The sequence below is a fragment of the Streptomyces sp. NPDC005706 genome (assembly GCF_040631045.1).
Lineage (GTDB): Bacteria > Actinomycetota > Actinomycetes > Streptomycetales > Streptomycetaceae > Streptomyces.
This window is the reverse complement of the sequence record NZ_JBEXYS010000016.1, coordinates 28249-84593: the sequence shown is the minus strand read 5'-3', so window position 1 is coordinate 84593 and position 56345 is coordinate 28249. Positions and strand designations below refer to the sequence as shown.

Here is a 56345-nt window from a genome sequence, read left to right as displayed (position 1 = left end):
TGTCAGACGTGAATAGGCCCTGGAAAGACGGGGTCTGACGGGCTTTCGACGCACAACTGTCGGGAACCGACCCGGTGGGCGATTCGCTCTCCCCGGTGAGTGATCGATCCCGCTTTCGATACGCCGTGGGCTGGCGTTTTCCGGCGTGTGCTCCCGTGCGCCGGTTATGCCTCGATGCGATTCGCGGATCGCAGCCGCTGGAAGCTACGCGCGAGTAGCCGGGACACGTGCATCTGGGACACACCGAGTTCCGCGCTGATCTGCGACTGGGTCAGATTGCTGTAGTAGCGCAGCAGCAGGATTCTCTGTTCCCGTTCCGGGAGTTGGACCAGGAGATGGCGGACCAGGTCGCGGTGTTCCACGCCGTCCAGGGCCGGGTCCTCGAAGCCGATGCGGTCCAGCAGGCCGGGCAGTCCGTCGCCCTCCTGCGCGGCCTCGAGGGAGGTGGCGTGGTACGAGCGTCCCGCCTCGATGCAGGAGAGCACCTCGTCCTCGCCGATCCTGAGCCGCTCGGCGATCTCGGCGGTCGTCGGGGAGCGCCCGAAGGCCGTGGTGAGGTCCTCGGTCGCGCTGTTGACCTGCACCCACAGCTCGTGCAGCCGGCGCGGTACGTGGACCGTGCGGACGTTGTCCCGGAAGTAGCGCTTGATCTCACCGACCACGGTCGGCATCGCGAAGGTCGGGAACTGCACCCCCCGCTCGGGGTCGAAGCGGTCGATGGCGTTGATCAGGCCGATGGTGCCGACCTGGACCACGTCCTCCATCGGCTCGTTGCGGGAGCGGAAGCGGGCGGCCGCGTAGCGCACGAGCGGGAGGTTGGCCTCGATCAGCGCGCCGCGCACCCGGTCGTGCTCGGGCGTGCCGGGAGTCAGGTCCTTCAGCTCGGCGAAGAGCACCTGGGTCAGGGCGCGGGTGTCGGCGCCGCGGCGCTTCTCGGGGGTCGGAGGGGAGGGACTGGGTACCTCGTCCTGGGGCGGCGCAGTACTGGCCGACACGGTCAACGCCACCTCTTCATCGGTCAGTCATCCGTCAAAAGCGGTCATAGCATCACAAGACATGTGCACTGTGTGCAAGCACCGCATAACGTCGTGTTGTGGCCGGACGGCGCCCAGTTCGGGGCCCGGGACGCGGAGAAGCCCCCCATCTCTTCCATGGGGGGCTTCGGGCGCGCGCGGGTCAGAACTCGTAGTCGGCGATCACCCACGTGGCGAACTCCCGCCACAGCGCGACGCCGGCCTGATGGGCCGGGTGCTCGAGGTAGCGCCGCAGCGCGTCCCGGTCCTCGACCGCCGAGTTGATCGCGAAGTCGTAGGCGATGGGCCGGTCGCTGATGTTCCAGGCGCACTCCCAGAACCGCAGTTCCTCGATCTGGCCGCCGAGCGCCCGGAAGGCCTCCACGCCCGCCACGACCCGCGGATCGTCGCGCTCGACGCCCTCGTTGAGCCTGAAGAGGACCAGGTGGCGGATCATGGGGTGTACCTCAGCTCTGTGCTCCGTCGGCGATCCAGGTCATGAAGTCGCCTATGGCCTTGGCCGCGTCCGATATGCCCTCGAAGCCTATCTGGACGTAGTCGGCCGCCTTGGCCGGGTCAGTGATGATCACGTACAGCGCGAAGACCGCGAGCACGTACACGGCGATCTTCTTGGCGTTCACCGCCACCGCGGCCTCCCCTGTACCTGCTGCGACTCTTCGGTGCCCTGTTGTCGGCCGTGAGTTTATCCGCCCGCTCGTGTGTTCCGGCCGGGGAATTGTGTGCGAGTCGTGGTGGACCCAAACGCGGTCCGGTGCGCGGGGAGTTGGGAAAACAACGAGAGGCCCGGTCCATCGGACCGGGCCTCTCGTGCAGAGCGGTAGCGGAGGGATTTGAACCCTCGGTGACTTGCGCCACACTCGCTTTCGAGGCGAGCTCCTTCGGCCGCTCGGACACGCTACCGAGGGAGACCTTACAGCAAGGTGGGGCAAGGTTTGAAATCGGAATTCAGCGGTCCCGGAAGAACTCCGTGAGCAGCCGGGCGCAGTCCTCGGCCAGGACGCCCTCGACGACTTCGGGGCGGTGGTTGAGCCGCCGGTCGCGCACGACGTCCCACAGCGAGCCGGCCGCTCCCGCCTTCTCGTCGCGGGCGCCGTAGACCACCCGGTCCACCCGGGACTGGACCAGCGCGCCCGCGCACATCGTGCAGGGCTCCAGGGTGACGACCAGCGTGCAGCCGGCCAGCCGCCACTGCCCGAGTTTCGCGGCGGCCCGCCGGAGGGCGAGGACCTCCGCGTGCGCCGTCGGGTCGCCGGTGGCCTCGCGCTCGTTGTGCCCGGCGGCCAGCACCGTCGTGCCGTCCGGGGACAGCAGGACGGCGCCGACGGGGACGTCGTCGCCCTCCACCGCCAGCCGGGCCTCGTCCAGGGCGAGCCGCATCGCGGCCCGCCAGGGGTCGCGCACCGGGTCGGGTGCGCCCGTGGTGTGCTCGGTGCTCAGCGGACGGTCTCCAGCACCTCCGAGGCGCCCAGGGCCTCGGCGATCGTGCCCAGCGCGTCGTCGGCCTCCAGGGTGCGCAGCTCCTTCTGGCTGATGCCCAGGTCGTCGAGGATCTCGCCGTCGCCCACCGGGCTGTGCGGCACCGCGTCGGCGGCGGCGCCGTCCGCTTCGTCCTCGTCGTCCTCGTCGGACTCGCCGTCCTCCGTGCCGTCGAGGTCGAGGGAATCCAGGTCGGGCCCGTCGTCGGCGCCCGGCTCGCGGCCCAGCAGCTCATCGGTGAGCAGCAGCTCGCCGTAGGCGCTGCGGGCGGCGGCGGCCGCGTCGGAGACGTAGATGCGAGGGTCGTCCTCGCCGTCCACGCGGACGACACCGAACCAGGCGTCCTCCTGCTCGATCAGGACGAGCACGGTGTCCTCCTCGGGAGAGGCCTCCCGGGCCAGGTCGGCGAGATCCGACAGGGTTTCCACATCGTCGAGCTCTGTGTCGCTCGCTTCCCACCCGTCTTCGGTGCGCGCGAGCAGTGCGGCGAAGTACACCGTGACTCTCCCACTGGTCATAGGCGTGCCGGTTGGGGGTCCCCCCGGCGGAGGTCTCTGGGCGGGTAGAGCTCGGCTCGGGCCCCGCCCACTCGGAATCGTGGCAGAAACAAGACGCTCAGGGGACGTCTTCGGCTCCCTGTGTCCGGCAGTTTTGATCGTGGATCCGTGACCGGACCACGTGTGCGTCCGTTGCCGCCACCTGCGGATCGTACGCGGCGTCAGCGGCGCTCACGCACGTCCACCCGGGCAACACCGGTGCGTTCACCGGTCTTTCCCACCGGCTTGTCTTCCCACGGGTCTCTTCCCACCCGACCGTACGACGGAATCCCCCTACCAGCGGAAGGTTCGCATCCGCATGGCGTGGCGCAACCGGGCGGCCTTGGCCCGCCGGGGCTGGACGCGGTCGCGCAGTGCCCGGGCCTCGGCGAGGTCGCGCAGGAACTGGGCGCGTCGGCGCCGGCGCTCGGCGTCCGTCTCGGGTCGCCGGCGGCCTGTCGCGCTCCCGGCGTCCACGGCGGCGTCGGTCTCATGATCAGGCAGGTCAGGCACTGTCACACCACCCCGGGTCCGTCCCTCCCACTTTCCCTCGGACGGCCGGTTTGATGCCAGCGCGGCGGGCGGCCGGGCGCGGTTACTGTTATGGGCATGCGTCTCCACGTCGTCGACCACCCCCTGGTCGCTCACAAGCTCACCACGCTGCGCGACCAGCGCACCGACTCCGCGACCTTCCGCCGGCTCGCCGACGAACTGGTCACCCTGCTCGCCTACGAGGCCACGCGGGACGTGCGCACCGAGGCCGTCGACGTCCAGACGCCGGTCGCCCGGACCACCGGCGTCAAGCTCGCCCGGCCGCGCCCGCTGGTGGTGCCGATCCTGCGGGCCGGTCTCGGCATGCTGGACGGCATGGTCCGGCTGCTGCCGACCGCCGAGGTGGGCTTCCTGGGCATGATCCGCAACGAGGAGACGCTGCAGGCCTCGACGTACGCCTCACGCATGCCGGAGGACCTCTCGGGCCGCCAGGTGTACGTCCTGGACCCGATGCTGGCGACCGGCGGCACGCTGGTAGCGGCCATCCAGGAGCTGATCAAGCGCGGCGCCGACGACGTCACCGCGGTGGTCCTGCTCGCCGCGCCGGAGGGCGTCGAGATCATGGAGCGGGAGCTCGCGGGCACCCCGGTCACGGTCGTCACGGCGGCCGTCGACGACCACCTCAACGAGCACGGCTACATCATCCCCGGCCTCGGGGACGCGGGCGACCGGCTGTACGGCGCGGCCGAGTAGGCCCTTTCCGGCGGACCTGGCCGGCTCCGGCCGGCGGTTCCCCGCCGGCGCGTGCCGGGCCCCGCGTGTCCGGCGTGATCCGCCGGACAGGCCCTGGGTCCGGCCCGCTCAGCAGCCCTTCTTCGACGCGGTGGTCGTCCGCTGCGGTTCACTCAGCCGGGCCAGGGCCTGGTCGGCGGCCGCCCGCTGGGCCAGGCCGCCGAACTTGTCGCCGATGATCAGGTCGAGGCCGGTCCCCTTGCGGCCGGCCTCGGTACGGCGCTCGGCGCCGGCCAGCTGGGTGGCGAGCACCGGCAGCGAGGTGTCCAGGGCGGAGGCGGGGCCGAGGAGCACTCCGGCGCCCTTGACCTTCTTGTCGTACTCCTTGGGCGCGTTGCCCACGTCACCGATCTTGAAGCCGCGCTTCTTCAGCTCGTCCGCGGTGGCCTTCGCGAGGCCGCTGCGGGTCGTGGCGTTGAAGACGTTCACGGTGATCGTGCGGGGTTCGGGCAGGGCCCTGACGGGCGCCGCGGAAGCCTTCGCGACGGGGCACTCGGCCCTGGTGCCGGTCGCCGCGGACTTCTCGCCGCTCCCGGTGAAGACGTCGATGAGCTGCAGGGTGCCCCAGCCGATCAGGCCGAGCGCGGCGACGGACGCCACCCCGGCGGCCACAAGCCTGCCGCGTCGCCGGGGAGGGCGCATCCGAGGGTATTTGTCCCCCGTGATCCGGTACTGGCCGCCCATGCCGGGAGGAGTCAGCATGCTCATGAGCGCAGCGTAGTCCGCCCGAGCGGCGATGCCTATTAGATGATCAGCAGACGCCGCTCAGTGGACCCGAAAGGGGCAACGGCCGTGTCGTGCGGGTCAGTCGAGTTCCAGCACGCGCGCGTGCAGCACCTGGCGCTGCTGGAGGGCGGCGCGCACCGCTCGGTGGAGGCCGTCCTCCAGGTACAGGTCGCCCTGCCACTTCACGACGTGCGCGAAGAGGTCGCCGTAGAACGTCGAGTCCTCGGCCAGCAGGGTCTCCAGATCGAGCTGCTGCTTGGTGGTCACGAGCTGATCGAGGCGGACCGGGCGCGGCGCGACGTCCGCCCACTGCCGGGTGCTTTCCCGGCCGTGGTCGGGGTACGGCCGGCCGTTTCCGATGCGCTTGAAGATCACACGGAAAGCCTACCGGTCCAGACGTTCCGGGCGCAGCCATGGCGCCGCAGTGCGACGCTGGAAATGCCGGAGCGAAGACGCTCATACCGGGCGCTATCGGAGACAGGGGCCGTGGATGAGTGACAGCGAGCCGCTCCCCGCCGAGGCCGAACGGATCCGCGCCGGATACGCATTCACCGGTCCCGCCCTGGATCTGGGGGCCCTGCTCTGGGACGGCCGGTGCCTCCCGCGCGCGCCGGTGCGCATCCCGCTGCCCATGCTCAACCGGCACGGGCTGGTCGCGGGCGCCACGGGCACCGGCAAGACCAAGACGCTCCAGCTGATCGCCGAGCAACTCTCCGCGCAGGGCGTGCCGGTGTTCCTCGCGGACATCAAGGGCGACCTCTCCGGCGTCTCCCGGCCGGGCGTGTCGAACGACCGGGTCCAGGGGCGCGCGGCCGAGGTGGGCCAGAGCCGGACGCCGGCCGGCTTCCCCGCGGAGTTCCTCGCGCTCGGCGGGCTCGGTCACGGCATCCCGGTGCGGGCCACGATCACGAGTTTCGGGCCGGTGCTGCTGTCCAAGGCGCTCCGGCTCAACCAGACCCAGGAGCAGTCCCTCGGCCTGATCTTCCACTACGCCGACACCAAGGGCCTGGAGCTGGTCGACCTCAAGGACCTCAGGGCCGTGGTCGCCTTCCTGACCTCGGACGAGGGCAAGGCCGAGCTGAGGAACATCGGCGGGCTGTCCACCGCCACGGCCGGGGTGATCCTGCGCTCGCTGACCGCCTTCGAGGCGCAGGGCATGGCGGACTTCTTCGGTGAGCCGGAGTTCGACACGGCCGAGCTGCTGCGGACGGCGCCGGACGGGCGGGGCGTCGTCTCCGTCCTGGAACTCCCCGCCGTCCAGGACAGACCGCAGCTCTTCTCCACCTTCCTGATGTGGCTGCTGGCCGACCTCTTCCACGACCTGCCCGAGGTGGGCGACGTCGACCGGCCCAAGCTGGTCTTCTTCTTCGACGAGGCGCATCTGCTGTTCAGCGACGCCTCCAGGGCGTTCCTCGAGTCGATCACGCGGACCGTGCGCCTGATTCGCTCGAAAGGGGTGGGCGTCTTCTTCGTCACCCAGACCCCGAAGGACGTGCCGTCCGACGTCCTCGGCCAGCTCGGCAACCGCGTCCAGCACGCGCTGCGGGCCTTCACCCCGGACGACCAGAAGGCCCTGAAGGCGACCGTGAAGACCTTCCCGGACTCCGCCTACGACCTGGAGGAGCTCCTCATCGTCCTCGGCACCGGCGAGGCCGTGGTGACCGTGCTCAGCGAGACCGGTGCCCCCACCCCGGTCGCCGCTGCCCGGCTGCGCGCCCCGGAGTCCCTGATGGGCCCGGTGGACGGTCCGGAGCTGGACCGGGCGGTGCGGGAGTCCGCGCTCCACGGACGTTATGCACAGGCTGTGGACCGCGAGTCGGCGTACGAGCGGCTGAGCGAACGGCCGGCCGCCGAGACACCGGGGCCGGGCCGGGCCCAGGAGGAGGCACGGGCCCCGAAGGCCGAGCGCACCCCGGAGGCGAAGGCGCCGAAGGAGGAGCCGTCGCTGGTCGAACAGGTGGTGGGCAGCGGCATGTTCAAGTCACTGGCCCGCTCGGTCGGCACCCAGATCGGCCGCGAGATCACCCGCTCCCTGTTCGGTACGGCACGGCGGAGGCGGTGACCGCCTCCGCCGGCTGATCAGCGGCCGTCCTCCTGCGGCCCCTGCGGTCGTGGGTTCGTGTCCTTCGGCCGGGCCGGCGCGCTGCGCCTGGCCTCCGCGCGCAGCAGGGCGCGCAGGACCGCGTACGGGTCAGTGGGCATGGTCGTTCCTCGTCCGGAGCTGACTGGGCCGGGGGGAGCGGCCCGGTCAGCAGCGCAGGACCACCGTGCGCAGCAGGGGTACGGCGCCCGGCGGCCGTGGCACGGCATGGCCCGGGGGCGCCGCCGCGGGGGCGGGCGCCGGCCCGGGCAGCGGCGCGGGGCGTTCGGGGGCCCCGGCCGGGTGGGAGACGCGGGCGGGCGGCCGCGGCAGGGTGTCCAGGTGGTCGTGCTCGGAGGTGCCCGCCGACGCGGCCGGGGCGGGCGCCGGCTGGGCCTGCACATGGGCGCCGGGCACCCACACCGCCAGGAGCAGCACGAGCACCCGCAGCCAGGTACGGCTGCGGGGGATGCGCGCGGTCCTGCTCACACCGGGTCTGTGCCCGCCCGGCCACCCCGCCGCATCCCGCCCCGCCCGGGATACGCCCGTTCGGCGTACCGCCGGCCTCACACCGTGCGCGGGACCTGCCGGGCCATGCCCCGGACGCGGATCGCGGTGACGATCTCCACGATGCCGACGATCACCAGCCACCAGCCGGCGACCAGGGTCAGCACGGCGACCGAGGTGAAGGGCGAGTCGATCAGCACGATGCCGGCGACGAACGTGACGATCCCGAGGAAGATCTGCCAGCCCCGGGCGCGCATACGGGAGTCGGAGGCGGCGGCCAGGGTCTGGGTGATGCCCCGGATCACCCAGGCGATGCCGATCCACAGGGCGAGCAGCAGGGACGACTGCATCGGCCCGCGGAAGCAGAACAGGCCCAGCAGGATCGACAGGGCGCCGCTGATGAAGGCGAGCACGCGCAGCGAGGTCCGCTGGTGGGTGCCGAAGGCGGCGGCGAGCTGGAAGACGCCGCTGATGACGAGGTAGAGCCCGAACAGCACCCCGGCGACGAGCAGGGAGGGCCCCGGCCAGATCAGCACCAGGATGCCCAGGATCAGCGAGGCGATCCCGGTGCCGAGGACGACCTGCCAGGCGGCCCGGGAGAGGGCGTGCAGGGGGCCTTCGAGGGGTGGTTCGGGCTCGTGGTGTCCCTGCGGGGCATGGCCCCCGTGGACGCTGCGGTCGTCGTACTCACGGTCCCAGGAGGGGCCGCCGCTGGGTGCCTCGGTCATGGTTCATGCTCGGATCGTCCCGGGCGGCCCCGCCACCCGGGCGGGACCATCCGGCTGAGCTCCAGCTCTACTTCCCCGCGGTCTTCGCCGCCTTGGCGGCCTTGGCCGCCGCCTTCGCCTCCTGCTTGTGCGCCCGTACCTTCGCCAGCGACTCGGGCCCGGTGATGTCGGCGACGGACCGGAAGGACCTCTCCTCCCCGTACGCCCCCGCCGCCTCCCGCCAGCCGGTGGGCCGCACGCCCAGCTGCTTGCCGAGCAGCGCCAGGAAGATCTGCGCCTTCTGCCTGCCGAACCCGGGCAGGTCCTCCAGCCGCTTCAGCAGCGCGGCCCCGTCGCCGGCGTCCCGCCAGACGGCCTCGGCGTCACCGTCGTAGTGCTCGGCCAGGTACTGGCACAGCTGCTGGATCCGCTTGGCCATCGAGCCGGGGTAGCGGTGCACGGCGGGCTTCTCGGAGAGCAGCGCGGCGAACGCCTCCGGGTCCATGGCCGCGATCTCGTGGGCGTCCAGGTCCCGGGCGCCCATCCGGCGCGCGATGGTCGCCGGGCCCTTGAACGCCCACTCCATCGGGATCTGCTGGTCCAGCAGCATCCCGGTCAGCGCGGCGAGCGGGCTGCGCCCGAGCAGGGCGTCGGCCTCGGGGTCCTGGGCGAGGTGCACGGTCGCGTCCATGGGTCGATGGTGCCCCGGCGCCGAGTCCGGCGCAGCCGGGCGGCGCCGGGCGCGGTCACATCTCGACGTGGACGCTGGTGGTCGCCGCGCCGAAGTAGCCCTTCACCTCGTACGTGCTGATGCCGGCGCTCCTGCCGCAGACGTTGAACGATCCGCTCGGCACGGGCCCGGAGACCGAGCCGCGGGCGACCCAGACGCAGCCGTCGCTGTTCTCGGTGGGCGCGCCGACGACCGTCTCGGCCTTGCCGTCCTTGTCCAGGTCGGCCAGGTGGACGGCGGCGCCGAACGCGTCACCGGTCTCGACCGCGCCCGGCACACCGGCCGTGTCCTGGGTGTAGCCGACGGCCTTGGCCGTGGTCAGTCCGGAGGCGGAGCCGCGGAGCAGGACGGCGGTCCCGGCCCGCGACCGCGTGCCGACCGCCTCACCGGGGGAGCCGACGAGGACGTCCGCGTAGTGGTCGCCGTTGACGTCGCCGACGGCGAGGGACTGCCCGAACTCGTCGCCGTCCTCAGCCGTGCCGGGAACGCCCGCGGTGTTCTGATGGAACACCTGGGGGTGCTGTCCCGCGGTGATGCCCTGCGGGCCGCCGTAGAGGACCTGGATCTCACCGCCCCGGTGGGCCGCTCCGGTCTCGTTCGCGAGGGACTCGTCCTCCGAGATGCCGGTGACCAGGTCGCCGTAGCCGTCGCCGTTCAGGTCGCCGACCCGGCCGGCGTGGCCGTCGGCGTACGGCAGTTTCGCCGGGGCGGAGCTGCCGGTGTCCACCCAGACCGGGCCGCGCAGGTCGCCGTCCGTGGGCCCGGGCAGCCAGAACCGCTCGGCGCGCCCGTCGCCGTTCACATCGCCCATGACCACGCCTCTGGTCTCCCCCGTGACCGTCTGCCGGGAGACGGCGGCCGCCGCGCCGGTGCGGGCGAACGGGCCGGTGTACGAGGCGCCCTCGCAGCCGGAACCGACGCTCAGCTCGGGTGCGCCGTCCCCGTCCATGTCACCGGTGGCCAGGGACATCCCGAAGCGGCAGTACGTCATGCCCTGCCCGTATCCGGCCGGCGGGGCGATGCTCGTGGCGCCCTTCAGCCCGTTCGGCCCGCCCCACACGACGGTCACGGAACCCCGCGCCGCCTTGGCGCCGACGTCCTCGTGCGGGGTGCCGACGATCAGGTCGGCGTAACCGTCCCGGTCCAGGTCGCCGGCGGCGACCGTCTCACCGAACCGGTCGTGGTCCTCCGGGTCGCCCGGAACACCGGCCGTCGCCTGGGTGATCACCGTACGGCGGGCGGCGCTCACCGTGCCGGACGAGCCGTACAGCACGACCACGGCCCCGGCCGCCTCGACGCTCCCGTTGGCGGCGTAGGGCGCTGCGACGACCAGGTCGCGGTACCCGTCGCCGTTGAAGTCGTCCTGGACGGCGGCGGTGTTGGCCCCCTTGTAGGGCGCGGCGGCGGAGGCCACCGGGGTGAACGGGACGGCGGCGACCGCGGCCAGCACGGCGGCCGCGGTGACGGCTCTGCGCAACGGGACTCCTCGACTCGGTGAACGCTGCCCACTGGACCCGTGGACCCCGCGAAAGGTTGCCCTCCCAGGGCCGCCGGGCCTCGCGTACGATGCCCGCATCAACTTAGGCAAGGCTTACCTAAAATGAAGAGGTGCTCCGAGGTGACCAGCGAGATCCACCGCGATGCCTGGGGCATCCCCCATCTGCGGGCCGCCGACGCCCGCGCCCTGGCCCGCGCCCAGGGCCGGGCGACCGCCCTGGACCGCGCCTGGCAGCTCGAGGTCGAGCGGCACCGGGCCCGGGGCACCTCGGCCTCCTTCCTGGGCGCGGCCGCCCTCCCCTGGGACGTGTTCGTCCGCCGCGCCCGCCTCGACGACACCGCCCGGCGCTGCTTCGGCGCGCTGGAGAGCCGGGACCCCGAGACGGCGGACTGGGTCCGGGCGTACGTCGACGGCGTCAACGAGGGCTTGGCGGACGGCGTCCGCCGGGCACCCGAGTTCGCGCGGTCCGGCCTCGCCCCGGGCCACTGGGAGCCCTGGACCCCGCTCGGGGTCTGGCTCGCCACGCACATCCTGTTCGCCGGTTTCCCGGCCAAGCTGTGGCGCGAGGAGGCGATACGGCACCTCGGCCCCGAAGCGGCCGGCCTGTTCGCCACCGACGGCCCCGGCACCGCCGGCAGCAACGGCTGGCTCCTGTCCGGCGACCGCACCGACACCGGGCGGCCCATCGTCGCCGGTGACCCGCACCGCTTCATCGAGGACCCGGGCGTCTACCAGCAGATCCGCCTGTCCTGCCCGGAGTTCGACGTCGTCGGCCTCGCCGTCCCCGGCGTCCCCGGCATCGCCCACTTCGGCCACACCGGCACCGTCGCCTGGGCCATCACCAACGCCATGGCCGACTACCAGGACGTCTACCGGGAGCGGCTGCGGCGCACCGGCGCGGGCGTGGAGGCCCTCGGCTCCGACGGGATCTGGCGCCGGGCACTGCGGCACACGGAGACCGTGGAGGTCGCCGGGGAGGCCCCGGTCGGGATCGAGGTGCTGGAGACCGAGCGGGGACCGGTGATCGCCGGCGGCCCGGAGGGTCTGGAGGCGGGCGTCACGGCCGCCCCGCCGAACAGCCGGAACGCCGCCGACGGCACCGGCCCGGCCGGGCCGCCCACCGCCCTCGCCCTGCGCTACCCGCCCCGCGTCACGGAGGACCTCGGCTTCGGCTGCCTGCTCCCCCTGCTGCGTGCCCGCCGGGTCGGCGACGTCGACCGGGCGCTCGACGGCTGGGCCGAGCCGGTCAACGTCGTGCAGGCCGCCGACACCGAGGGCGGTCTGCTGCACCGGGTCGCCGGCCGCGTCCCCGTGCGCGCGGCGGAGAACCGGGTCCGGGTGGTCCCCGCCTGGCGCCCGGGCCACGAGTGGCGCGGGTGGCACGAGACGCCGTACGCCTCCCTGACCGACGGCATCGCCGTGATGGCCAACCAGCGCGGCCCGGCCGCCCCGCTCGGCGTCGAGTTCGCGCCGCCGCACCGCGCCGACCGCATCCGCTCCCTGCTCCAGGAGCGCCCCACCTGGTCCGCCGCCGACCTGCACACCGTCCACACCGACACCCACCTCGCCTCGGCCGGCCCGCTCCTCGACCGCGTCGCCGCACTCGACGGCCTCACCCCCGAGGCGGCCCGCCTCCGCGACCGGCTGCTGGCCTGGGACCGCCGCATGGACGCCGGCAGCACCGGCGCCGCGGCCTACGCCGCGGTCCGCACGGCGGTCGTCCGCGGGCTCGCCGCCCACCCGGCGTTCGCCGCCCTCACCGAACCGCCCGCCTACCCCGAGGTCCTGCTCCCCTGGCTGGCCCTCGTCCCGCGCGTCGGCCACGCCCTCGAACACCTGCTGACGGCCGAGGAGCTGTACGGCGTCGACCGGGACGACGTCGTACGGGACGCCCTGACGGCGACCGCCGCCGCGCAGCCGGCCGGCACCTGGTCGGACACCCACCGGCTCGCCCCCTGGAAGGCGCTGCCGGGGGAGGAGCCGTACCCGGAACCGGGCCTGGCCGGCGACCACGACTGCGTGCTGTGCACCTCGGCCGTACCCGGCCTCACCGACCTCGCCGCCCGCGGCCCGGCCGCCCGCTACGTCTGGGACCTCGCCCGCCGCGAGGACAGCCGCTGGGTGGTCCCCTTCGGCGCCGACGGCGTCCCCGGCGCACCGCACCACCGCGACCAGCTCCCCCTGTGGCTCGAGGGGGAACTCGCCCCGGTCGTCACCGACTGGGCCCTGCTCACCCCCGAAGACAACCAGGAGAACGATGTCTGACCTGTTCGAACGGCACATCGACGGCTACGGCACCGTCCGCGTCCGCCCCCTCGACCCGGCGGGCGACGCGCGGCTGCTGCACGCCTGGGTGAGCGAGGAGCGCGCCGCGTTCTGGGGCATGACCGGTCTGACCCGCGCCCAAGTGGCCGGGGTCTACGCCCACATGGCGGCCCTCGACACCCACCACGCCCACCTCGTCACCAAGGACGGTGAACCGGCCGCCCTGCTGCAGACCTACGAACCCGGCGCCGACCGGGTCGGTGAGACCTACGAAGTCCGCCCCGGCGACATCGGTGTCCACGTCCTCCTCGCCCCCGCCGGACCCGCCGGCCGGCGCCCCGGCTGGACCTCGGCCCTGCTGACCGGGGTCACGGCGTACGCCCTGCTGGGGCTCGGCCGCCGCCGGATCGTGGTCGACCCGGACGTCCGCAACACCAGGGCGGTCGAACGCTTCCGGCGCGAGGGCTTCGAGCAGGGACCCGCCGTCGTCCTGCCCGAGGTGGACGTCCCCGACGTGTACCTGCCCGAGAAGCACGCCCGACTGGCCTTCCTGGAGCGGGAGACGGCCTTCCCGGACCATCCGGCCTGACCCGCCGCCCGGCCGAGTACCGTGCGTCCGGACACACCGGGCGGCCGGTGCGGTGAGCACGGTGGCCGATCGCCGCGTACGTATGCGCAGGGCTGACGTACCCGGGGCGCATGCGGCCGCCCGGGCCGGTGGACGGAGGGGTGAGGTGCGCGACGCACACCGGTGGCTGCGGCGGCTGACCGTGCTCGGCACGGGCCTGCTCCTGATCCTGCTCGGCACCGCGGCTCCCGCCTCGGCCCACGCGGCCCTGCGCGGGACCGACCCCGCCGACGGCACCGTCCTGAAGTCCGCCCCGCGCCGGGTGACGCTGACCTTCACGGAGTCCGTCGGCCTGCTCACCGACTCGTTCCGCGTCTACGACCCGGAGAACCACCGCCTGCGCACCGGCGAGGCCGGCCACGCCCCCGGCCGTTCCGACACGGCCCGCGTCCCGCTGCCCGCCAGGCTCGCCACCGGTACCTACACGGTGACCTGGCGGGTGGTCTCGGCGGACAGCCACCCGGTGTCCGGGGCCCTCACCTTCTCGGTGGGCAAGCGCACGGCCGCACCGGCCGCCCCGCTCCCGGACCGCGCGGAGAACCGGGCGACGACGAGCCTCTACGACATCGCGCGCTACCTCGCCTACCTGTCCGTGGCGCTCCTGCTCGGCACGGTGGCGTTCGTGGCGTACTGCCGCCCGCCCGGCCGGGCCCGGCTGTACCGTCCGGCACTGGCCGCCTGGTGGGTCCTGCTCGCCTCGACCGCCGCCCTCTTCCTGCTGAGGGCGCCCTACGAGGAAGGCACCTCCCCCGCACGGGCGTTCGCGCTGTCCTCGCTCACCCGCACGGCCACGACCCGGCCCGGTGAACTCCTGCTCGCCCGCCTGACCCTGCTGCTCCTGGCGGCGGCCTGCGTTGCGCTCCTGCGCGGGGGCCTGCGGCGGCGCGTCCCCCGCCGGGCCCTGCCGGCCCCGGCCGCGCTCGTCTCCGTGGCCCTCGCCCTGACCTGGGCGGCGGCCGAACACGCCTCGGCGGGGCCGCAGATACCCGTCGCCGTCGTCTCCGCCGCGCTGCACCTGCTGGCCATGGCCGCCTGGCTGGGCGGCCTCGCCGCGCTGCTGCTGACACTGCGCCGGGACACCGCGGCGGAGCCCGTTCCCGCGGGGGCGCCGGAGCCGGTGGCGCGGACCGTCGCCCGCTTCTCCCGTCTGGCCTTCGCCTCGGTGACGGTCCTCGCGGTGACCGGCGTCTACCAGTCCTGGCGGGGCCTGGGCTCCCTGGAGGCGCTCACCGGCACGACGTACGGACACGTCCTGCTGGCCAAGCTGGCGGCGGTGGCGCTGCTCCTCGCCGCCGCCTCCCGCTCCCGGCGCTGGACGGCCCGCCTGGCCGCTGCGGCCCCGGCGGCCCGCCCGGCCCGCGTCCCCGAGCCGGCCACCGGCCCGCCACTGCCCGCCGAACCCCGGCCGGAACCCGGACCGGACATCCCCTCCGCTCCCGACCCGCACCACCTGCGCCGCCCGGTACTGGCCGAACTCGCCACCGGTGTCGTCGTCCTCGTCCTGACCACCCTCCTGACCAGCACCCTGCCGGGCCGGGCGGCGGCCGAGGCGGCGCGGTCCGAGGCGGCCGCACCGGCCGGTATCCCGGCCGCCTCGGTCACCACGATCCCGTTCGACGTCGGCACCCCCGGCGGCCACGGCAAGGTGCAGATCACCCTCGACGCCGGCCGGGTCGGCACGAACTCCGTCCAGGCGGTGGTCTACGGCCCCGACGGCGGCCTGGCCTCCGTCCCCGAACTCCGCCTCGCGATGACCCTCCCCGCCCAGCGGGTCGGCCCCCTGGACGCCAAGGTCACCGACCGCGGCGGCTACTGGGCGGCCGACTCCTTCGCCCTGCCGATCCCGGGAACGTGGACCATGAGGGTGACGGTGCGGGTGTCGGACGTGGACCAGGTGACCGTGTCGAAGACCGTACGGGTGGTGCGGTGACGGTCCCGGGGGAGAGGGCGAGATGGAGCACGGCGAGCGAGTGGTCATCGAGGGCGTGGAGTTCGAAGCCGCGCTGACCGTCCGGTCGGACATCGGCCTGCTGGCCCTGCACGGCTCCAAGGAGGGCGGTACGGCGGAACTGGCCCACGAGGTGGCGGCCCGCACCGGAGCGACCGCACTGGTCTTCACCCAGCCCGCCGGCACCCCGGTCCACATCCCCTCGCACCGGATGTCCGAAGCCCCCTGCGAGGCCCTGCGGAAGTTCCTCTCCCATGTGTCCCTGACCGTCTCCCTGCACGGCCACCTGCGGCCCGACGCCCCCCGCTCGGTCTTCCTGGGCGGCGCCAACCGCGCGGCGGCACTGCTCCTCGGGCGCCCGCTCGCCCTGCTCGCCCCCGACTTCGACACCGTGACGGATCTGGAGCTCGTCCCGGCCGGACTGCGGGGCCTCAACCCGCGCAACCCCGTGAACCTGACCCGCGCGGGAGGCGTGCAGGTGGAACTGCCGCTGGCCGCCCGGACCTCGCGCCCGCAGAAGGCCCGGGGAGCGCCCGAGACACCCCCGCGAGCGGTGGCGGACGCCCTGGCCGCCGGGGTCGGGGAGCTGACGGCGCGGCGGCCCGGCTGACCGGCCGCGCGGGCACCCGGCCCGGCTCACAGCTCCAGGTCGTCGAACTGCTCGAGGAGGAAGTCGACCGGCACGTGTCCGGCGGCGGAGGCCGCGCCGTCGTGCAGCTGCTGCTCCGTCCAGATGACCTTGCCGCGGCTGGTGTACCGGGTGCCCCAGCGCTGGGCGAACTGCGCGACCAGGAACAGGCCCCGGCCGCCCTCGTCCGTCGTCGCCGCCCTCCGCAGCCGTGGCGAGGTACTGCTGCCGTCCGACACCTCGCAGGTCAGACAGCGTCCGCGCAGCAGCCGTACGGTGACCGGCGGAGAGCCGTACCGGATCGCGTTCGTGACCAGCTCGCTGAGGATCAGCTCCGTGGTGAACCCGGCCTCCTCCAGCCCCCACTCCAGCAGCGTCTCCCGGCAGCGCGCCCGCGCCGCCGGGACCAGCGCCGGGTCCGCCGGCACGTCCCACTCGGCCACCCGCGAGGGCGGGAACCGCCGGGTGCGGGCCGCCAGCAGCGCGATGTCGTCGGAGGAATGGGCCGGCTTCAGGGTGTCGATCACCGTCCGGCAGGTCTCCTCCGGAGTGCGGTCCCCGAACCCGTCCAGCGCCCGGCGCAGCCGCTCCATGCCGACGTCGATGTCCTGGCCGCGGTCCTCCACCAGACCGTCCGTGTACAGCAGGAGCTGTGAGCCCTCCGGCAGGGTCAGCTCGGCCGTCTCGAAGGGGTAGCCACCCAGGCCGAGCGGCGCCGATGCCGGTACGCCCGGGCAGGCGACCGTGCCGTCCGGGGTCACGAGCACCGGTTCCGGGTGCCCGGCGCGGGCCATGGTGCAGGCGCCCGTCACGGAGTCGTAGACCGCGTACAGACAGGTCGCCCCGGTCACCACCCCTCCCTCCAGGCCCTCCGCGGCCTCGGGCGCGCCCTCCTCGTTGTCCATGCGGGCGACCAGGTCGTCCAGGTTCCCGAGCACCTCGTCCACGGGCAGGTCCAGGGTGGCGAAGTTGTGCACCGCGGTGCGCAGCCGGCCCATCGTCGCCGCCGCGTGCAGTCCGCGGCCGACGACGTCACCCATCACCAGGGCCACCCGGGCGCCGGGCAGCGGGATGACGTCGAACCAGTCGCCGCCCACCCCGCCCTCCGCGGGCAGATACCGCCAGGCGACCTCCAGCGCGTCCTGCTCCGGCTGCCCGCGCGGCAGCAGACTGCGCTGCAGCGTCACCGCCATCGCGTGCTCCCGGGTGAACCGGCGGGCGTTGTCGATGGCGACCGCGGCCCGCGCGGTCAGCTCCTCGGCGAAGGAGAGGTCGTCCGGCTCGAACGGCTTCGACTCGCGCCGCCGGTAGAAGTTCGCCACGCCCAGCGGCACGCCCCGCGCCCGCAGCGGCACGGTCACCAGCGAACGCAGCCCGCACTCCAGGGCCCGCCGGGCTCGCTCCGGGTCCTGCTCCCACCAGCCGGGGGCCTTCCGCAGATCCGCCTCCAGCATGCCGTGCCCCTCCTGCAGCGTCCGCATCTGCGGGGCCAGGGGCGAGAAGTCGATCACATCACCGAGCGGGTACACCGGCACCTTCCGCCGCTCGCCGGCGATCGCCGCGCGCCGCAGATGCCGCCAGCCCTCCGCCGTCGGCTCCCACCCGCGCAGCACCGCGTCCAGCAGGTCCACCGTCACCAGGTCGGCGAACCGCGGCACCGCCACATCGGCCAGCTCCTGGGCAGTTCGCTCCACGTCCAGCGTCGTACCGACGCCCACCCCGGCGTCGTACAGCAGCTTCAGCCGCTGCCGCGCGACCTCGGCCCGGCCGGTGACCGCCGCCAGCTCCGTGGTGTCCCGCAGTGTCACCACGCTGCCCCGGCGCCCGGTCCGCGGGTACGTGGGCCGCTTGTTCACCGCAAGCAGCCGGTCCCCCGCGAGATGCACCGCGTCGGTGACCGCCTCGGGTGAGGCCAGCAGCCGCTGGACCGGCTCCGGCAGGTCCAGCTCCCGCACCGGACGCCCCCGCGCGTCGTCCGGCAGCCCGAGCAGCCGCGTGGCCTCCTCGTTGGCCAGCAGCAGCCGGTCCTCGGCGTCGGTGATCAGCACGCCCTCCCGCACCGCGTGCAGCACCGCCTCGTGGTGCTCGTACAGCTCCGCCAGCTCGCCGGGGGCCAGGCCGCGCGTCTGCCGCAGCAGCCGGCGGGAGACCAGGGCCGACCCGGTCACGCCCAGCGTCAGCGCGACCGCGGCGGCGCCCAGGGTGACCGGAAGCTGCGGCATCCACAGCGAGGCCACGTTCCGGACCGTGATCCCGGCGGAGACCAGCCCGACGACCTTGCCCCGCGCGTCGGTCACCGGCACCACCGCCTGCACGGCCGTCCCCCCGCCCGTCGGCAGCGGCGGCCCGCCGGCCTGCTCGACGACCGTCTTCCCCCGCAGCGCCGGCCCGATGGTGCCGACGAACTTCTTCCCGATCTCGCTCGGGTACGGATAGGTGTAGCGAATGCCCTCCGTGTTCATGGCCACCACGAAGTCGACGCCCGAGCGCTTGCGGGCCGCCTCGGTCTTCGGCTGGAGCAACGCCGTCGGGTCCCGGCTCTGCAGCGCCCTGGCCACACCGGGGGCACTCGCGAACGTCTCGGCCGCGGCGACCGACGCCCGGCGTCCCTCCCGCAGCGCGTCCTGCGCCGCCTGGAGCACCACGGCCGCCACCGCGGCCAGCACCAGCAGCACCACGACCACGATCTGCAGCAGGAGCACCTGCCCGGCCACGGTGCGCAGGTCCAGCAGGGAGGTACGACCCCTCCGCCGGCGCCCGGCGGAGGCGTGCCGCGCCGAGCCCGGAGGCTGCCCGGAAAATACCTCCATATCCCCTTGATAGCACCACTGGCCGTCCCGAGAGCGGGCGAGGCCGTCCTGCTCCGGCCGGACCGCTCGTCACAGCGGCTGTGCCGGCGTCCTCGTGACGCCGTGCCTCCCCGCCCGGTCCTCAGCGGGGTACGGTCGAGGTCCCCGCAGCGCCGGCCCGGTGTGACGGCGCCGGCAGGTGCCGCTGCCGAAGGGCGGGAAAGGGGTCTCGGATGAGCCGGGCGAGCAGCGCGCGGCCCGCGTCGGCCCGGCGGATGTGGCCGCTGTACGCGGCCGGCTTCACCACGGCCTTCGGCGCGCACGGGATCGCCGCGAGCCTCGGCAGTGACACCGAGGGCGCGGTCACCTCCCTGCTGGTGCTGGGTGGACTGCTCGCCCTCTACGACGGCGCCGAGGTCGTCCTCAAGCCGGTGTTCGGCACCCTCGCCGACCGGATCGGCGCCCGTCCGGTCCTGCTCGGCGGGCTCGTGGCCTTCGCCGCCGCGTCCGCGCTGTACGCGGTGGTGGACAGCCCCGGCCGGCTCTGGGCGGCGCGCCTCGGGCAGGGCGCCGCGGCCTCCGCGTTCTCGCCGTCCGCCGCCGCGCTCGTCGCCCGGCTGAACCCGGCGGCCGGGCACGGTCGCGCGTTCGGCGGCTACGGCTTCTGCAAGTCCGTCGGCTACACGCTGGGTCCGCTGCTCGGCGGCGTCCTGGTCCGGGTCGGCGGGCTGCGGCTGCTCTTCGGCGTGCTCGCCGTCCTGGGCGCGGTGGTCGCCGTCTGGGCCGCGGCCGCGGTACCCGTCGTGGCCCCGCTGCCCAGGGCCCGGCAGACGGTACTGGACCTGGCCCGGCGGCTGACCGACCCGGCGTTCCTCGTCCCGACGTCCGCGCTGGCCGCGGCGACCGCCGCGCTGTCGGCCGGGGTGGGGTTCCTGCCGGTCTCCGGCCGGGCCGCCGGGCTGGGCCCGGTGGCCACCGGTGCCGCCGTGTCGGTGCTGGCCGCGTGCGCGGCGGTCGTCCAGCCGAAGGCCGGGCGGGCTCTGGACGAGGGGCGTCTCACCGCGCGGAGCGGACTCACGGCGGGTCTGCTGCTGGCGGCCGCCGGCCTGGGCTGCGCCATGCTGCCCGGCCTGGCCGGCGTTGCTGTCCGCGGCGGCCCTGATCGGCGCCGGCGCCGGGCTGATCACCCCGCTGGGCTTCGCCGCCCTGGCCTCCTCGACCCCGGCGGAACGTCTGGGCCAGACCATGGGCGCCGCCGAACTGGGCCGTGAACTCGGCGACGCGGGAGGCCCCCTGCTGGTCGCGGTGGTCGCCTCGTGGACCACCCTCACCCACGGCTACGCGGCCCTGGGCGCCCTGCTCGCCCTCGGCGCGGCGCTGGGTCTCGCCCGTCGCCGTGGCCGGGGGGAGCAGCGGCCCCAAAGCGGGTGAGGCGGGCCCCGGCTCGCTCGTCCTGTGCCGTACCGGTGCCGATTCGCCCGCCGGCCGTGCCGCCGAGTCGGACTGCCGCAGTGGTCACGAAAATCGAACACGTGATTGAATTCGGTCATGCGAACGTTTCCCGACGACCTCGCGCAGGCTCAAAAGGAGTGGAGCGCCACGTACCGGCAGCTCGCCGGACATCCTGGCCGCACCGACCTGCGCCGGCGTCTGTACCGGCTGTCGACCCAGACGTTCTTCCATCCGTACTGGCGGCGCCGGCGTCCCGGCCCCGCAGCGTGGTGGGAACTTCGTGAACTGGGGCGGGCGGACGGGCCCGTGAACGAGCGGTTTCACCGATGACGCGCTGGAACACGGACCCTGATGTCCCGGACGAGTCCGAAGGCGCGGCCTCCGGGCCGATCCGCGTGAGCGTGCATCCGCCGTCGCCCTCCGGAGGCCGACGCGTGCGCGTGGACGGGGAATTCCTCGGCCTGGCCCACAACATGGCCGACATCGCCGAGTTCCTCCGCCGGGCCGGGCTGGAGATCGACCCGGCGGACGTGGCCGCGGCCACGTGGATCGACTGGCGCGGAGCCGGGCCGCAGCGGTGGGGCCCGGAGACGGCCGACTGACGGCTGCCGGCCGTCGGGTGCGCTCACGGGCGGCGTCGGGAGGATGCCGATCGCTCAGGCGGGCAGTGCGGCCTCCAGTTCGGCCAGCTCCACCGCGTCGAGCTCGACCGCCGTGGCCTCGGCGGAGTCCCGGATCGAAGCCGGGCGGCCTGCGCCCGGTACCGGGATGACCGACGGGGAGCGGGCCAGCAGCCAGGCCAGGGCGATCCGCTGCGGGCTGACACCGCGTTCGGCGGCGACGCGGTGGAAGGCGGTGCCGGCGGAGGTCGAGCCGGACGGGCCGTCCAGGGAACTGCGGGAGATGCCGCCCAACGGGCTCCAGGGCAGGAAGGCCAGGCCGAGGCGGGTGCTGAGCCGAAGCTCGGGCTCGGCGTCACGGACGGCGGGCGAGTACTGGTTCTGCACGGAGACCAGGGCGTCGCCGAGGATGGCGTGGGCCTCCCGGATCTGGCCGGTGGTCACGTTGGAGATACCCGCGGTGCGGATGGTGCCGGAGTCGAGCAGTTCGCGCAGCGCGCCGACGGATTCCGCCCAGGGCACGTCGGGGTCGGGCTTGTGCAGCTGGTACAGGCCGATGGCCTCCACCTCCAGGCGCCCGGTGGATCGCGTCGGTGAGCGCCCGTACCACCTCTCTGGGGGTGCTCGTCGCGGGTGTCCAGCAGGATGGCGGGCAGGTCGACGGTGGCGGCGCGGCGTTCCTGCATGCCGTCGGTGATCAGCAGGAGGCGGTCGCCCGGCCGAAGGCTCATCTCCTGGGCCCCGTACTTGACCGGAGCGGGGACACCGAACGGCAGGTTGGCCTTGAGGGGTATCCGCTCGACCCGGCCGTCGCGCAGCCGCAGGGGCCAGGGATGGCCGGCGTTCACGAGCTGACAGGCACCCGTATCCAGCGAGACGCAGATCAGCTGCCCAGTGGTCATGCCGCGGGAGTAGGCGGCCAGTGCCTGGTGCGCGGCATAGGCCTGTCCCGGTACGTCTGCTGTCACCCCGCACCAGTCGGCTTGGGTGCGGCACCTCGGGTGGAGAGGGCTCAGGAGACGGCGGCGTCGTTCACGGTCTCTCGTATCTCCAGGACAGTGTCGGTTCCGGTGATCTCAAACAGGCGCTGAAGCTGCTCCGGCGGCGCGGCCACGCGCAGAGTGCCCGTTCGGTGGGCAAGGATCAGCAGGTTGAGGAACGACGAGTCCGCGAAGTCGACGTCGGAGGCGTCCAGAACCACTTTCGGATGCTTCCTGGCAGCGGCGTCCAGTGCGTCCGCTAGAGGCGGGATCGAGTGCATGTCATAGGAGCCGTGAGCGGCAATCACCCAGGCGCCGCAGCACTCGTACTGGTGCAAGGCAGTCGCCGGTCCGGGCTCGCTGGCCTGGCCCGACCGCTGTTTGCCTCCAACGCTCCCCGTGAGCTTTGGCATAACGGCCTCATCCCAGGACACCTCGGCTCCTTCTCGCTGCGCTTCAGCACTGACCACGCCAGCAGTTACCGGAAAAGTATGTCATGTAACTAGGTTCAGCAATGGGCGCCCCTAAAATGCGGGTCATGGTTGGAGTGCCCGAGCCCCACAGCGGATGGACGTTCATCACTAGCCACGCGCGCGTACTTGCGGCCATCGCCGACAACCCGAACGTTCGGATCCGCGACATCGCCGCTCGCTGCAGGCTCACGGAACGCGCCGTCCAGCGCATCATCTCCGACCTTGAGCAGGACGGTTACCTCTCCCACACCCGGGACGGGCGCACGAACACCTACCGCATCGAGCCCGACAAGGTGCTGCGCCATCCGGCAGAGGCCGGCCTTCCCGTGGCCTCCCTGCTGTCCCTGCTCGTACAGGATGAGACCGATCGGGGCAAAGCGGCGGGGCCGATCATGGCGCATACCTCCTCAACCCACCACTGACCCGCGGGCGGGAACGGCGCCCCCTCCATCCCGGTGCCGGCCGATCCCCGCCGGAGGCATCGTCTTGACCGTGGTCCGCTTTCTGCGGTCATCGACTCATGGCCAACGGCCCTGTCCATCAGTGGGCGCGCGTCGGCGCAGCGCGGGCGGAGCGGGCCGAAGGCAGGAGCGCCGCCCGCAGCGGAGCGCAGCCGGGGCTGCATGCGCGCGCGGTACATGCATGTGACGGGAGTCATGCTCCGCAAGGTCGCTCAGCAGGCCGGCGACGCGCTCTGGACGCCTCCCGGCTCCGAGGAAAAATCCAACTGAACGGAAACTGAGACGGAAAACGTCGAAGGGCCCCACTGCGAACAGTGGGGCCCTTCGACATCGTGCCCGGTGAGGCACTGGCGGAGGATACGAGATTCGAACTCGTGAGGGGTTGCCCCCAACACGCTTTCCAAGCGTGCGCCCTAGGCCTCTAGGCGAATCCTCCGCCAGGAACATTACATGACCGAGGGGAGTGCTCGCGAACTCGTTCTCGCAGGCCGCCATCGGGTACTGTGGGCGCAGCCCCTCACGCGGCGCTATCTGACTGAACTCCCCCAGGGCCGGAAGGCAGCAAGGGTAGGTCGGCTCTGGCGGGTGCGTGGGGGGCGCTTGCGTTCGCGGGGCGGGGCCGGGTCCGGGTCCGGGCGGGAGCCTCGGACGGGGTGGGTTGTCGGTGGGCGCCTATAACCTCGTATGCGTGTCGTCTCTCGCGCTGTACCGCCGCTATCGCCCGGAGACCTTTGGCGAGGTCATCGGGCAGGAGCATGTCACCGACCCGCTGCAGCAGGCGCTGCGGAACAACCGGGTCAATCACGCGTACCTGTTCAGCGGGCCGCGTGGCTGCGGGAAGACCACCAGCGCGCGCATCCTGGCCCGCTGCCTGAACTGTGAGCAGGGCCCCGCCCCGACGCCGTGCGGCGAGTGCCAGTCGTGCCGGGACCTGGCCAGGAACGGGCCGGGGTCGATCGACGTCATCGAGATCGACGCGGCCTCCCACGGCGGTGTGGACGACGCCCGTGAGCTGCGCGAGAAGGCCTTCTTCGGGCCCGCGAGCAGCCGGTACAAGATCTACATCATCGACGAGGCCCACATGGTCTCCCCGCAGGGCTTCAACGCGCTGCTGAAGGTCGTGGAGGAGCCCCCGGAGCACCTCAAGTTCATCTTCGCCACCACCGAGCCCGAGAAGGTCATCGGGACCATCCGGTCGCGGACCCATCACTACCCCTTCCGGCTCGTCCCGCCGGGCACTCTGCGGGACTACCTGGCCGAGGTGTGCGGCCGGGAGGACATCCCGGTCGAGGAAGGCGTGCTGCCGCTCGTCGTGCGGGCCGGCGCCGGGTCCGTACGTGACTCGATGTCCGTCATGGACCAGCTCCTCGCCGGCGCGGGAGAGCAGGGTGTGACGTATGCCACGGCCACCTCTCTGCTCGGCTACACCGAGGGGTCGCTGCTCGACTCCGTCGTCGAGGCCTTCGCCACCGGTGACGGGGCCGCCGCCTTCGAGGTCGTCGACCGGATCATCGAGGGCGGCAACGACCCGCGCCGGTTCGTCGCCGACCTGCTGGAGCGGCTGCGGGACCTGGTGATCCTGGCGGCGGTCCCGGACGCCGTGGAGAAGGGGCTCATCGACGCCCCGGCCGATGTGCTGGAGCGCATGCAGGCACAGGCCTCCACCTTCGGCGCCGCCGAGCTGAGCCGCGCCGCCGACCTCGTCAACGACGGCCTCACCGAGATGCGCGGCGCCAACTCCCCGCGCCTGCAGCTCGAACTGATCTGCGCCCGGGTGATGCTCCCCGCCGCCTACGGCGACGAGCGCTCCCTCCTGGCCCGTCTCGACCGGCTGGAGCGCGGCGTCGGCTTCTCGGGCGGCGGCGGTGCGCCCGCCATGGGATACGTCCCCGGTCCCGACACCCACGCGGGCATGGCCCCCGGTGGCGCGCCGGTGGCGCCCGGCGGCGGTCCCGCCGCGGCCCGCGCGGCAGTACGGGGACCGGGCGGACAGCCCGCCGGGGCCGGTGTCCCCGGTGGCTCGGGTGCCGGGGAGCCCCCGGTCCCCGCCCCCGCACCCGCTCCGGTGGCACCCCCCGCTCCGGCGGCTCCCGCACCCGTGGTGCAGGCCCCTGCGCCCGCCCCCGCCGCCCCCGAACCTTCGGCCCCTACCCATGCCCATGCCCCTGCCGCTGCCCAGGCCCCCGGCGCCTGGCCGACCGCCGCCGCGGCCGGTGGCGGACGGCGGCCCGGCGGGTGGCCCACTGCGGCCGCGACGGGCGCGCAGCAGGGTGGCGCAGCTCCGGCCCGCTCCCAGCCGCAGCGCCCGGAGCAGCCCGCTCCGGCGGCTCCCGCGGCGAGCGCCCCGGCCCCGGCGGCCCCCCAGGCCGGCGGGCCCGACCCGCGCATGCTCTGGCCCAACATCCTCGAGGCCGTCAAGAACCGCCGTCGCTTCACCTGGATCCTGCTCAGCCAGAACGCCCAGGTGACCGGCTTCGACGGCACCACCCTCCAGGTCGGCTTCGTCAACGCCGGGGCCCGGGACAACTTCGCGAGCAGCGGCAGCGAGGACGTGCTGCGGCAGGCGCTGACCGAGCAGTTCGGTGTGCAGTGGAAGATCGAGGCGGTCGTCGACCCCTCGGGCGGCTCCGCGCCCCCGCCGCCCGGCGGCGCGCCGGGCTTCGGCGGAGGCGGCGGAGCCGGTGGCGCGGGCTACGGCGGCGCACCCGCCGGCGGCTACGGCGCCCCGGCCGCCCCCCGGCCCGCGGCACCCCAGCCGGGCCCGCCCGCGCCCGCCTCGCCCCAGGGCGGTGCTCCGGCCGCCCCGGCGCAGGCCGCCCCCGCCCCACAGCCGGCCCGGGCCCCCGAGCCGCCCCCCGTCGCGCCCGAGGACGACATCCCCGAGGACGACGACCCCGACCTCGACGAGTCCGCCCTGTCCGGCCAAGGCCTGATCGTGCGGGAGCTGGGGGCGACGGTGGTGGAGGAGATCACCCACGAGTAGCGGGGCCGCCCGGACAGCGGGTCCGGACCGCCGTTCGTAGGAACCCACAGGAAACCCGCCCGGCGGACTTCGGCGACCTTGCCATTAGGCTGAGCACCGTGAAGGTCCTCGTCATCGGCAGCGGTGCCCGCGAACACGCCCTGTGCCGCTCCCTGTCCCTCGACCCCGACATCACCGCCCTGCACTGCGCACCCGGCAACGCCGGCATCGCCGAGGTGGCCGAGCTGCACCAGGTCGACGCGCTCGACGGCAAGGCCGTGGCCGCGCTGGCCGGTGACCTCGGGGCCGACCTCGTCGTCGTCGGCCCGGAGGCCCCGCTGGTCGCCGGTGTGGCCGACGCGGTGCGCGAGGCGGGCATCCCGGTGTTCGGCCCCTCCGGTGAGGCCGCGCAGCTCGAGGGTTCCAAGGCCTTCGCCAAGGACGTGATGGCGGCGGCCGGGGTGCCGACCGCGCGGTCGTACGTCTGCACCACGGAGGCCGAGGCTGCAGAGGCCCTGGACGCCTTCGGGGCGCCCTACGTCGTCAAGGACGACGGCCTCGCCGCCGGCAAGGGCGTCGTGGTCACCTCCGACCTCGCCGCCGCCAAGGAGCACGCGGCGGCCTGCGAGAGGGTGGTCATCGAGGAGTTCCTCGACGGTCCCGAGGTGTCGCTGTTCGCCGTCACCGACGGCCGGACCGTCGTACCGCTCCAGCCCGCCCAGGACTTCAAGCGCGCCCTGGACGGCGACGAGGGCCCCAACACCGGTGGCATGGGCGCCTACTCGCCGCTGCCGTGGGCGGACCCCAAGCTGGTCGAAGAGGTGCTGGAGACGGTGCTGCGGCCGACCGTGGACGAGATGCGGCGCCGGGGCACCCCCTTCTCCGGGCTGCTGTACGCCGGTCTCGCGATCACGTCGCGCGGCGTGCGCGTCATCGAGTTCAACGCCCGCTTCGGCGACCCCGAGACCCAGGTCGTGCTGGCCCGTCTGCGGACCCCGCTGGCCGGCGTGCTGCTCGCCGCCGCGAACGGGACCCTGGCCGACCTCGAGCCGCTGCGCTGGAGCGAGGACGCGGCCGTCACCGTCGTCGTCGCCTCGCACAACTACCCCGGCACCCCGCGCACCGGCGACCCCATCACCGGTCTGGACGAGGTGGCCGCCGAGGACGCCCCGCACGCCTACGTCCTGCACGCCGGGACGAAGCGGGACGGTGACGCGGTGGTCAGCGCGGGCGGCCGGGTGCTCTCGGTCACGGCGACCGGCGAGGACCTGGCCGGGGCCCGCGAGCGGGCGTACCGGGCGGTGGACCGCATCCGCCTCGACGGCTCCCAGCACCGCACGGACATCGCGGCACGGGTGGCGGGCGCCTGACCGGCCCTCCCCGATCCTCCCGCACACCCCAGGCCCCGGACCCCGAATCCGGGGCCTGATCCTTGCTGCCTGTCACCCACCTCTGACCAAAGCCATTCCATCGAGTGAGCAATCCCCCATACGGCTGACTAGGGCCGGAGCCCCAACTATGGTGCGGCGCAAGCGTTCCGGCACTTGGCCCACCGGCATTGCGATGTCAGTGACGGGTGCCACAGTGGGGGAGTGAGCAACGCCAGGACAGCGCGGGATCGGCAGGGAGGGGGTGAGGTCCGATCATGACCGGAACCGGAGTTGAGGCGGGCGCGCAGGCCGCGCGCTCGTGGGCCCTGGCCGTGCTGCGCGTCCGCGGCCGGGCACTGGGCGTGGCCCTGCTGCCCGCGGCCGTCGAGGTGGTCCTGCTGACGGGCGGAGCCACCGGCCGGCTCACCGGCCCGGGCTGGGACACCGCCCGCTGGGCCGTGGGCGTGCCGGCCGCGCTCGTACTGCTGGCCGCGGCCGGTGTCGCGCTGGTGGTGGCCCGTGCCCGGCCGGCCGTGAGTCCCACGGTCCCGGTCGCCGAGAAGACGGCCCCCGACCTGTACCGGCTGGTGCGCGACCTCGCGGACCGGCTCGACGTGCCCGCGCCCTCGGCCATAGCGCTCACCCCGGACTGCGACAGCTGGCTGGAGGACCGGGCCCACCCGGCCCACGGCCCGCCCCCGCGGCCGGCGCACGACGAAGCGGCGGGATCCGGTCCCGGACCGGTCCTCGACGGCCGGCGGCGGGACGCCACCGCCCCGGTCCTCGTCATCGGCTCCCCGTTTCTGTGGTGGATGCGCGTCGGTGAACTGCGCGCGGTCCTCGCCCCGGTGGTCGCCGGTACGGGCCCCTCCGCGCACCCGGACATAGCCGCCGCCCGCCGCTTCGTACGCGGTCTCGACGCCGCGGTGGCGGTCGCCTCGACGCCAGGCCGCTGCGCGCTGACCCGGGTCGTGTGTGCGGCCCTCGGCTGGGTCGCCCGCCTGATGCTGCGCGGTTGCCGCGAGCACGCGGCCCTGATGGAGCGCGGGGTCGCCGCGGCCGCCGCCGAGCGCGCGCAGACCGTGGACTACGGGCTGCGGATCGTCGCCCAGGAGCAGGTCGGCCTCGCCTACGCGGGCTGGGACCGGCTGCTGACCAAGGTGGCGCTGCCCGCCTGGCGCATGGGCCGCTGGCCCTCCCGGCTGGACGCGGGTGTCGTGTCCGCCCTGACCGAGCTGTCCCGGCGCGACCGCCTGGCCGAGGGCTTCGCCTCCCGCCTCGGAGAGCGCCCCGCCTGCGACCTCCTGGAGGAGCCCGGCGCGGTGGACGAGGCCGCCTCCCTGCTCGCCGCCCGCCTGTTCCACGGCGGCCCGGCCGAGATCGGCCCGGACTGGGCGCCGGTGGACTGGCAGGCGTATCCGGAGGAGGTCGTCGACCGCACCTGGCGCGCCCACGCGGCACGGCTGCACCGGGTCCTGGACTCCCTCGGCGTGCGGCCCGCCCCCACCGCTCCCGGCCAGGGCGGCCCCACGCTGGCCCGGGTCCTGGACCACCTCACGGAACACGGCCGTCCGCCCATCGGCTCCGCGTCCGGCCCGTCCGGGAGCCTGGACGGCGGCCGGGCGACGGCGCGGGAACCGGTCGCCGGCGACGAGCCCCACGCCACCTTGGACCGCCCCGGCCCGGCCGTCGACCGGGCCGCCGCCGCGGACACACCCGCCGCGCAGGCGGGCACCGCCACCACCGGCGTGGACGCCGCCCCGACCGGCCGCTCCACGCCGCCCGCCGAGCCGGCCGCCGCCGAGGACGACACCCCCGCCGCCGAGGACGACGACACCGACCCCGGCACCGAGCGCAGCGCGGTCCTGGCCGCCGGACTGAGTGCCGAGCTGGCCCGGGAGGAGGCCGTGGCGCCGAAGGGCGCGACCGCCGCCGGGCTGTTTCCGGACAGCTCGCTCTGGGACGACGGTGCCCTGCCGCTGTTCCCGCTCCAGCCCCCGCGCACCGGACGCGACCTGCTGGCCGACCACGTCACGGCGATGGTCTGCTGTGCCGCCGTGGACACGGCCGGCGCGGCCCCCGCCCTCGACTGGCTGGACGGCCCCTCCCTGCTGCTGGACGGCGAGCGGGCCGCCGACCTCGGGCCCAAGGTGCTGCGCCTGATCGAGGAGGGCGACCCCGGCCCGTTGCGCGACTGGCTGAGCGCGTCCGGGATACGCCCGGAGAAGCCGGTGCGGCTCGTCTGACCCTCCGCCCGGCGCCCGCCCGGCACTTCGCCGGGCGCCCTACCGGAACCGGCGCCGTAACGGAGGGTGGACTTCCAGTTCAGGTCAATTCGCAACGAACAGTGACCAGATCCGTGCGTTATGTGATGTGCTGGGACCGACCGCGCACATGGCAGAGGCATGCGACATACGACAGCACGACCGAGCAGCACGCACCACGCTGGCAACGGGGGCATGAGGGAGGGGAGCGTCCATGGCCTCGGACCACATCCGCCGCTGGGAGTCCGGAGCGCTCGCGCACGCCGTCACGGACCCCTTCGGCCTCGGGCCGGTTCCCTGGCTGCGCGGCAGTGAGACGTACTTCGACGACACCGGGCACGTCGTGCCCTGGTACGTCGACCCGAGCCCGCAGCAGCCCGCCGGCGAGCGGCCGCGCGTCCCCGCGCCGCGCACGGCCGGACCGGGCCCCCGCTCGGCCGACGACGTGCACCGCCAGATCAAGGGCTTCACCTCCACCGGGGCGGTCGCGCCCGGCGAGGCGATCGACTTCCACATCACGGTCGACCCGCCGCAGCAGTTCGGCGTCGACATCTACCGGATCGGTCACTACGGCGGCGACGGCGCCTCGAAGATCACCACCAGCCCCCGGCTCTCCGGCATCGTCCAGTCCCCGCCGCTGGCCGCCGACCGCACGGTGTCCTGCCACCACTGGTGGCTCTCCTGGCGCCTCCAGGTGCCCTCGCACTGGACCGTCGGCGCCTATGTGGCCGTCCTCACCACCGCCGACGGCTACCGCTCCCACGTGCCCTTCACGGTCCGCGACAACCACCCGGCCGACCTGCTCCTGCTGCTGCCCGACATCACCTGGCAGGCGTACAACCTCTATCCGGAGGACGGCCGTACCGGCGCCAGCCTGTATCACGCCTGGGACGAGAAGGGCTGTCTGCTCGGTGAGGCGGACGCGGCCACCACGGTCTCCTTCGACCGCCCGTACGCGGGCGCCGGACTGCCCCTGCACGTCGGCCACGCCTACGACTTCATCCGCTGGGCCGAGCGCTACGGCTACGACCTCGCCTACGCCGACGCCCGCGACCTGCACGCCGGCCGTGTCGACCCCACCCGGTACCGGGGGCTGGTCTTCCCCGGCCACGACGAGTACTGGTCCGTGCCGATGCGCCGGGCCGTGGAGAACGCCCGCGACCACGGCACCTCCCTCGTCTTCCTGTCCGCGAACACCATGTACTGGCAGGTGGAGCTGGGCCCGTCGGCGTCCGGCGTCCCCGACCGGCTGCTGACCTGCCGCAAGCGCAAGGGCCCCGGAAAGCCGGTGCTGTGGCGCGAGATCGACCGGCCCGAGCAGCAGCTCGTCGGCATCCAGTACGCGGGCCGCGTCCCCGAGCCGCACCCGCTGATCGTCCGCAACGCGGGCCACTGGCTGTGGGACGCGACCGGGGCGCACGAGGGCGACGAGATCGAGGGCCTGGTGGCGGGCGAGGCGGACCGTTACTTCCCGCGCACCCCACTGCCCGAGCACGACGAGCGCATCCTGCTCGCCCACTCCCCCTACACCGACGGCGACGGCGTCCAGCGGCACCAGGAGACCTCCCTCTACCGGGCCCCCTCCGGCGCCTGGGTGTTCGCCTCCGGCACCTTCGCCTGGTCGCCGTCCCTGGACCGCCCCGGCCATGTGGACCCCCGCATCCAGCGGGCCACGGCGAACCTGCTGGACCGCATCTGCAAACGGGACTGACCCTGGGCGCACCCCGATCACCCGCATACGGGAGAATCGACGCACTTGGACAGAACCACGCGGAGGAACCGTGTCCGGATTCGTAGAAAAGCCCGAGCCGATTCAGGTTCCGGGCCTGGTGCACCTGCACACCGGCAAGGTGCGCGAGCTGTACCAGAACGAGGCGGGCGACCTCGTGATGGTCGCCAGCGACCGCATGTCCGCCTACGACTGGGTGCTGCCCACGGAGATCCCCGACAAGGGCCGTGTCCTCACCCGGCTCTCCCTGTGGTGGTTCGACCAGTTGCGTGACCTGGCGCCGAACCATGTGATCAGCACCGAGCTCCCCGAGCACGCCCCCGCCGACTGGGCGGGACGCACGCTGGTCTGCAAGTCCCTGCGGATGATCCCGGTCGAGTGCGTGGCCCGCGGCTACCTCACCGGCTCGGGCCTCGCCGAGTACGACCAGTCCCGCACCGTCTGCGGGCTGGCCCTGCCCGAGGGCCTGGTGGACGGCTCGGAGCTGCCCGCCCCGATCTTCACCCCGGCCACCAAGGCCGAGGTCGGCGAGCACGACGAGAACGTCTCCTACGAGGAGGTCGCCCGGCAGGTCGGCGCGGACACCGCCGCCCAGCTCCGGCAGGCCACGCTCGCCGTGTACTCCCGCGCCCGGGACATCGCCCGCGACCGCGGGATCATCCTGGCCGACACCAAGTTCGAGTTCGGCTTCGACGGCGACACCCTGGTCCTCGCCGACGAGGTGCTCACCCCGGACTCCTCCCGCTTCTGGCCGGCCGACCAGTGGCAGCCCGGCCGCGCGCAGCCGTCGTACGACAAGCAGTACGTCCGGGACTGGCTGACCTCCGCCGAGTCCGGCTGGGACCGCCGGAGCGAGCAGCCTCCGCCGGCGTTGCCCCAGCGGGTGGTCGAGGCGACCCGGCAGAAGTACGTGGACGCGTACGAGCGGCTGACCGGCACCGCCTGGTCCTGACGCCCATGCCCCCGGAGAAGCTCCGGGGGCATGCGAAAAGCCCCCGGCCGGAACCGGGGGCTTCGTCATGGAGCGGACGACGAGGCTCGAACTCGCGACCTCAACCTTGGCAAGGTTGCGCTCTACCAACTGAGCTACGTCCGCACTGCGCCGTGGCGCGAGAGCAACTATACCCAACCTCGCGGGTGCGCGGGACGCACTGCCGCACGGCGGTCCCGGCACCGGACCGCGTCGCGTCCGGGGAAGGCCGGTCCCGGACGCCCGGAGAGTCTCCGGCGGGGCCAACTCCACGTCGGCGCAGTGCTTTCCGGGGTGCGTGATGCGGATGGTGCGCGTGAGCCCTCGCGCACCGGCCTGGCCCGGCGCCGGCCGTGCGGATGTGGCGACCCTCACATGTCCGGTGCCCGCGGGAAGCGTTCGGGAAGGGCCGACGCACGAAAAAGCCCCGGTCCAGAAGACCGGGGCTTTTTTCCCGAGCGGACGACGAGGCTCGAACTCGCGACCTCAACCTTGGCAAGGTTGCGCTCTACCAACTGAGCTACGTCCGCACTGCTCCCGACCGGCTCCCACCGATCGGTGCGAGCACCAGCCTACCTGATCCACAAGAGTGGTCGGTGTGACCGGTGCCAGAGCGGGTGACAGGAATTGCACACTGCGCCTTCCCCCTGGAAGGGGGATGTTCTACTACTGAACTACACCCGCACGATCCTCGGGATCCGGCCCTTCGGCCTCGCCCCTCGGCGTGTCCCAGACATTAGCTGATCAGCAGGGGGGTAGCGCAAGTCGGCTGACGGCGTGGCCAAGTGCACGGCCCTCAGGGTCCGCTGACGGACCCTGAGGGCTCGCCCCTTCGCGGGTCCTCACTGCGCGGCGCTGAACGCCTCGTAGACCTTCTTCGGGATCCGCCCGCGCGCCGGCACGTCCATCTTGTTCGCCTGGGCCCAGGCACGGACGGCGGCCGGGTCGGGGGCGACCTCCGTCTGCTTGTACGCCTTGCCGGAACGCGAGCGCTTGCGGCCCGCCTCCACGTAGGGCGCGAGCGCTTTGCGCAGTTCTCCGGCGTTGGTTTCGTTCAGGTCGATCTCGTACGACTTGCCGTCGAGTCCGAAGGCGATCGTCTCCGCCGCTTCCGAGCCGTCGATGTCGTCAAAGAGAGTGACCACGACTTTTTGCGCCACGAATATCGGTCCCTTCGTGCGGCACGTCGATACAGCTCATCCGGCGATGACGTGCCGAGTATCGGCTATTGCCAATTCATTTGTACAGTGCCCGGCAATGCAAAGTGAAGCCCGACTAAATCCGCCCGCGTGTCCCCGTGCAATAGATGTCGTGGGTGGGTCTGTGGAACTTTCCCAGAACTTTTCGCGAGGGGGCGCGCCTGTCACCCGATCGTGATGCGGCTCACGTAGTTTCCTACAACTCTACCCGCGTAGAAATTTTGGGCGGGTAGTCTGAAGGAACCTGCTCAGCACCACACACCGGGAGTGCCAGTGGCACGCGTCGTAGTCGACGTCATGCTCAAGCCGGAGATCCTCGACCCCCAGGGCCAGGCGGTCCAGCGTGCGCTGCCGCGCCTGGGTTTCGAAGGGATCTCGGACGTCCGTCAGGGAAAGCGTTTCGAACTGGAAGTTGACGGGCCGGTCGACGAGGCCGTGCTCGCCCGCATCCACGATCTTGCGGAATCCTTCCTCGCCAACACGGTGATCGAGGACTTCATCGTCAAGGTGGAAGAGGGTGCGGAAGTCGCGGAGGCGGCCAAGTGACCGCTCGTATTGGCGTCGTCACTTTCCCGGGAAGTCTTGACGACCGGGACACCCAGCGCGCGATCCGCCTCGCGGGTGCCGAACCGGTCGCGCTGTGGCACAAGGACAAGGACCTCAAGCAGGTCGACGCCGTTGTGCTGCCCGGCGGTTTCTCCTACGGCGACTATCTGCGGGCCGGCGCCATCTCCCGCTTCTCGCCGGTGATGGAGACGGTCATCGAGCAGGCGAAGGCCGGACTTCCGGTCCTCGGCATCTGCAACGGCTTCCAGGTCCTCACCGAGGCCCACCTCCTGCCGGGCGGCATGCTGGGCAACGACCACCTCCACTTCATCTGCCGCGACCAGAAGCTGCGGGTGGAGAACGCGGAGACCTCGTGGACCGGTGACTACCGCCAGGGCCAGGAGATCCACATCCCGCTGAAGAACATGGACGGCCGGTACGTCGCAGACCGGTACACGCTCGACAAGCTGGAGGCGGAGGGCCGGGTCGCGTTCCGGTACCTGGACTTCAACCCCAACGGCTCGCTCAACGACATCGCCGGCATCACCAACGAGGCCGGGAACGTCGTCGGCCTCATGCCGCACCCCGAGCACGCCGTCGAGCCGCTGATCGGTTCGGGCCGCACCGACGGCCTTCCCTTCTTCACCTCGATCCTCAAGAAGCTGGTCAACGCATGAGCCGGACGCCTCTGGACACGGTCGAGCACGCGGCCGCGACCCCCGACGTCGAGCTGCCCTGGGCCGAACTCGGCCTGAAGAAGGACGAGTACGAGCGCGTGGTGGAGATCCTCGGCCGCCGCCCGACCGGCGCCGAACTCGCCATGTACTCGGTCATGTGGTCCGAGCACTGCTCGTACAAGTCCTCCAAGGTCCACCTGCGCCAGTTCGGCGAGAAGGCCCCCCAGTCGGACGCGCTGCTCGTCGGCATCGGCGAGAACGCCGGTGTGGTGGACGTCGGCCAGGGATACGCGGTCACCTTCAAGGTCGAGTCGCACAACCACCCGTCGTACGTCGAGCCCTACCAGGGCGCGGCCACGGGTGTCGGCGGCATCGTCCGCGACATCATCGCGATGGGCGCGCGCCCGGTGGCCGTGGTCGACCCGCTGCGCTTCGGCGCGGCCGACCACCCCGACACCAAGCGGGTGCTGCCCGGCGTCGTCGCCGGCATCGGCGGCTACGGCAACTGCCTGGGCCTGCCCAACATCGGCGGCGAGGTCGTCTTCGACGCCTGCTACCAGGGCAATCCGCTGGTCAACGCCGGCGCCATCGGTGTGATGCGGCACGAGGACATCCACCTCGCCAAGGCCTCCGGCGCGGGCAACAAGGTCGTCCTGTACGGCGCCCGTACCGGCGGCGACGGCATCGGCGGCGCGTCCATCCTCGCCTCCGAGACCTTCGACGACGCCAAGCCGTCGAAGCGGCCCGCCGTCCAGGTCGGCGACCCCTTCCAGGAGAAGCTCCTCATCGAGTGCACCCTGGAGGCGTTCAAGGAGAAGCTGGTCGTCGGCATCCAGGACCTCGGCGCGGCCGGCCTGTCCTGTGCCACGTCCGAGCTGGCCTCCAACGGCTCCGGCGGCATGCGCGTCACCCTGGACGACGTACCGCTGCGCGACTCCACGCTCTCGCCCGAGGAGATCCTCATGAGTGAGTCGCAGGAACGCATGTGCGCGGTGGTCGAGCCGGAGAAGGTCGACCGGTTCCTCGAGATCTGCGACAAGTGGGACGTCATCGCCACCGTCATCGGCGAGGTCACCGACGGCGACCGGCTGGAGATCTTCTGGCACGGCGGCAAGATCGTCGACGTCGACCCGCGCACGGTCGCCCACGAGGGCCCGACCTACGAGCGCCCGTACGCCCGCCCGTCCTGGCAGGACGAGCTCCAGGCGGACGACGCGAACAAGCTGCCGCGGCCGGCGACTGGCGAGGAGCTGAAGGACCAGGTCCTGAAGCTGGTGTCCTCCCCCAACCAGGCCTCCAAGAAGTGGATCACCTCGCAGTACGACCACTTCGTGCAGGGCAACACCGTCCTCGCCCAGCCCGAGGACTCCGGCATGATCCGCATCGACGAGGAGACCGGCCTCGGCGTCGCCATCGCGACGGACGGCAACGGCCGGTACGCCAAGCTGGACCCGTACACGGGCGCCCAGCTCGCCCTCGCCGAGGCCTACCGCAACGTGGCGACGACCGGCGCCAGGCCGCTCGCCGTCTCCGACTGCCTGAACTTCGGCTCGCCCGAGGACCCGGCGGTGATGTGGCAGTTCGCGGAGGCCATCCGCGGGCTCGCGGACGGCTGTCTCCAGCTCGGCACGCCGGTGACCGGCGGCAACGTCTCGCTCTACAACCAGACCGGTGAGGCGGCCATCCACCCGACGCCGGTGGTCGCCGTTCTCGGCGTCATCGACGACGTGGCCCGCCGCACCCCGGTCGCCCTCCAGGAGGACGGCCAGCTCCTGTACCTCCTCGGCGACACACGTGAGGAGTTCGGCGGCTCGGCCTGGTCCCAGGTGGTCCACGACCACCTCGGCGGCCTGCCCCCGAAGGTCGACCTGGAGCGCGAGCGGCTGCTGGCCGAGATCCTGATCTCCGCCTCCCGCGACGGCATGATCGACTCCGCGCACGACCTGTCCGACGGCGGTCTGGTCCAGGCGGTCGTGGAGTCGGCGCTGCTCGGCGGCAAGGGCGCCCGGCTGGTCGTCCCGGACGGCCTGGACGCCTTCACCTTCCTGTTCTCCGAGTCGGCCGGCCGCGCCGTCGTCGCCGTGCCGCGCTCGGAGGAGGTCCGCTTCAACGACATGTGCGGCGCACGTGGCCTCCCGGCCACCCGCATCGGTGTCGTGGACGGCGACTGTGTCGAGGTCCAGGGTGAGTTCGCGCTCTCCCTCACCGAATTGCGCGAGGCCCACGAGGCGACGATCCCGGCCCTGCTGGCGTAACCCTCACCCGCGCACCGCGCACACAGGCCCCGTCCGGCGTCCCGGACGGGGCCTCGTGCGTCCACCGGGGCCGAGCCCGGCGGGCCGCCCCCGCGACACCGCCCCACGCCGGCGAGGGTGCCGCCCGCCGTGGGCGCCGGCTGCGGCGGCCACCACCCTGTCCGAGCCCGCCCGTCCGGCACAGCGGCCCCGCCCGGGGCCGGCTGTCCCCGGGCAGCGGCCGGGAGCGGGCAGGGCGGCAGCACCGCGGCCACCGCCCCGGAACGCGGTGTCCACCGCGGAGGCGCACACCGCCACGCACGCGCCGCCGCCCACGCCCCGGACGCGCCCGGCCGCCCCGCCCCGCCGTGGCGAGCCGCGCACGGGGAGACCGGCTGATCCCGGGCCCCCGCGCGGCATAGGGTCACTGCCATGTCTCCGGCCAAGAGGCGCGCCCGCGCCTACGACCCCGCCAGAACCCGTGCCGCGGTCCTCGCCCAGCTCGGCAACGTACGGGAGGCCGTCCGGGGCCTCGGTCCCGAGCAGCTCGCCCTGCCCACCCGGCTCGGCGGCTGGACCGTGCGGGAACTGGTCGCGCACATCGGCATGGCCGTCACCGCGGTCCAGCGGTCCGCGGAGCTGCCGGCCCCGCCGAAGCAGGACGTCCCGGTGGCCGAGTGGCCCTTCGCCACCACCGCGAACTCCGCCGCGATCGACGAGTTCACCCGTGGCCTGGTCACCGAGCGGCCCGACCTGGACGCCTACCTCGCCGAGGCCGACGCAGGCCTGCGCGCCCTGCTCGACGCCCACCCCGGCGGCCGGCTCCTGCGGACCAACGCGGGCGCCCTCCCGCTGGACGACTACCTCGTCACCCGCGCCGTCGAACTCGTCGTGCACACCGACGACCTGAACGCCGCCGTGCCCGGCCTGGAGGTGCCCCACGACCGCCAGGCGCTGGCCGCGGCCACCCGGCTCCTCGCCGACGCCCTCGCCGTGAAGGCGCCCGGCGCCTCCACCGAGGTGCGGGTGCCGCCGTACGCCGTGGTGCAGTGCGTCGAGGGGCCCCGGCACACCCGGGGCACCCCGCCCAGCGTCGTGGAGACCGACCCGCTGACCTGGATCCGGCTGGCCACCGGCCGGCTGGACTTCGCGGCCGCCGTGGCCGAGGCGCTGGTCAGCGCCAGTGGGGAGCGCGCCGACATCGGGGAACTGCTGCCGCTCATGGCGTGACGGAACCGGCGGCCGGGGCGCCGCGTCGAATCCGTATGAACCGGTACAAGCAGCGCATGTCCCTGACGGTGGCCGCCGTGCTCGTCCCGCTCACGGTGGCCTGTGGCAGCACCCACGCCGGGCAGGCGAACAGCGGCTCGGCGGGTGTGCGGCAGCCCGTGACCGGCGTCGACTGGCGGGTCGACGGCCTCACCGCCGACGGCACCACCCTGCGGGCACCCGCCACCGCGCGCCTGCGGATCGGCACCGACGGACAGGCGGGCGGCAACCTCGGCTGCAACGGTTTCGGCGCCCGGGCCACCGTGCACGGCGACCGGATCACGTTCGGCGACATCCGGTCCACCAAGATGGCCTGCGACGAGGACCGCATGACCTTCGAGCGCGCCTTCGCCCGTTTCCTCACCACCGGCACGATCACCGCCAGGACCGCCGACGGGAAGCTGACGCTCACCGACGGCGACGGCGACCGGCTGCACCTCAGCCGCGGCGCACCCGAATGATGTGCGACACCTCACTCACACACCCCGCCGACGGCTCCGGACCACTGCCCTGGGGAGCGGGCCCACACCCGATTACGGACCCGTATAACTGAGCTGACCTGCGAAAACCAGGAAACCGACAAGGTGATCGGCGAACGCCGCTCCGAGGCCGCCGCGCATCCCCAATTCGGACCAGTGGTCGACCTCGCCTACACTCGGAGCCGTGCCACGTGGTGACGGTCGACTCAATCACGATCTGCTTCCCGGCGAGAAGGGCCCCCAGGACGCTTGCGGCGTCTTCGGTGTCTGGGCTCCGGGTGAAGAGGTCGCAAAGCTCACGTACTTCGGGCTCTACGCCCTCCAGCACCGGGGTCAGGAATCCGCGGGAATCGCGGTCAGCAACGGCTCCCAGATCCTCGTCTTCAAGGACATGGGCCTGGTCTCCCAGGTCTTCGACGAGACCTCGCTCGGTTCGCTCCAGGGTCATATCGCGGTCGGACACGCCCGCTACTCGACCACCGGCGCATCCGTGTGGGAGAACGCCCAGCCGACGTTCCGTGCCACCGCGCACGGCTCGATCGCGCTCGGCCACAACGGCAACCTGGTCAACACGGCGCAGCTCGCCGAGATGGTCGCCGACCTGCCCAAGGACAACAACGGCCGCTCCACCCGGGTCGCGGCCACCAACGACACCGACCTGCTGACGGCCCTGCTGGCCGCCCAGGTCGACGAGGACGGCAAGCCGCTGACCATCGAGGAGGCCGCCCACTCGGTCCTCCCGCGGGTCAAGGGCGCCTTCAGCCTCGTCTTCATGGACGAGCACACCCTCTACGCCGCCCGTGACCCGCAGGGCATCCGCCCGCTGGTTCTCGGCCGGCTGGAGCGCGGCTGGGTGGTCGCCTCCGAGTCCGCCGCCCTCGACATCTGCGGCGCCAGCTACGTACGCGAGATCGAGCCGGGCGAGTTCGTCGCCATCGACGAGAACGGCCTGCGCACCTCCCGATTCGCGGAAGCGAAGCCCAAGGGCTGTGTCTTCGAGTACGTGTACCTGGCCCGCCCGGACACCGACATCGCCGGCCGGAACGTGTACCTCTCCCGCGTGGAGATGGGCCGCCGCCTCGCCAAGGAGGCCCCGGCCGAGGCCGACCTGGTCATAGCGACCCCGGAGTCGGGCACCCCGGCCGCCATCGGCTACGCGGAGGCCTCCGGCATCCCGTTCGGCGCCGGCCTGGTGAAGAACGCCTACGTCGGCCGGACCTTCATCCAGCCCTCGCAGACCATCCGCCAGCTCGGCATCCGCCTGAAGCTGAACCCCCTGAAGGAAGTCATCAAGGGCAAGCGGCTGGTCGTCGTCGACGACTCGATCGTGCGCGGCAACACCCAGCGGGCCCTGGTCCGCATGCTGCGCGAGGCGGGCGCGGCCGAGGTCCACATCCGGATCTCCTCCCCGCCCGTGAAGTGGCCCTGCTTCTTCGGCATCGACTTCGCCACGCGCGCGGAGCTGATCGCCAACGGGATGACCATCGACGAGATCGGCACCTCGCTCGGCGCCGACTCGCTGGCGTACATCTCCATCGACGGCATGATCGAGGCGACCACGATCGCCAAGCCGAACCTGTGCCGCGCCTGCTTCGACGGCGAGTACCCGATGGACCTGCCGGACCCCGAGCTGCTCGGCAAGCAGCTGCTGGAGACCGAGCTCGCGGCCGGCCCGGCCGCCACGGCCGCCTCCGACGCGATCCGGCGCCCGTAACACCCCTGCAGTACGACACGAAAGCTCTCACAGTCATGTCTGAGACAACTGGTGCCAGCTACGCAGCGGCGGGCGTCGACATCGAGGCGGGCGACCGCGCCGTGGAACTCATGAAGGAGTGGGTGAAGAAGACCCGGCGCCCCGAGGTGCTGGGCGGCATCGGCGGCTTCGCCGGACTCTTCGACGCCTCCGCCCTCAAGCGTTACGAGCGCCCGCTGCTCGCCTCCGCCACCGACGGCGTCGGCACGAAGGTCGACATCGCGCGCCGGCTGGGCGTCTACGACACCATCGGCCACGACCTGGTCGCCATGGTCATGGACGACATCGTGGTGTGCGGTGCCGAGCCGCTGTTCATGACGGACTACATCTGCGTGGGCAAGGTCCACCCCGAGCGCGTCGCGGCCATCGTCAAGGGCATCGCGGAGGGCTGTGTACTGGCCGGCTGCGCCCTGGTGGGCGGCGAGACGGCGGAGCACCCGGGCCTGCTGGGCGAGGACGACTTCGACGTCGCCGGCGCCGGAACCGGCGTCGTGGAGGCGGACCGGCTGCTGGGCCCGGATCGCATCCGCAAGGGTGACACCGTGATCGCCATGGCGTCCTCCGGGCTTCACTCCAACGGGTACTCCCTGGTCCGCCATGTGCTGCTGGACCGCGCCGGCCTGGCCCTCGAGTCCGAGGTGGCCGAACTGGGCCGCACCCTCGGCGAGGAGCTGCTGGAGCCCACCAGGATCTACTCGCTGGACTGCCTGGCGCTGACCCGCACCACCGAGGTGCACGCGTACAGCCACGTCACCGGCGGCGGGCTCGCGGCCAACCTGGCCCGGGTCGTCCCCGACGCGCTGCACGCCGTGGTCGACCGCTCCACCTGGACCCCGGGCGCGGTGTTCGACCTCGTCGGCAGGACCGGTGACGTCGAGCGCCTGGAGCTGGAGAAGACGCTGAACATGGGCGTCGGCATGATCGCGATCGTCCCCGAGGAGTCCACGGACGTGGCCCTCACGACCCTGGCCGACCGCGGGGTCGACGCATGGGTCGCGGGTGAGATCACCGACCGCGGCGGCAAGGAGACCGGCGCCGAGCTGGTCGGGGACTACGCGGTCTGAACCCGCGGACAGCACAGAAGCCGGTCGGTGGCTGTGCCACCGACCGGATACGTGCTCAGTGCAAGGTCAAGCGCCGCGACGATGTTGTGAGGGACCCTCGTCCTCGTCCTCGTCGTCCTCATAGAGGTCGGCGTAGCGCGAGTACAGGTCGTCGTCTTCGTCCTCATCGTCCTCGAACGGCTCGCCGTTCGGCGGCTGGCTCGAAGTTGATGCGCCCAGTTCATTGGCCAGACGTGACAGGTCAGTCCCACCGCTGTTGTACTTCAGCTGGCGGGCGACCTTCGTCTGCTTGGCCTTGGCCCGGCCGCGCCCCATGGCTCGACCCCCTCGGTGACGGGGCTCGACGGCCCCAGAGTCTGACACGCGTTCATGATCGGAACGGGCCCTCCGTGGAGAGGCCGGTCCGTAGGGCTTCCACGGTACCTGAGCCCACGCCCATACGGTACGTCGCCCGCAGCACGCGCGTGTGCACAGGACCCTCGAGGTGCCCCGTCCTCGCTGGTCAATGGCGATTTTAACCACTTATCGGGGTACGACCCGCCGACGGAAGTGAGAGTTCTCTCCAAGTTCCCGTCGGCGGGTACCGCTCACCTGTGCGATCGGACGTCCGATCGCGGTGACCGGAGGGCCGGTGGCGGCCCGGGTCAGCGGGCCGCGCGGGCCTCGGCCATCCGCTGCTCGGCGATCCGGTCGGCCGCCGCGGCCGGCGGGATCCCGTCGGCCTTCGCACGTGCGAAGATCGCCAGGGTGGTGTCGAAGATCTTCGCCGCCTTCGCCTTGCACCGGTCGAAATCGAACCCGTGCAGCTCGTCCGCCACCTGGATCACACCGCCCGCGTTCACCACGTAGTCCGGCGCGTAGAGGATCCCGCGGTCGGCGAGGTCCTTCTCCACGCCCGGGTGGGCGAGCTGGTTGTTGGCGGCGCCGCAGACCACCGTCGCGGTGAGCACCGGCACGGAGCGGTCGTTCAGCGCGCCGCCGAGGGCGCAGGGCGCGTAGATGTCGAGCCCCTCGAGACGGATCAGCGCCTCGGTGTCGGCGACCGCCGTCACCTCGGAGTGCTGGTCGAGGACGCGCCGGACGGCCTCCTCGCGCACGTCCGTGATCACGACCTCGGCGCCCTCGTCCAGCAGGTGCCGTACCAGGTGGTGGCCGACCTTGCCGACGCCGGCGATGCCGACCTTGCGGCCGCGCAGCACGGGGTCGCCCCACAGGTGCTGGGCGGAGGCGCGCATGCCCTGGTAGACGCCGAAGGCGGTGAGCACGGAGGAGTCGCCGGCGCCGCCGTTCTCGGGGGAGCGGCCGGTGGTCCAGCGGCACTCGCGGGCCACGACGTCCATGTCGGCGACGTACGTGCCGACGTCGCACGCGGTGACGTAGCGGCCACCGAGCGAGGCGACCATGCGACCGTAGGCGAGCAGCAGCTCCTCGGTCTTGTCGCGCTCCGGGTCGCCGATGATCACGGCCTTGCCGCCGCCGTGGTCCAGACCGGCCATGGCGTTCTTGTACGACATACCGCGCGCGAGGTTGAGGGCGTCGGCGACGGCCTCCGCCTCGGTGGCGTAGGGGTAGAAGCGCGTACCGCCGAGGGCCGGGCCCAGGGCAGTGGAGTGGAGGACGATCACGGCCTTGAGACCGCTGGCGCGGTCCTGGCAGAGCACGACCTGCTCATGGCCGCCCTGGTCCGACTGGAACAGGGTGTGCAGGACATCAGCAGGCGCGCCGGTTACGTCGGTCACTGTGGTGACTCCTGTGTAAGTAGCGGCGAGTGGGGTGCGGCCCCGTACGGGTGGCGGGGTCGTGGCATGAGCGTAGAGCCTCGGGTCCCTCACCATCCGCGCAGTGTTAAGGATCACTCTCCGGAGCCGTGTACGCACGTATCACCGTGAAACGATTTGGTGTGGTTTCGAGCCGGGCCCGATGGGGAGGGAGCAGGCGTGCCCAAGGTGTCTGCCGTGGTCGTCCCGTATGCCGCCTATCTGCGTGTGTACGAGCCGCTGACCGCCTTCCCGGAGCCCGAGCGCACCCACTGGGCCCGTTACGCCCGGCGCCCGGACCGCCCCTCCTACCAGGACGAACTGCGCCGCTCGCTCGCCGACTTGCTGCCCACCCCGCCGGTCCCGGTACCGGTGCACGAGAGCGGCGACGCCTTCGTGCTGGAGAGCGACGGGGTCCTCTGCGTCTGCCCCTGGCGGACCCGGCTGCGCGGCTGGCTGGCCCTGGCGGGCCTCGGTGAGGAGCTGCCCCCGCCGGTGCTGGACGCGGTGCTGCCGCCGGTGGTGCGCCGCCAGGCCGCCCAGGACTACGAGCGCTGGCTGGCCCGCAACCCCGACGCCCGCCCCTGGATCCGCACCGCGACCTGGCAGATCCCGCTGAACTGGTTCGTGCTGGTCGCCGACGAGGAGCGGCGGTACGACAAGGCGTCCGGCGAGGTGCCGCCGATGCTGCGCTACCGCACCCCGATGGTGCAGGCCCGGCGGCGGGTGGCCCGGGCGCTGCGCACGCTGAAGGACACCATCGAGGAAGGGCCGCTGATCGACGGCCTGGTGGACGTCGGCCGCTGGCTGGAGGAGTTCCACCCGCGCTCGGTGGTCGAGCTGGACTACGGCGGGCTGGTGCACGCGGTGCCGGCCGGTGACCTGGCGGACGACCACTCGGCGGCGGACGTGGCCGATGGCATCGAGGCGCTGCGCCGCGGCGACGGGACGGCCGCCGGTGAGGCGTACGGACGGCTGGTGGAGCGGTGGCGGACGGTACGGGACCGGCGCTCCGCGAACTGAGTGACGTACGTCACGGTCCGAATCGCCCCGAACAGCGTACGGTCATGGCCACTTGAACCACCTGACGGGATGTTGGTCCCGATCCGGGCTTATGTCCCAAGGGTGATGGACAGCACTTACAAGTGCCTTGCCCTGGTTGCCACCCCTCATGCCAAAATAGGACAAGGAGTCCGGGGAGGGCTCCTCCGCTCAACTATGCTCCATCATGGGCGGATTCTCCGCATTGCACGCTATAGGGGGTCTGGTGACTCCTGATCGCCGCTGTGACTGATCGTCACAGTGACGTGACTGTCCGCTATGGCATGGTCCATCGGCTTCCGTCGCTGATGAACACCTGGGAGGGCAATTCCATCGGTTTGGCCGACGCGGCTGGACAGATGGTGTAGTTGTAGTGCCGAGGACAAGCCGTTCGTCCTATAACCGACTCGACCCGCGTGCACCATTTCGGGCAACGCGGGTCAAGGTGCAGAATTTAGAGGAAAGAACCGAGAAGGTTCGGTTCTCCCGAGGAGGCCGCTCATGACCGCTCGCACCCCTGATGCCGAGCCGCTGCTGACCCCGGCTGAGGTCGCCACCATGTTCCGTGTCGACCCCAAGACGGTCACGCGGTGGGCGAAGGCCGGCAAGCTCACATCGATCCGTACGCTCGGCGGGCACCGCCGCTACCGCGAAGCCGAGGTCCGCGCACTGCTCGCGGGCATCCCGCAGCAGCGCAGCGAGGCCTGAACAACTGAAAACCGGGCGAAACGGCCGTTCCCCAAACTGGCCGCGAAGCCCGAAACCCTAGCTCCAAGCGACGCGGGACCTGCCCCAACAGGGCCCACGCCCAGGCCGAAGAGAACGTTGTTGGCAGCGACACAGGGTGCGTCGTAGATCGCGCTGGACTCCGCCGGGTCCAGCGCGATCTTTTTTGTGCCCTGGTCGACGGCCCGGTGCGGCGGTTGTGAGCGTCCTTGTCGGACTCTGGGGAGGGCTGTCGGATCGGCTGTTCGCGCCCTCTGAGAGCGGTGCAATTGCACATATTAAATTGACCAGTTGTATGAGGGGGGTAAGTTCCGCAGTTTTGAAAACTCATGCGGTGACTCCCGTCACACGTCAAGGTCCTTGTTGTCCGCGGCTCGCGTGCGCTAATGGGACATCGCGAACTCCAGCACCCCCCGCACGTACGGGTGTTGGGCCGGCCCGACCGTGATCACGCGCTGCGCGGCCGCTCGTCCTCGACGGACTCCTCGTCCGCCTCCGGGGAATACGGGCCGGCGTCCATCACCAGCCGCAGCAGGCGATGACAGACGGGGCAGTGACGGGTGAGATGCCCGCAGGACGACGCGGCCGACAGATGCGCCCTCAGCAGCGCCCGCGTCTCGTGCCTGGCCGACGCCGCCATACGCCACCTCCAGGGGCCGCCGAGGGGAGAACACGCCCTGCCTTCTGGGTACCGAGCGAAGATGGCGCCGTCAAGGGCGCGGACGGCCGCGCCGACCCCGGAGGGGCGGGCGGAGCAGGAGCGGGCGACACAAAAGAAGGGCCCCTCACGGGGCCCTTCCTCAACTGCGGTCCTGACGGGATTTGAACCCGCGGCCTCCACCTTGACAGGGTGGCGAGCACTCCAAACTGCTCCACAGGACCAGGTTTCGCGGCACTCGGTGTTGCGCTGTGCTGCGAGAAGGACTGTACAGGAGGGTGAGCCCCGGGTCGAACTCACCCACCGTACCCGTCCGGCTACGGCGCCGCCGCGTCGATCGCCTTCACGATCCTCTTGTCCGAGACCGGATACGCCGTACCCAGCGCATGGGCGAAGTAACTGACCCGCAGCTCCTCGATCATCCAGCGGATGTCCAGCACCTGCCGCGGCACCGGCCGCCCCTGGGGAAGCTGCTCCAGCAGCCAGGCGTACTCGTCCTGCATCTCGTGGACCTTCTCCATACGGGTGGTGTCCCGCTGGACGCCCGAGGGCATCTGCTGCAGACGCCGGTCCGCGGCCACCAGGTAGCGCATCAGGTCCGGCAGCCGCCGTATCCCCGCCCACGTCACGAAACCGGGCTTCACCAGCGCGTCGAGCTGCTTGCGGACGTCCGTCAGGTTCGCCAGCAGCGCTGGGCTGCCCACGGCCTTCAGACGGCGCTCACAGGCCTGCCAGGCCGCCAGCACCTGCTGCACCTGCCCGACCGTACGGACCGTCGTGTCGACGATCTCCGCGCGTACCTTGTCGTACAGCTTCCGGTACGACTCCTCGTCCCACACCGGCCCGCCGAAGTCCGCGATCAGCTTGTCCGCCGCCGCCATCGCGCAGTCGTCGAAGAGCGCCTGCACCGAACCGTGCGGATTGGCGGAGAGCGCGAGCTTCTGGGCGTTCGTGAGGCGATCGCTCGCGAACTTCGCCGGATTCACCGGGATGTTGCGCAGGATCAGCCGGCGAATGCCCTTCCACATCGCCTCGGCCTGCTCCGCCTCCGTGTCGAACAGCCGCACCGAGACCGTGTCACCGTCGTCCACCAGCGCCGGATAGGCCTTCACCGGCTGCCCCGCCCGGCGCGTCTCGAAGACCCGGGACAACGTGCCGATCGACCAGTCGGTGAGACCCGCCCGCTCCAGGGACTCCCCGCCCTGCCGGGAGGCGGTGGCGGCCGCCGCCTGCGACAGCGCCTCACGCGCCTTCGGCTTCAGCCGCAGCCGCAGCGCCTCCAGATCCTTGTCCTCGGCGATCTTGCGGCGCCGCTCGTCGACGATGCGGAAAGTGACCCGCAGATGGTCCGGGACCTTCGACCAGTCGAAGTCCTCCGCGTCGAAGGGCACACCGACCATGCGCCTCAGCTCACGCGCCATCGTCACCGTCAACGGCTCCTGCAACGGAACCGCCCGCTCCAGGAACGCCCTGGCGTAGTTCGGCGCGGGCACGTAATTGCGGCGGACCGGCTTCGGAAGGGAACGGATCAACTCCGTCACCACCTCCTCCCGCAGCCCCGGGATCTGCCAGTCGAAGCCCTCGTGGGTGACCTGGTTGAGCACCTGCAGCGGAATGTGCACGGTCACACCGTCCGCGTCCGCACCCGGCTCGAACTGGTACGTCACCCGGAACTTCAGCGGACCCTGACGCCAGGAGTCCGGATAGTCCGCCTTGGTGACCGCCTCCGCCGACTCCCGGATGAGCATCGCCCGCTCGAAGTCCAGGAACTCCGGCGCCTCATGCCGCTTCCGCTTCCACCAGGAGTCGAAATGGGCACCGGACACCACATGTTCGGGCACCCGCTGGTCGTAGAAGTCGAACAGCGTCTCGTCGTCCACGACGATGTCCCGGCGCCGCGCCCGGTGCTCCAGCTCCTCGACCTCACTGAGCAGCTTGCGGTTGTCGGCGAAGAACTTGTGATGCGTACGCCAGTCACCCTCCACCAGCGCGTTGCGGATGAAAAGCTCCCGCGACACCTCCGGATCGATCCGGCCGTAGTTCACCTTCCGCTGCGCGACGATCGGCACGCCGTACAGCGTCACCTTCTCGAACGCCATCACCGCCGCCTGGTCCTTCTCCCAGTGCGGCTCGCTGTACGTCCGCTTCAGCAGATGACCCGCGAGCGGCTCCACCCACTCCGGCTCGATCTTCGCGTTCACCCGGGCCCACAGCCGGCTCGTCTCCACCAGCTCCGCCGACATCACGAACCGCGGCTGCTTGCGGAACAGCGCCGACCCCGGGAACACCGCGAACTTGGCGTTGCGCGCGCCCAGATACTCGTTCTTGTTGCCGTCCTTCACGTCCTTCATCCCGACGTGGGACAGAAGACCGGCCAGCAGGGAGACATGGATCCGGTCGGCCGGCGCCTCCTCCTCGGCGAGATGGATACCCATCTGCTTGGCCACCGTGCGGAGCTGGGTGTAGATGTCCTGCCACTCACGGATCCGCAAGAAGTTCAGGTACTCCTGCTTGCACATCCGCCGGAACGAGCTGGAACCCCGCTCCTTCTGCTGCTCACGCACATACCGCCACAGATTCAGATACGCGAGGAAGTCGCTGGTCTCGTCCTTGAACCGGGCATGCTGCTGGTCCGCCTGGGCCTGCTTCTCCGCCGGACGCTCCCGCGGGTCCTGGATCGACAGCGCCGCCGCGATCACCATCACCTCACGGACACAGCCGTTCCTGTCGGCCTCCAGCACCATCCGGGCCAGCCGCGGGTCGACCGGCAACTGGGCCAGCTTCCGGCCGGTGTCCGTCAGCCGCTTGCGCGGATCCTTCTGAACCGGATCCAGCGCGCCCAGCTCCTGCAGCAGCTGCACACCGTCGCGGATGTTGCGATGGTCCGGCGGATCGATGAACGGGAACCTCTCGATGTCCCCGAGACCGGCCGCGGTCATCTGCAGGATGACGCTCGCCAGATTCGTCCGCAGAATCTCCGCGTCCGTGAACTCCGGCCGCGCGAGGAAGTCGTCCTCGCCGTACAACCGGATGCAGATGCCGTCCGACGTGCGGCCGCAACGGCCCTTGCGCTGATTGGCGCTCGCCTGCGACACCGGCTCGATCGGCAGCCGCTGCACCTTCGTACGGTGGCTGTACCGCGAGATCCGGGCAAAACCCGGATCGATGACGTACTTGATCCCCGGCACCGTCAGCGACGTCTCCGCGACGTTCGTCGCCAGCACGATCCGGCGGCCCGTGTGCGGCTGGAAGACCCGGTGCTGCTCCGCGTGCGAAAGCCGCGCATACAACGGCAGGATCTCCGTGAACCGGTAATCCCTCCTCGTGAGGGCGTCGGCGGTGTCCCGGATCTCGCGCTCGCCGGACAGGAAGACGAGAATGTCCCCCTTCCCCTCCGCCATCAGCTCCTCGACGGCATCGGTGATCGCGGTGATCTGATCCCGGTCAGCGTCGTCGGAATCCTCCTCCAGCAGCGGCCGGTACCGCACCTCCACCGGATACGTCCGCCCACTCACCTCGACGATCGGCGCGTCACCGAAATGCCGGGAGAAACGCTCCGGATCGATGGTGGCCGAAGTGATGACGACCTTCAGGTCCGGCCTGCGCGGCAACAACTGCGCGAGGTAACCCAGCAGGAAGTCGATGTTCAGCGACCGCTCATGCGCCTCATCGATGATGATCGTGTCGTAGGCGCGCAGCTCACGGTCCGTCTGGATCTCCGCCAGCAGGATGCCGTCCGTCATCAGCTTGATGAACGTGGCGTCCGGATTCACCTGATCGGTGAAACGCACCTTCCAGCCCACAGCCTCCCCGAGCGGCGACCGCAGTTCCTCCGCGACCCGCTCGGCGACCGTACGCGCGGCGATCCGGCGCGGCTGCGTGTGCCCGATCATGCCGCGCACACCACGACCCAGCTCCAGACAGATCTTCGGGATCTGGGTCGTCTTGCCCGAACCCGTCTCACCCGCCACGATCACCACCTGGTGATCGCGAATGGCGGCCGCGATCTCGTCCTTCTTCTGGCTGACCGGCAACTGCTCCGGATAGCCGACGGCAGGCACACGGGAGCGCCGCTCGTCCATCCGGGCCTCGGCCCTGCCGACATCACCCTCGATCTCGGCGAGGACGGCGGCACGGGCCTCCGGCTTACGAATCTTGCGCGCGCCCTCGAGCCGCCGGCCGAGCCGGTGCGCGTCGCGCAGCGAGAGCTCGGTCAGACGGGGAGCGAGGGTGCCGAGGGCGGAGGCGGGATGCGTAGACATACGCGGTCCAGGATCTCACCTCACGGAAATCCCTGGCGAACGATTTGCACGCGGGCCGCGCCGGGGCCCCCGCGCACCGCGCCCGGCCCGCCCCACGGGACAGGCACCGTCAAGCCGTCGACGGAGGACCCGATGACCTAGCGTGGGCGACATGTCCGATTCGCCGCACGGTGCCCACGGCCGGCCGCCCACCCGGACCGAGCACTGGGCCGCCTTCCGCGAATCACCCTTCCTGCCCGCCACCGTCCTGCTGCTCATCCTCGCCGCCGCGGCCGGACTCTTCGCAGGCTCCTACACCTACGCGATGGCCAACCCCACCCCGCACGCCATCCCCACCGCAGTCATCGGCCCCCACGGCGAACCGGCCGCCCGGCGGTTCATCGACGGCATGGAGCAGGCCCTGGGAGCCTCCCTGGAACTCCAGCCCTACGACACCCGGCAGGACGCCGTGCGGGCCGTCGACGAACAGAAGGTGTTCGCGGTCGTCGAGGCACCCGCCGACGGCCGGACGATCGTCCTCGACGTCTCCGCGGCATCCGGAGCGACCGTCGCCCAGCTCCTCGGAGAATCGGCGGTCAAAGTGAGCGAGACCACCGGCACCACCGTGACGGTACGCGATCTCAAACCCCTGCAACGGGGCGATCCACGCGGCCTCGCCATCTTCTACATCTCACTGGCCGCCGTGATCATCGGCTTCGTCGGCTCCATCCAGATGAGCGTGCACGCACGGGGCCTGAACCCGCTGGAACGCATCGCCTTCACCGCCGCCTACGCCCTGCTCGGCGGCTTCACCATCGCCGCCGTGGTGGACTGGCTGCTCGGCGCACTGGACCTGCCCTTCGTGGAGTCCTGGCTGATCCTGGCCCTGACGATGTTCGCCTCCGGCATGGTGTTCACGATGTTCAACACCCTGGTCGGCCGCTGGGCCATGCTGCCCACCTGGGGACTGATGGTCCTCCTCGGCAACCCCTCGTCCGGCGGCGCCGTCTCCTGGCCGCTCCTGCCCTCCCCGCTCGGCGTCATCGGCCGCTGGCTGCCACCAGGAGCCTCCGTCAACGCCCAGCACACCGCCGTCTACTTCCCCGGCCACCAGCACGCCTTCCCGTTCCTGGTACTGGCGGGCTGGGCCGTCGTCTCCGGCGCCGTCTTCCTGACCTGGCGCCACCGCCACCCGGGCGGCCGCTAGGAAACAGGCGGATCGGCGGCCGCCGCCGCCCTCTCCCCCCGGCCCGCACCGTCGCCGAGGGCGATCGACCGCGCCGTGTTGGAGACGGCCTTGATCCCCAGATAAGCGGTGGTCATGCTGCTCACCGCGGTGAACGCGGCGGTCAGCACACCGACGATCACGGCCTTGTCCCCGTCCAGCCGCCACACCCCGAAGGCGGCCACCCCGGCGATCGCGACATTGCTCACCACAACGGCCAGTAACCCGTACCGGGCCCGGTACTTCTCCACCTCGACATCCCGCACCACACGCGCCTCGCCCCGGCCCATCATTCCCCCGTCCCCCACGAACCGTCCGTCCCCAGCAGCGAGAACGTAGCGCCCCTGACCGGCCGCCGCCACCGGCCCGGGACGCCTGGGCCGACACGCTCCTGGAACGCAACAAGGCCCCGATCCGAGGATCGGGGCCTTTCTTGTGGCTGGGGCCGGGGTCGAACCGGCGACCTTCCGATTTTCAGTCGGACGCTCGTACCAACTGAGCTACCCAGCCACGAGGCTTCCGAGGAAGCCTCAGCGGTCCTGACGGGATTTGAACCCGCGGCCTCCACCTTGACAGGGTGGCGAGCACTCCAAACTGCTCCACAGGACCAAGCTTGCGTGCAACAGTGTCGCACACGGTATTGCGTGCCCCCAACGGGATTCGAACCCGTGCTACCGCCTTGAAAGGGCGGCGTCCTAGGCCGCTAGACGATGAGGGCTATCGGCCCGCCTGCGCGCTTCTCAGCGCGTCGGGGACGTGAGAAGCATATGGGATGGCGGCGGGGTTCGCCAAAACGGTTTACGGGGAGGCGGGGGAGGCGGTGTCCGGGCCGGAGGTGGTGCGGGGGCGGCGGTGGTCGAGGACGTCCTCCGGGAGGTGGCGGCTCACCTCCGCCGTGGTCAGGCCGAGGCCGCCGAGCCTGATCTCGTCCCAGGCCTGCAGGCGGTGGCTGTCGCGGTCCACGTAGAGGATCGAGGCCTCGATGGGATCGGGGTACTTGCCCTCCACCGCGCGCAGGCCGCTGCCTCCGGTCGAGCCCTCCATGCGCAGCCGGGTGCCGTACTTCAGCAGCTCGGTGCCCTCGTGGTGCAGGTGGCCGCAGAGCACCAGGGGCACCTGGCCGTCCGTCTCCCGGGCCGCCACGGGTTCGTGGGCGACGGCCACGTCGACCGGGGTGCCGGCCGCCCGCTGGTCGCGCAGGGCCGAGGCCAGGCGGTCGCCGGCGAGTCGTTCGGCCGCGTCGCCGCCGGGGGCCACCGAGCGGTCGGGGGTGTACTGGGGGTCACCGGTCCCGGCGAAGCGCAGGCCGGCGACGGTCCGCGCGCGGCCGTCGTCCAGGACGTGGACGTTCTTCATGCGTTCCAGGTAGCGCTGGGTGGCGCGCGAGTCGTGGTTGCCGCGGACCCAGACGTAGGGGGCGCCCAGGTCGGCGATGGGGTCGAGGAAGCCGTTCTCCGCCGCCGTGCCGTGGTCCATGGTGTCGCCGGAGTCGACGATCACGTCGACCTTGTACTGCTTCACCAGCGAGGCGATGATCTTCCAGCTCGCCGGGTTGAGGTGGATGTCGGAGACGTGCAGGACGCGGAGGGTGGCCGGGTCCGGCTGGTAGGCGGGGAGGGTGGACGTGACGTCGTAGAGCTTGGTGACGTTGGTGACCAGGCGGGCCAGTTCCTGCTGGTAGACGTCGAATTCGGTGACGATGCTGCGTGCGTTGCCGACCACGGACGGGGCTGAGGACAGCAGGCCGGAGAACCGGGGTTCGAGGACGGACTTGGGGTTCCAGGTGGCGTAGGCGCAGGCGCCGGAGGCCGCGAGCAGGGTGAGGGCGAGTCCGCCGGCCGTGACGGCGCGGCGGGGGCGGCGGTAGACGGCGAGGCCGAGGGCGGTGGCGCCGGTGACGACGGCGACGCCGGAGCGCAGGGCGAGGTCGAGGGTGCCGTGTTCGACGTCCCGGGCGACCTCGTCCTGGAGGCCGGAGATGCGTTCGGGGTGGTCGACGAGGGCCTGGGCCCGGGGCGGGTCGAGCTGGTCGACGTTGACGTCCAGGCGGACGGGGGCGATGTGGCTGTCCAGGGTCAGCGCGCCGAGCGGGGAGACGTTGATCTTCGTCCCGCCGGTGAGGGAGGGGCGCAGCGCCATGGTGGTGTCCATCGGGCCGACCGGGGCTCGTACGTTGCCGACGACGAGCAGGCCGAGCCAGGCGCCGACGAGGACGACGGCGGTGAGGCCGAGGGCGTTCAGCCAGGGCCGGGGGCGGGTGGCCAGTTCGAGGTCGGGGAGGGTGCGGGGGGTGCGGGTGCGGTCGGGTTTGCGGTGGAGCCTGCGGTTCAGGGCTGCGACGGGGACGCGGACCATTGGGGCCGTATGCCCGCGCTCCGGTGTGGATATGCGGGGTTCGGCCCTCTCGTGCGGCGGTTCCGTACCGGACAATGACCGTGTGCTGGAGATGACGCGCGAGGAGTTCGAGGAACTGGTCGCCGAGGCGCTCGACCGGATTCCCCCGGAGTTGATGCGGCTGATGGACAACGTCGCCGTGTTCGTCGAGGACGAACCGCCGGCCGATGATCCGGAGCTGCTCGGGTTGTACGAGGGGACGCCGCTGACGGAGCGGGGGGAGTGGTACGCGGGGGTGCTGCCGGACCGGATCACGGTGTACCGGGGGCCGACGTTGCGGATGTGCGGGTCGCGGGAGGACGTCGTGGCCGAGACGGAGGTCACGGTGGTGCACGAGATCGCGCACCACTTCGGTATCGATGACGCCCGGCTGCACGCGCTCGGTTACGGGTGAGCGGGTGGGGCGGGTTCGGTCGTGGTGCGTGTCCTCTTGCGGGCGGCGGGAGTTGATGAGGTTGACTTCCTTTTCCGCCTTCGGAGGTGGCCGCCGTGCGCCGCTTGTACGTTCCCGTCCGTCTGGCCGTCACGGTGCTGGCGGTGTCCGTGGCCGCGGGGTGTGTGAGCGTCGGTGAGGACGACGGCGGAGCCCGGCCCGCGCATTCGGCGGGGCAGCGTGGGGGTGAGGCGCCGGACGGTGTTCCGGGGGGCGGCGGGGGTGGTTTCGGGTACGGCGGTCCGGGGGGTGACGGAAAGCACGAGCACGGGGGGAAGGTGAAGCCCGGGAAGTCGGCGTCGGCGTCGGTGTCGCCGTCCGGGGAGGATCGTGAGCCGTCGGAGTCCGCGCGGCCGGGGAAGAGCTCGCAGCCGGGGGATCCTGCGCCGACGAAGGCCGAGCCGTCGCCTCCGGTGACCTCGGCTCCGCCTGAGCCTCCGGTGTCGACGCCGCCCGGGCCGACGTCGGAGCCGCCGTCGGCGGAGCCGTCCTCGTCGGCCCATGAGGAGGCGAGGGCGCAGTTGGTGCGGCGGGAGCCGGCGCCGGCGGCGGGGGTGCCGGCGTGAGGTGAGGGGCTGGCGGCGCTGCTGACCTGGGGCTATGGGGTCCGGTTTGCCTTTGGGGGTGGTGGGTGCGTATGGTGGTAGATCGTTTGATCCCATTTGCCCGGCGCCACCACAGAGCGCGCCGTGTGGCGCGTACTCTCCCTTGCCGTGGCGGACCGCATTGAGGCGGTCGTATGCGAATCACGGAGTTGACGGGCGCGTGCCGAAGAGACTCCGGAAGGTTTCGCATTCGCATGTCCGTGTCCAGTACTGATCAGATCGTCATGCCCGAGAACGAGAACGTCAAGGACGAACTCGTGGACGGGACGACCGAGATCACCGAGGTCCCCGAGACCACTGACACCCCTCAGTCCCCCCAGATCACCTTCGCCGACCTCGGTCTCCCCGAGGGCGTCGTGCGCAAGCTCGCGCAGAACGGCGTGACCACCCCCTTCCCGATCCAGGCCGCGACCATCCCGGACGCCCTGGCCGGCAAGGACATCCTCGGCCGTGGCCGCACCGGTTCCGGCAAGACCCTCTCCTTCGGTCTGCCGACGCTGGCCACGCTGGCCGGCGGCCGCACCCAGAAGCACAAGCCCCGCGCCGTCATCCTGACCCCGACGCGTGAGCTGGCCATGCAGGTGGCCGACGCCCTCCAGCCGTACGGCGACGTCCTCGGCCTGAAGATGAAGGTCGTCTGCGGCGGTACGTCGATGGGCAACCAGATCTACGCCCTGGAGCGCGGTGTCGACGTCCTCGTCGCCACTCCGGGCCGGCTGCGCGACATCATCAACCGCGGTGCCTGCTCGCTCGAGGACACCCAGATCGCCGTCCTCGACGAGGCCGACCAGATGTCCGACCTGGGCTTCCTGCCCGAGGTCACCGAGCTGCTCGACCAGGTTCCGGCGGGCGGCCAGCGGATGCTGTTCTCCGCGACCATGGAGAACGAGATCAAGACGCTCGTCGACCGCTACCTGAACGACCCGGTCAGCCACGAGGTGGACGCGGCCCAGGGTGCGGTGACGACCATGTCGCACCACATCCTCATCGTGAAGCCGAAGGACAAGGCGCCGGTCACGGCCGCGATCGCCTCCCGCAAGGGCCGCACGATCATCTTCGTCCGTACCCAGCTGGGTGCGGACCGGGTCGCGGAGCAGCTCCGTGAGGCCGGTGCGAAGGCCGACGCGCTGCACGGCGGCATGACCCAGGGCGCCCGGACCCGGACGCTGGCCGACTTCAAGGACGGCTACGTCAACGTCCTGGTCGCGACGGACGTCGCGGCGCGCGGCATCCACGTGGACGGCATCGACCTGGTGCTGAACGTGGACCCGGCCGGCGACCACAAGGACTACCTGCACCGGGCCGGCCGTACGGCGCGTGCGGGCCGTACCGGCACGGTGGTCTCCCTGTCGCTGCCGCACCAGCGGCGCCAGATCTTCCGGCTGATGGAGGACGCGGGCGTCGACGCCGCGCGCCACATCATCCAGGGCGCCGGCGCCTTCGACCCGGAGGTCGCCGAGATCACCGGTGCCCGGTCGATGACCGAGGTCCAGGCCGAGTCCGCGAACAACGCGGCCCAGCAGGCCGAGCGCGATCTGGCCCAGCTCACCAAGCAGCTCGAGCGCGCCCAGCGCCGGGCCGCCGAGCTGCGCGAGGAGGCCGACCGGCTGGTCGCGCGGGTCGCCCGGGAGCGTGGCGAGGACCCGGAGACCGCGGTGGCCGAGGCCCAGGCGGCCGCGGCGGAGGCCGTGGTCGAGGCCGCGGCGCAGCAGCCGGCGGAGCGCGAGACGGAGCGTGAGGACCGTCCGGCGGCTTCGGCGCCGTACGAGCGCGGCGACCGTGGCGGTCGTGGTTTCGAGCGTCGTGACGACCGTGGCGACCGTGGTGGCCGTGGTTTCGAGCGTCGTGACGACCGTGGCGACCGTGGTGGCCGTGGTTTCGAGCGTCGTGACGACCGCGGTGACCGTGGTGGCCGTGGTTTCGAGGT

Annotated in this window: 48 protein-coding genes, 9 tRNA genes, 1 other RNA gene and 3 pseudogenes; 28 read left to right on the top strand and 33 right to left on the bottom strand. The window is 72.2% G+C overall.

Going from position 1 to position 56345, the window contains the following annotated elements:
* Window positions 1–164: 164 nt before the first annotated feature.
* The 7 genes from ABZ478_RS24470 to ABZ478_RS24440 all read right to left on the bottom strand — a co-directional run bounded on the left by ABZ478_RS24470 (window position 165) and on the right by ABZ478_RS24440 (window position 3523).
* Complete coding sequence (locus tag ABZ478_RS24470) at window positions 165–1001, bottom strand: RNA polymerase sigma factor SigF (RefSeq protein WP_358939378.1); 837 nt, start codon at window positions 999–1001, stop codon at window positions 165–167.
* Between the two features lie 175 nt (window positions 1002–1176).
* The gene (locus ABZ478_RS24465) at window positions 1177–1470 is read right to left on the bottom strand and encodes a Dabb family protein (protein ID WP_359552704.1); all 294 of its coding nucleotides are present in this window, start codon (window positions 1468–1470) and stop codon (window positions 1177–1179) included.
* Between the two features lie 10 nt (window positions 1471–1480).
* Window positions 1481–1660: a hypothetical protein gene (locus ABZ478_RS24460; protein ID WP_358939341.1), complete on the bottom strand. Its 180-nt coding sequence runs from the start codon at window positions 1658–1660 to the stop codon at window positions 1481–1483.
* A gap of 189 nt (window positions 1661–1849) precedes the next feature.
* Window positions 1850–1934, bottom strand: a tRNA-Ser gene (locus ABZ478_RS24455).
* Between the two features lie 45 nt (window positions 1935–1979).
* Entirely contained in the window at window positions 1980–2411 is a 432-nt protein-coding gene (gene tadA / locus ABZ478_RS24450; RefSeq protein WP_359552848.1) for a tRNA adenosine(34) deaminase TadA, read from the bottom strand.
* Between the two features lie 56 nt (window positions 2412–2467).
* A complete protein-coding gene (locus tag ABZ478_RS24445; RefSeq protein WP_359552846.1) occupies window positions 2468–3007 on the bottom strand; it encodes a hypothetical protein in 540 nt (179 codons plus the stop codon).
* 333 nt (window positions 3008–3340) lie between these two features.
* The gene (locus ABZ478_RS24440; RefSeq protein WP_359552844.1) at window positions 3341–3523 is read right to left on the bottom strand and encodes a hypothetical protein; all 183 of its coding nucleotides are present in this window, start codon (window positions 3521–3523) and stop codon (window positions 3341–3343) included.
* Window positions 3524–3655: 132 nt separating this feature from the next.
* On the opposite strand from ABZ478_RS24440, the gene upp reads away from it, so the two are divergent.
* A complete protein-coding gene (gene upp, locus ABZ478_RS24435; RefSeq protein WP_359552702.1) occupies window positions 3656–4291 on the top strand; it encodes a uracil phosphoribosyltransferase in 636 nt (211 codons plus the stop codon).
* A 108-nt stretch (window positions 4292–4399) separates the two neighbouring features.
* Here the strand turns inward: upp and ABZ478_RS24430 are convergent, their stop codons facing one another.
* Both ABZ478_RS24430 and ABZ478_RS24425 read right to left on the bottom strand, forming a co-directional pair.
* Window positions 4400–5038, bottom strand: a complete 639-nt coding sequence (locus tag ABZ478_RS24430) for a LytR C-terminal domain-containing protein (RefSeq protein ID WP_359552700.1) — start codon at window positions 5036–5038, stop codon at window positions 4400–4402.
* A gap of 96 nt (window positions 5039–5134) precedes the next feature.
* Entirely contained in the window at window positions 5135–5431 is a 297-nt protein-coding gene (locus ABZ478_RS24425) for a type II toxin-antitoxin system VapB family antitoxin (protein WP_004943146.1), read from the bottom strand.
* 115 nt (window positions 5432–5546) lie between these two features.
* Between ABZ478_RS24425 and ABZ478_RS24420 the strand changes: the two genes are divergently transcribed.
* Window positions 5547–7118, top strand: coding sequence for a helicase HerA-like domain-containing protein (locus ABZ478_RS24420; protein ID WP_359552698.1), 1572 nt, complete (start codon window positions 5547–5549; stop codon window positions 7116–7118).
* Window positions 7119–7135: 17 nt separating this feature from the next.
* Here ABZ478_RS24420 and ABZ478_RS24415 read toward each other — a convergent pair whose 3' ends face one another.
* The 5 genes from ABZ478_RS24415 to ABZ478_RS24395 all read right to left on the bottom strand — a co-directional run bounded on the left by ABZ478_RS24415 (window position 7136) and on the right by ABZ478_RS24395 (window position 10557).
* On the bottom strand, window positions 7136–7258 hold the full coding sequence (locus ABZ478_RS24415; RefSeq protein WP_359552696.1) for a hypothetical protein: 123 nt from the start codon (window positions 7256–7258) through the stop codon (window positions 7136–7138).
* Between the two features lie 46 nt (window positions 7259–7304).
* Window positions 7305–7625: a hypothetical protein gene (locus tag ABZ478_RS24410; RefSeq protein ID WP_359552694.1), complete on the bottom strand. Its 321-nt coding sequence runs from the start codon at window positions 7623–7625 to the stop codon at window positions 7305–7307.
* Between the two features lie 77 nt (window positions 7626–7702).
* On the bottom strand, window positions 7703–8371 hold the full coding sequence (locus ABZ478_RS24405; RefSeq protein WP_359552692.1) for an HdeD family acid-resistance protein: 669 nt from the start codon (window positions 8369–8371) through the stop codon (window positions 7703–7705).
* 67 nt (window positions 8372–8438) lie between these two features.
* Complete coding sequence (locus ABZ478_RS24400; protein WP_359552690.1) at window positions 8439–9041, bottom strand: HhH-GPD-type base excision DNA repair protein; 603 nt, start codon at window positions 9039–9041, stop codon at window positions 8439–8441.
* Between the two features lie 55 nt (window positions 9042–9096).
* Window positions 9097–10557, bottom strand: coding sequence for an FG-GAP and VCBS repeat-containing protein (locus ABZ478_RS24395; RefSeq protein ID WP_359552688.1), 1461 nt, complete (start codon window positions 10555–10557; stop codon window positions 9097–9099).
* Between the two features lie 141 nt (window positions 10558–10698).
* On the opposite strand from ABZ478_RS24395, the gene ABZ478_RS24390 reads away from it, so the two are divergent.
* From ABZ478_RS24390 to ABZ478_RS24375, 4 genes are all read left to right on the top strand, one after another.
* The gene (locus tag ABZ478_RS24390; RefSeq protein ID WP_359552686.1) at window positions 10699–12843 is read left to right on the top strand and encodes a penicillin acylase family protein; all 2145 of its coding nucleotides are present in this window, start codon (window positions 10699–10701) and stop codon (window positions 12841–12843) included.
* A complete protein-coding gene (locus ABZ478_RS24385; protein WP_359552684.1) occupies window positions 12836–13432 on the top strand; it encodes a GNAT family N-acetyltransferase in 597 nt (198 codons plus the stop codon). Before ABZ478_RS24390 ends, ABZ478_RS24385 begins: the two co-directional genes overlap by 8 nt.
* Before the next feature lie 145 nt (window positions 13433–13577).
* The gene (locus ABZ478_RS24380; protein ID WP_359552682.1) at window positions 13578–15401 is read left to right on the top strand and encodes a copper resistance CopC family protein; all 1824 of its coding nucleotides are present in this window, start codon (window positions 13578–13580) and stop codon (window positions 15399–15401) included.
* A 22-nt stretch (window positions 15402–15423) separates the two neighbouring features.
* Window positions 15424–16029: a poly-gamma-glutamate hydrolase family protein gene (locus tag ABZ478_RS24375; RefSeq protein ID WP_359552680.1), complete on the top strand. Its 606-nt coding sequence runs from the start codon at window positions 15424–15426 to the stop codon at window positions 16027–16029.
* Window positions 16030–16055: 26 nt separating this feature from the next.
* On the opposite strand, the gene ABZ478_RS24370 is transcribed toward ABZ478_RS24375, so the two are convergent.
* Window positions 16056–18857, bottom strand: coding sequence for a SpoIIE family protein phosphatase (locus ABZ478_RS24370; RefSeq protein ID WP_359552678.1), 2802 nt, complete (start codon window positions 18855–18857; stop codon window positions 16056–16058).
* A 254-nt stretch (window positions 18858–19111) separates the two neighbouring features.
* Between ABZ478_RS24370 and ABZ478_RS24365 the strand changes: the two are divergent.
* The 3 genes and pseudogenes from ABZ478_RS24365 to ABZ478_RS24355 all read left to right on the top strand — a co-directional run bounded on the left by ABZ478_RS24365 (window position 19112) and on the right by ABZ478_RS24355 (window position 20890).
* Window positions 19112–20267: pseudogene (locus tag ABZ478_RS24365) on the top strand (MFS transporter).
* A gap of 117 nt (window positions 20268–20384) precedes the next feature.
* Window positions 20385–20618, top strand: a complete 234-nt coding sequence (locus ABZ478_RS24360; protein WP_359552676.1) for a hypothetical protein — start codon at window positions 20385–20387, stop codon at window positions 20616–20618.
* A gap of 65 nt (window positions 20619–20683) precedes the next feature.
* Window positions 20684–20890, top strand: coding sequence for a hypothetical protein (locus ABZ478_RS24355; RefSeq protein WP_359552842.1), 207 nt, complete (start codon window positions 20684–20686; stop codon window positions 20888–20890).
* 54 nt (window positions 20891–20944) lie between these two features.
* Here the strand turns inward: ABZ478_RS24355 and ABZ478_RS24350 are convergent.
* The 3 genes and pseudogenes from ABZ478_RS24350 to ABZ478_RS24340 form a co-directional block, all read right to left on the bottom strand.
* Window positions 20945–21484 (bottom strand): annotated as a pseudogene (locus ABZ478_RS24350) (aldo/keto reductase); the annotation flags it as partial.
* A 137-nt stretch (window positions 21485–21621) separates the two neighbouring features.
* Window positions 21622–21810, bottom strand: a pseudogene (locus tag ABZ478_RS24345) (SpoIIE family protein phosphatase); the annotation flags it as partial.
* A gap of 110 nt (window positions 21811–21920) precedes the next feature.
* Window positions 21921–22322, bottom strand: coding sequence for an STAS domain-containing protein (locus tag ABZ478_RS24340; protein WP_359552674.1), 402 nt, complete (start codon window positions 22320–22322; stop codon window positions 21921–21923).
* Between the two features lie 104 nt (window positions 22323–22426).
* Between ABZ478_RS24340 and ABZ478_RS24335 the strand changes: the two genes are divergently transcribed.
* Window positions 22427–22783, top strand: coding sequence for a helix-turn-helix domain-containing protein (locus tag ABZ478_RS24335; RefSeq protein WP_359552672.1), 357 nt, complete (start codon window positions 22427–22429; stop codon window positions 22781–22783).
* 387 nt (window positions 22784–23170) lie between these two features.
* Here ABZ478_RS24335 and ABZ478_RS24330 read toward each other — a convergent pair.
* Window positions 23171–23258 (bottom strand) — tRNA-Ser (locus ABZ478_RS24330).
* Between the two features lie 72 nt (window positions 23259–23330).
* On the opposite strand from ABZ478_RS24330, the gene ffs reads away from it, so the two are divergent.
* The 6 genes from ffs to ABZ478_RS24300 all read left to right on the top strand — a co-directional run bounded on the left by ffs (window position 23331) and on the right by ABZ478_RS24300 (window position 32099).
* Window positions 23331–23429, top strand: an RNA gene (gene ffs, locus ABZ478_RS24325) — signal recognition particle sRNA small type.
* A gap of 81 nt (window positions 23430–23510) precedes the next feature.
* Window positions 23511–25805: a DNA polymerase III subunit gamma and tau gene (locus ABZ478_RS24320; RefSeq protein WP_359552670.1), complete on the top strand. Its 2295-nt coding sequence runs from the start codon at window positions 23511–23513 to the stop codon at window positions 25803–25805.
* A gap of 98 nt (window positions 25806–25903) precedes the next feature.
* Window positions 25904–27154 (top strand): phosphoribosylamine--glycine ligase, encoded by a 1251-nt coding sequence (purD, locus tag ABZ478_RS24315; RefSeq protein ID WP_359552668.1) that lies wholly within the window; start codon window positions 25904–25906, stop codon window positions 27152–27154.
* 275 nt (window positions 27155–27429) lie between these two features.
* Window positions 27430–29400, top strand: coding sequence for a hypothetical protein (locus ABZ478_RS24310; protein WP_359552667.1), 1971 nt, complete (start codon window positions 27430–27432; stop codon window positions 29398–29400).
* Between the two features lie 232 nt (window positions 29401–29632).
* Window positions 29633–31129 carry a N,N-dimethylformamidase beta subunit family domain-containing protein gene (locus ABZ478_RS24305; protein WP_359552665.1) on the top strand — a complete coding sequence of 499 codons (1497 nt, stop codon included), beginning with the start codon at window positions 29633–29635 and terminating at the stop codon, window positions 31127–31129.
* A 70-nt stretch (window positions 31130–31199) separates the two neighbouring features.
* Entirely contained in the window at window positions 31200–32099 is a 900-nt protein-coding gene (locus tag ABZ478_RS24300; RefSeq protein WP_359552663.1) for a phosphoribosylaminoimidazolesuccinocarboxamide synthase, read from the top strand.
* 68 nt (window positions 32100–32167) lie between these two features.
* Here the strand turns inward: ABZ478_RS24300 and ABZ478_RS24295 are convergent.
* The 4 genes from ABZ478_RS24295 to ABZ478_RS24280 all read right to left on the bottom strand — a co-directional run bounded on the left by ABZ478_RS24295 (window position 32168) and on the right by ABZ478_RS24280 (window position 33277).
* Window positions 32168–32243 (bottom strand) — tRNA-Gly (locus ABZ478_RS24295).
* A 331-nt stretch (window positions 32244–32574) separates the two neighbouring features.
* Window positions 32575–32647: transfer RNA gene (locus ABZ478_RS24290), tRNA-Gly, on the bottom strand.
* An 82-nt stretch (window positions 32648–32729) separates the two neighbouring features.
* Window positions 32730–32801: transfer RNA gene (locus tag ABZ478_RS24285), tRNA-Gly, on the bottom strand.
* Window positions 32802–32959: 158 nt separating this feature from the next.
* Complete coding sequence (locus ABZ478_RS24280) at window positions 32960–33277, bottom strand: Lsr2 family protein (protein WP_250404435.1); 318 nt, start codon at window positions 33275–33277, stop codon at window positions 32960–32962.
* 312 nt (window positions 33278–33589) lie between these two features.
* On the opposite strand from ABZ478_RS24280, the gene purS reads away from it, so the two are divergent.
* The 7 genes from purS (at window position 33590) to purM (ending at window position 41338) form a co-directional block, all read left to right on the top strand.
* Complete coding sequence (gene purS, locus ABZ478_RS24275; protein WP_250404436.1) at window positions 33590–33862, top strand: phosphoribosylformylglycinamidine synthase subunit PurS; 273 nt, start codon at window positions 33590–33592, stop codon at window positions 33860–33862.
* Window positions 33859–34539, top strand: coding sequence for a phosphoribosylformylglycinamidine synthase subunit PurQ (gene purQ / locus ABZ478_RS24270; protein WP_358939494.1), 681 nt, complete (start codon window positions 33859–33861; stop codon window positions 34537–34539). The genes purS and purQ overlap by 4 nt, the downstream gene beginning before the upstream one ends.
* Window positions 34536–36794, top strand: a complete 2259-nt coding sequence (purL, locus tag ABZ478_RS24265; RefSeq protein WP_359552661.1) for a phosphoribosylformylglycinamidine synthase subunit PurL — start codon at window positions 34536–34538, stop codon at window positions 36792–36794. The genes purQ and purL overlap by 4 nt, the downstream gene beginning before the upstream one ends.
* Before the next feature lie 411 nt (window positions 36795–37205).
* The gene (locus tag ABZ478_RS24260; RefSeq protein WP_359552660.1) at window positions 37206–38003 is read left to right on the top strand and encodes a sterol carrier family protein; all 798 of its coding nucleotides are present in this window, start codon (window positions 37206–37208) and stop codon (window positions 38001–38003) included.
* 56 nt (window positions 38004–38059) lie between these two features.
* A complete protein-coding gene (locus ABZ478_RS24255) occupies window positions 38060–38503 on the top strand; it encodes an META domain-containing protein (RefSeq protein WP_359552658.1) in 444 nt (147 codons plus the stop codon).
* A gap of 202 nt (window positions 38504–38705) precedes the next feature.
* Window positions 38706–40235: an amidophosphoribosyltransferase gene (gene purF / locus ABZ478_RS24250; RefSeq protein WP_359552657.1), complete on the top strand. Its 1530-nt coding sequence runs from the start codon at window positions 38706–38708 to the stop codon at window positions 40233–40235.
* Between the two features lie 35 nt (window positions 40236–40270).
* A complete protein-coding gene (purM, locus tag ABZ478_RS24245) occupies window positions 40271–41338 on the top strand; it encodes a phosphoribosylformylglycinamidine cyclo-ligase (protein WP_359552655.1) in 1068 nt (355 codons plus the stop codon).
* A gap of 66 nt (window positions 41339–41404) precedes the next feature.
* Here the strand turns inward: purM and ABZ478_RS24240 are convergent, their stop codons facing one another.
* Together ABZ478_RS24240 and ABZ478_RS24235 are read right to left on the bottom strand one after the other, a co-directional pair.
* Window positions 41405–41653, bottom strand: coding sequence for a DUF3073 family protein (locus ABZ478_RS24240; RefSeq protein WP_199211120.1), 249 nt, complete (start codon window positions 41651–41653; stop codon window positions 41405–41407).
* Between the two features lie 329 nt (window positions 41654–41982).
* A complete protein-coding gene (locus tag ABZ478_RS24235) occupies window positions 41983–43077 on the bottom strand; it encodes a Glu/Leu/Phe/Val dehydrogenase dimerization domain-containing protein (protein WP_359552653.1) in 1095 nt (364 codons plus the stop codon).
* Window positions 43078–43275: 198 nt separating this feature from the next.
* Here ABZ478_RS24235 and ABZ478_RS24230 point away from each other — a divergent pair, with 198 nt between their 5' ends.
* Window positions 43276–44118, top strand: a complete 843-nt coding sequence (locus ABZ478_RS24230; protein WP_359552651.1) for a hypothetical protein — start codon at window positions 43276–43278, stop codon at window positions 44116–44118.
* Window positions 44119–44637: 519 nt separating this feature from the next.
* Window positions 44638–44844 (top strand): developmental transcriptional regulator BldC, encoded by a 207-nt coding sequence (gene bldC, locus ABZ478_RS24225; protein WP_003949541.1) that lies wholly within the window; start codon window positions 44638–44640, stop codon window positions 44842–44844.
* 466 nt (window positions 44845–45310) lie between these two features.
* Here bldC and ABZ478_RS24220 read toward each other — a convergent pair whose 3' ends face one another.
* The 3 genes from ABZ478_RS24220 to hrpA form a co-directional block, all read right to left on the bottom strand.
* Entirely contained in the window at window positions 45311–45502 is a 192-nt protein-coding gene (locus ABZ478_RS24220) for a DUF6274 family protein (protein WP_359552649.1), read from the bottom strand.
* A gap of 167 nt (window positions 45503–45669) precedes the next feature.
* Window positions 45670–45744, bottom strand: a tRNA-Asp gene (locus tag ABZ478_RS24215).
* A gap of 93 nt (window positions 45745–45837) precedes the next feature.
* The gene (hrpA, locus tag ABZ478_RS24210) at window positions 45838–49782 is read right to left on the bottom strand and encodes an ATP-dependent RNA helicase HrpA (RefSeq protein WP_359552647.1); all 3945 of its coding nucleotides are present in this window, start codon (window positions 49780–49782) and stop codon (window positions 45838–45840) included.
* A 151-nt stretch (window positions 49783–49933) separates the two neighbouring features.
* Between hrpA and ABZ478_RS24205 the strand changes: the two genes are divergently transcribed.
* Window positions 49934–50968 carry an ABC transporter permease gene (locus ABZ478_RS24205; protein ID WP_359552645.1) on the top strand — a complete coding sequence of 345 codons (1035 nt, stop codon included), beginning with the start codon at window positions 49934–49936 and terminating at the stop codon, window positions 50966–50968.
* Here the strand turns inward: ABZ478_RS24205 and ABZ478_RS24200 are convergent.
* The 5 genes from ABZ478_RS24200 to ABZ478_RS24180 form a co-directional block, all read right to left on the bottom strand.
* Window positions 50965–51276 (bottom strand): hypothetical protein, encoded by a 312-nt coding sequence (locus tag ABZ478_RS24200; protein WP_359552840.1) that lies wholly within the window; start codon window positions 51274–51276, stop codon window positions 50965–50967. The two genes, ABZ478_RS24205 and ABZ478_RS24200, sit on opposite strands and share 4 nt — an antisense overlap.
* 146 nt (window positions 51277–51422) lie before the next feature.
* A tRNA-Phe gene (locus ABZ478_RS24195) sits at window positions 51423–51496 on the bottom strand.
* Window positions 51497–51520: 24 nt separating this feature from the next.
* Window positions 51521–51595: transfer RNA gene (locus tag ABZ478_RS24190), tRNA-Asp, on the bottom strand.
* Between the two features lie 36 nt (window positions 51596–51631).
* Window positions 51632–51704: transfer RNA gene (locus ABZ478_RS24185), tRNA-Glu, on the bottom strand.
* Window positions 51705–51784: 80 nt separating this feature from the next.
* Window positions 51785–53341 (bottom strand): metallophosphoesterase, encoded by a 1557-nt coding sequence (locus tag ABZ478_RS24180; protein WP_359552643.1) that lies wholly within the window; start codon window positions 53339–53341, stop codon window positions 51785–51787.
* Window positions 53342–53423: 82 nt separating this feature from the next.
* Between ABZ478_RS24180 and ABZ478_RS24175 the strand changes: the two genes are divergently transcribed.
* Complete coding sequence (locus ABZ478_RS24175) at window positions 53424–53774, top strand: metallopeptidase family protein (protein ID WP_351661397.1); 351 nt, start codon at window positions 53424–53426, stop codon at window positions 53772–53774.
* Between the two features lie 838 nt (window positions 53775–54612).
* Window positions 54613–56345 (top strand): DEAD/DEAH box helicase (locus ABZ478_RS24170; RefSeq protein ID WP_359552642.1); only part of this gene is annotated, 1733 nt, incomplete at its 3' end.

What these genes read in the sequence shown, in the direction of transcription:
- ABZ478_RS24465 (WP_359552704.1), bottom strand. Translation starts at nt 1,470, where the DNA reads ATGATCCGCCACCTGGTCCTCTTCAGGCTCAACGAGGGCGTCGAGCGC.
- tadA (WP_359552848.1), bottom strand. Translation starts at nt 2,411, where the DNA reads ATGCGGCTCGCCCTGGACGAGGCCCGGCTGGCGGTGGAGGGCGACGAC.
- upp (WP_359552702.1), top strand. Translation starts at nt 3,656, where the DNA reads ATGCGTCTCCACGTCGTCGACCACCCCCTGGTCGCTCACAAGCTCACC.
- ABZ478_RS24430 (WP_359552700.1), bottom strand. Translation starts at nt 5,038, where the DNA reads ATGAGCATGCTGACTCCTCCCGGCATGGGCGGCCAGTACCGGATCACG.
- ABZ478_RS24420 (WP_359552698.1), top strand. Translation starts at nt 5,547, where the DNA reads ATGAGTGACAGCGAGCCGCTCCCCGCCGAGGCCGAACGGATCCGCGCC.
- ABZ478_RS24415 (WP_359552696.1), bottom strand. Translation starts at nt 7,258, where the DNA reads ATGCCCACTGACCCGTACGCGGTCCTGCGCGCCCTGCTGCGCGCGGAG.
- ABZ478_RS24405 (WP_359552692.1), bottom strand. Translation starts at nt 8,371, where the DNA reads ATGACCGAGGCACCCAGCGGCGGCCCCTCCTGGGACCGTGAGTACGAC.
- ABZ478_RS24400 (WP_359552690.1), bottom strand. Translation starts at nt 9,041, where the DNA reads ATGGACGCGACCGTGCACCTCGCCCAGGACCCCGAGGCCGACGCCCTG.
- ABZ478_RS24385 (WP_359552684.1), top strand. Translation starts at nt 12,836, where the DNA reads ATGTCTGACCTGTTCGAACGGCACATCGACGGCTACGGCACCGTCCGC.
- ABZ478_RS24375 (WP_359552680.1), top strand. Translation starts at nt 15,424, where the DNA reads ATGGAGCACGGCGAGCGAGTGGTCATCGAGGGCGTGGAGTTCGAAGCC.
- ABZ478_RS24370 (WP_359552678.1), bottom strand. Translation starts at nt 18,857, where the DNA reads ATGGAGGTATTTTCCGGGCAGCCTCCGGGCTCGGCGCGGCACGCCTCC.
- ABZ478_RS24360 (WP_359552676.1), top strand. Translation starts at nt 20,385, where the DNA reads ATGCGAACGTTTCCCGACGACCTCGCGCAGGCTCAAAAGGAGTGGAGC.
- ABZ478_RS24335 (WP_359552672.1), top strand. Translation starts at nt 22,427, where the DNA reads ATGGTTGGAGTGCCCGAGCCCCACAGCGGATGGACGTTCATCACTAGC.
- ABZ478_RS24310 (WP_359552667.1), top strand. Translation starts at nt 27,430, where the DNA reads ATGACCGGAACCGGAGTTGAGGCGGGCGCGCAGGCCGCGCGCTCGTGG.
- ABZ478_RS24305 (WP_359552665.1), top strand. Translation starts at nt 29,633, where the DNA reads ATGGCCTCGGACCACATCCGCCGCTGGGAGTCCGGAGCGCTCGCGCAC.
- purL (WP_359552661.1), top strand. Translation starts at nt 34,536, where the DNA reads ATGAGCCGGACGCCTCTGGACACGGTCGAGCACGCGGCCGCGACCCCC.
- ABZ478_RS24260 (WP_359552660.1), top strand. Translation starts at nt 37,206, where the DNA reads ATGTCTCCGGCCAAGAGGCGCGCCCGCGCCTACGACCCCGCCAGAACC.
- ABZ478_RS24255 (WP_359552658.1), top strand. Translation starts at nt 38,060, where the DNA reads ATGTCCCTGACGGTGGCCGCCGTGCTCGTCCCGCTCACGGTGGCCTGT.
- purM (WP_359552655.1), top strand. Translation starts at nt 40,271, where the DNA reads ATGTCTGAGACAACTGGTGCCAGCTACGCAGCGGCGGGCGTCGACATC.
- ABZ478_RS24240 (WP_199211120.1), bottom strand. Translation starts at nt 41,653, where the DNA reads ATGGGGCGCGGCCGGGCCAAGGCCAAGCAGACGAAGGTCGCCCGCCAG.
- bldC (WP_003949541.1), top strand. Translation starts at nt 44,638, where the DNA reads ATGACCGCTCGCACCCCTGATGCCGAGCCGCTGCTGACCCCGGCTGAG.
- ABZ478_RS24220 (WP_359552649.1), bottom strand. Translation starts at nt 45,502, where the DNA reads ATGGCGGCGTCGGCCAGGCACGAGACGCGGGCGCTGCTGAGGGCGCAT.
- hrpA (WP_359552647.1), bottom strand. Translation starts at nt 49,782, where the DNA reads ATGTCTACGCATCCCGCCTCCGCCCTCGGCACCCTCGCTCCCCGTCTG.
- ABZ478_RS24205 (WP_359552645.1), top strand. Translation starts at nt 49,934, where the DNA reads ATGTCCGATTCGCCGCACGGTGCCCACGGCCGGCCGCCCACCCGGACC.
- ABZ478_RS24200 (WP_359552840.1), bottom strand. Translation starts at nt 51,276, where the DNA reads ATGGGCCGGGGCGAGGCGCGTGTGGTGCGGGATGTCGAGGTGGAGAAG.
- ABZ478_RS24180 (WP_359552643.1), bottom strand. Translation starts at nt 53,341, where the DNA reads ATGGTCCGCGTCCCCGTCGCAGCCCTGAACCGCAGGCTCCACCGCAAA.